Consider the following 57,671-nt stretch of genomic DNA (forward strand, 5'->3'; position numbering starts at 1 on the left):
AGTGCTCCCCACCTGCGGGAAGCACTTTTTTAAATATCCAAAAATAGCATCACGCTAAAAAGGACATTGATCAAGAAGACGAACATAAAAATGTACCTGACTTGCCTCACCTGAAAATCACCAAACATAAAAATATAAAGCCCTGCGATACCAAGCGTCAGTACAGGCTGAAGAAACGGCACGAAAAGCGAAATGCCGTAGCCGGCTCCTATGATGACAGGAAGCCATAGTAAATAGAGGTAACCGCCATTTTTAGATTTCAAGAAACCACTCCCTCTCTTTCTTCTATCTGCTTGATTTCAGGCTGAACAAACTTGAGTCCGGCCATTGTACGTCTGCGTTTTTGTGATGTCCAAACCGCAATCGCCGGCTGATCTGTTAGAGACTCTGTGTCAATGGTGATCAGCACTTTCCCATTTAATTCAATTGAATCTTCAAACTCAATTTTGCACCCAGATAAACTGATATCATGTATGATCACCGGCACCTTCTCTTCTAGTCGGTCCTCATAGGCGATCGTACCTGTCACACCTTGCAATGGCCTTCTCATCCATTTGCGACGCAGAGCCTTTGGTACCTTCTCCGTTTCTCTTAAAAAGCGGAGAAACGTCCGAACGGCATACGATTTTTTCTCACGATCCGTCATCGCTACATGCTCTCGTGTGAATAAGAAACGGATCAGTGATAAATACTCTGATTTTTGTGTGTCAGTAAAAGCAACACCAACCATCAGCTGGTCTCCCTCTGGATAGCTCCAAACCACGTCACACGACACGCTTTCATTCTCTGAAAAAAACAATTGCGTTTGTCCTTGATAAAGAGAAGACGCTTGGTCCAATGGAATGGACAGACGCGCACCTGAATCACTCATATCTAGTAGAAAACAAGCAATCGACTGATCTTGATGATCAGAACGAAGATGCCCCTCTTTTTCAATGACAAACCGCTCTGATTTCCGATAACGCGGTCGATCAAACGCCACAAGCAGTGCCATGAATAAGCCTGCACCGTTATAAAGCACCCAAAAAATATTAATCAACAGGAGATCAGCGTTCATCGTCCCATTTACCTTCACATCGTAACCTATTTTCACAAGGGCAAGCAATGAGAGCAGCAAGAAGATCAGATGGGGAATCATCGTTTTCAAATGAAAATGTCTTTTGTCCGTTTGAATTCCCTTCGGTGTCACCAGAAATTCAACACGTTTTTTCAAGAACAGTTCACTGAGTGCCACACCAGCTAAGTGGAATGCCATAGAACTTTCATAAATATGACTCCAAAACATACTTCTCTTTTGATTCGACACAAGTTTAAATGCTAAATAGGAACTAAAGAACGCCGGCAGCCAAAACATGAAAACGGACTGGAAATCTGCCCAGAAACTTTGAATACCAAACAATAAAAACAAAATCGGTGTGAGAATATAAATCATTTTAAACAAACCGTTAAACCAATACACAATGCCATCTAAATAAAGAACACGCTGCATAAGCGTTAAGCCGCGCACCTTCAAAGGATTAAACTTACGGGCACACTGAATGTTCCCTCTCGACCACCGATCTCTTTGCTTTAACAGATCAAGCCAGCTTTCAGGTGCCAGACCGACGGCTAATACTTCTCCGACAGACACAGATTTGAATTTCCCTTGGAGAAGCATTCCTGTTGCCATGTCTTCTGTAATCACTCCAGTAGCAAATCCGCCAATTTCATCTAATGCCGTTCTTCTAAATACCGTATTACTCCCAACATACATGACGGCATTAAACCGATCCTTACCAGCTTGGAGAGTTTGCATGAAGAAGTCCTGCTCATTTGGAATTCGATCTTTCGAGAACATATTATATTGGAAAGGATCTTCGTTATAAAACGCCTGTGGAACTTGAACAAACGCAGTTGCTCCATCATGAAAATAAGGCACTGTTTTTTCTAAAAATGAAGGAAGAGGGACCATATCTGCATCAAGTGTGAGAATCAGCTCTCCATCCGTTTGAGACATCGCATGATTTAAATTACCTGCCTTAGCAAATCTGTTATCTGTTCTTGTCAGATAATGAACACCAAACTCAGAAGCAAGCTGCTCTACTGCTTCCCTATTGCCATCATCACATAAATAAATTTGAACGCTTTCCTTCGGATAAGAGAGATTCAAACAACCTGCAACAGTGCGTTTCAGCACCTCAATTGGTTCATTATATGTAGCTATGAAAATATCAACTGTTGGCAGCCTTTCAAGATCACTGATCATGACTTGTTTCCGATTTGAAGGCTTCCAAACAAGTGTATAAAACACAAGCAACTGGATAAACCCAATGCATTCACAGACAACAAGCAAAATGCCCATGACAACATTAAAAGTACCTTCATGCGGCAATGTAAAGAAGAGACGCCAGCAAATATAGGCAGCATTTGTTAACACACATAGCACAATGATGATTTTTTTCACAGTAGAGGCCATTGGCTGTATACGATATATCATATACAACAGAGACAACATACAAAGCATAAACAGCGGGTAATACGTGGTGATGAATGACAATACATTTTCCTTCTTTCTTATGTCATAAAGGACTATCACATATAAAATGTCATAACAAAGGAGGGGATTCTTCCATTAGATTGCCCCTCCATTTCTATATAAATCATTTCCACAATCGATCTAACTGATTTGAATAAAAATCAATGGCCCTTCGATAACTCAAAATAGCAGGATCATTTGTCGTCTCAGTTAAACAGTTCAGTAATATTTCCATTGCTTTCTTATGTTCTTTTCAAATTTTTTTGGATTTCATCGCAATTTCCCTTCCCAAAAATATGTAACTATTATAATTAAAAAGAAGTTATTGAAATTAATGTTAATTTATAATAATAGATACCGATATACATATTAGTAATCAAAAGGGAGTTGTTAAAAAATGAAGAAATTTTTATATGGATTAGTGATCACTATGTTATTAAGCTCTATATCCTTTAATGCACTGGCGGCAGAAGAACCAAATGCCCCAATTGAATTAAAAAGAAGTAATGCTTTTAGCATTCCGGATGAAGCTAAAACAACTATTATAAATACAGACGATCATCGAATTTATAAAGTCTACCTTGGTATAAATAAGGCAGAAAAACTAACCCTTCGTTCTTCTAAAACATTTGATGTCAAAATAACTAATCCTAAGAGTGAAGTCATTTCACAAAGTAAAGGAATAGGAAAAAGTACAATCAATGAAGAAGGAACAGCTCAAATTGAATTTCCTACGGATTTAGAAGGAGATTATTTAATTTACATTAATCCTTCTGATGATGATAAAAATCAATTTCCATATGAATTAAATGTTACTGTAGGAATGCCTGTTTTGTATTCACCAGTTATGGAAAAAAGAATTACTCTTAATCAAGCTTCTATTACCTCATTTAATAAAACTAGCTCGCTACAATATTTCGACCTATCAAATGACAGTTCAATTCCAGATAATAGTTACATAACAGAAGTTAGAACTGATGGTCCTGACAGCGGTCAAAATTCACTAAGTCTATATACATTGAAACGAAGTATACGTCCAAATTCTAGTATGACCTGGATTGACACAAAATACCCTAATTTCAGAAATTACCCATCTTATTACCCTAATGGATCATGGAATCCAGTTAAACAAAAGTATGCCTTCAAAATATCTGCATTAACATTTAATCAGCCTGGAACATACACTTTTTATCCTAACGTTTATATTGGCTATAAAGTTGAATTAAAATAATAGAGATAGATCGACAAAATGACTAGATTGTTTTGTCGATCTAAAATATATTTCCAAAAATTCGCTTCCCATTCACGAAAACACCTTTTCATTCCGCTCAATCATCCGTGTCATGTTTTTCTCAAACTCCAGTTGTTCCTCGGTGGTCAACCCTGAAGCAGTCAGTTGCTCGCTCAGCTTTTGAAGTTCTTCTAGTAAAAGACGCATGAGAAGCGCACAATCAATGGGTTCTCCAGTTAATTCTGATAGGGATGCCATCGTATCAGGCTTTATATCAGGGAATACCGCTTTCACCTCATGCCTTCTATCCTTTAAGGCCGCCTCATAAAAACGGCGAATCAACTCAGCTCGTTTTCGACCGCTTCCATCTGCACACAAATAGATTTGCACAGCGACCCCTCCGCGTAATCTACGCTGAGAAATGCCGGCAAATTTCTTTCCATTGATGCTCAAATCGTAGCTACCTGGACAGTAAGAGCCGACAATTTCATAGGCTTCAATGTCCACCTCATACATCGACAGCATCCGGCGGATCAATTCCACCATCGCATCATATCCACGGTCAATATCAATGCCCTTCTTTTGTTCCGCAAAGATTAAAGACACATTTAGTACGCCTTCATCCAGCACAACAGCAAGACCACCTGAATTGCGCACAATGACGCGATATCCCTCTTCCTCAAGAAGCTTTACACCCTCTTGGAGAAATGGAAGTCTTGTATCCTGAATCCCAAGAACGATCGTATTGTGGTGTACCCAAGAACGCGCTGTCGCTGGTGAGAGTCCTTTCCCGACCGACGCACAAAGCGTATCATCCATCGCAAAAGATTGCTTCGGGTCCACATAAAGACCAAGGCTCGATTGATCTATGATTCGCCATGTCGGCTGCGTCAATAACTCAATAGGTTCATTTTTCATGTCCTGCATATCCTCTCGTTCATAAACTGTGTTTATTATAACATGGAGGGAGAATGAGCGAGAAAAAAGCTCTATGACAAGGAACGTCACAGAGCTTTTCAACTGGATGCTTTGGTTTTCTTGTTCTTCCTTTTCGTGATGAAATAAACAGCTGCAATCAAAACGACAGGAACCCCAACCACGAGGCCCGCAGCGATCAATGTGTTCCACGGCAAATCGATCATCTCCTTAATAGACTAAACTTCTATGAAACAGCCGTGACTTACCCAGCTTAACAAGTCTTCAGCCACCAATTCCGCATGCTGAGGATCCATCACACCAGCATCGACGATCCACACTTTTTTCTCCTCTTCTGCCTGCCGCATGAGAAGTACTCGCCCACCGCCATCGTCACCAATGGCTACATAGCCGCTGGCATAATGATGGACTTCCCATGTTTTATTGCGTTCCACTATGTCCTCAGTTCCGTATAGTAGAACATCGCCTTCGACGGAACATCCATTTGTCTGTTGTAGTAATGCTTTATATGTATGGGGCAGAACCATGTTTAGCTCGGATTCTGCCTCTTTGATATGTATATCACTTGCTGGTTTGTTTATGACCAGGTTGGGAATCTGAGAAAAACGAATCATTTTGAAAGCCTCCTAAAAGGATGTACAAGCGTTTATTCAGCTGATTTTGGCATAATTCTTTTATACACCCGCAGGAGCACTTTTAATAGAAAATAGAAAATGATGACATCGAGTATAAAACCAAAAAATAGAAATTCAACACCATAATTTGAATGCAGGACTAGCCAATCAATGGGAAATCCTCGATAATCCGAACCGGCATGTGGGACATAAACCCCTCTCATAAAAGCTGTCCCAATGACGAGAAGAACACTGATGCTTAATAGCCAATTGACTGTTTTTTTGTTGATGTGTTTTTTCTGATTCATACGAATTCCTTTCTGTGTTTTTGTATCGCTTTCTAATACAAAGACTTCTACATATCACTATATAATCAATACAACATTTCTTTTAGTAGACTTTCCGCTTTATGTAATTCATCTAAAAATGGATTTAGATAATCATTATGACTATCCAAGTAAGCCCTAACTCCGCCAATGATAAAGACTTTTTGGAGATCATCATTGGCTTGCATGATTCTTTGGGCATTCTTGTATCTTCTATATATTAATTCAAGTACACCTTGATTGATCTCTTGAGAATATTCTTTTTCTAGGATGTTGATGACCGTTTGAATTTGTTTCGTTAGTTCTTGTTTTTTGTTCATTTAATGCTCCTTAAAACTTCGGCTCATACTAATAAATATCTAACCGTTGACAATTAAAACTTATAAAATCGCCTTCATTTATATCTCCCGGTATATTGCAATCCAATTCTAATAAAAGTCCGCCTACCTTCACTTTTTCATCACGCTTATCAATTAATTGTCCTAAAAAACTATAACTGAAATTATCATCTAATTTTTCAATTCTATACTCTGACAATTCAGCTTTCACTAAGTCTGACACATCTAAACAATAAATGGGTTCTAATAGTTCATTTTCTTCAAGGTAATTTAATGGTTGAGCAAAACACATTATTTCCAGTTCGCCATCTGTTACAATCACTTCAGCTTCTGAGGCTTCTTGTGAAATCCAGTTTATTTTTTTTATTTTCAATACGATCACCCTTTTTTTACTTCTTTGTTTTTATCCCTAAACTTGGTGCTTTTTTAGAAAGTTCTTTAACCGATTTTATATGAAATGTGGTGATATTTCCTGTTTTTCTATCGAGCCCAACAAATCCGTATTTTGCACTTCCCTTTCCACCAACAATTCTTACATATCCATTCAGTTCTGGTACATATTGTCCCTTTTGAATAAGGTGATTTGCATCTTCAAGATAATTTTTGATATTGTATTTGTTTTTGCCGATTGCACCCATTATCTCTTTACTATGCTTTTCAAAATGAATAATAGCTTCATCACCTTTGAATTTAATCAGTTCACCCGTACCCTTTCTTGTCTTCTCAACTCTCTTCACCACATTCTTCCCTTGATCAATCTTAAAGACATATTTCCCGCCTTTAATGATTTTCATAAATGGGATAATAGAGGCTGCGGATAGGGCTTGGTCGGTGCTGCTAATATTTTTGCTGGTTTCTGGGTCTTTGCCAGTAACGGCTCGGTAGCCGTCGTAGATGCCGCTGTATTCTAAAATGATGTTTTCGGCGGTTGAAACGACCTCACCGTCTAGTATACGTTTGGCATTTCCGCGGCTCCGGCTTTCTGGGATTTTATCTACTTCTTCTATTCTAACTTCACCGTTTGCGATATACGTTCGAATGATTTGTTTATTGGCGTAAACGGTGTATCTCCCGCCTATAAAATCAATGTCCGACGGATCTGTGACAACTTCATCAGCGATGTCGAATTCTTTTAGCTTTTTGATGCCTTTTACGTTGAATAGTTTACCCTTTATGACCCTGATGTCTCTATGAATCTTGTTTTTCCCGTTCACGGCTTCCCTTTGCAATGGCGTAAGCGATGGATCGTTTACTGTGATTTGTTTACTGATGTTTTTATGGGTGTCATTCCGAACAACCGTCTCCACATTCGCCTGTTGTTTCTCTTTCAGTTTCTTCAGCATGATTATCATTGGATTGTCTTTTAGGTTGTCTATTTTGTCGCTCAATCCACTGATGGTGCTGTTCACTTTTTCTTCTTTTCCATCTTTGAAAATAGATCCTTTTTGATAGCTCGTGATGTCGATTTTTAGGCCGGTGAACATGGTGCTTAGCGTGTTGATGAATTGTTTCATTGTTTGAAGGGAGCTTTTTGTTTCTTGCAAAGCACTTGTCTGCTCCCTGTCAAATGCATGAAGCAGACCAATGGTTCTTGAGGTCTCAAGCCATGCCTTTTGATAGTTTTGCTGAAAAGCTGATTCGTCTACATTCGGCAAGTGAACAATATGACCAACTCTGCCAATGGCGTGGTTCACCTCTGATACGATTTCAGAAATCGCTCGCTCCGCTTTTTTTAAGCCTTGATCAAGTTCGTGTTCAATAAATGCTTGTGATATAAAGCCGTGCTGATTTGATTCAAGGGTATGAAGCGCCTGCTTTGTTTGTTTGAGCGCAGAGCTGTATTCCTCAATGACAACCTGAAAAAATTGCAGGAAGGGAATATGGCATTCTGTATAAAAGGAGCGGATGGCTTGTCCCGCCTCTCCCTTTAGTGCGCCATCAAGTGAGATGATCTGTTGGATTTGTTTTTCTATGGAGCTAATCTGTTGTGATTGCTGCTTTAATGTATTCAGCGTTTGGTCAATTCCGTTTATTAGCGCAAAAGCATCAAGGGTTTTCATTGCGTTCTCCTTTATTTTCTTTTACTGCTGGAAGCAAGCGCCTTGTCCGTTTCGATCATGGTGTTCACCGCTTGTTCTGTTTGTACAAGTTGTTTCTGAAGAATGTCTATATAGGATGTACTTAATTCGTTCAGCTGCTGATTGATTTTTTCTAATGTGTCTGCCGTCAGAAGCTGATTTCTTCCTTTGATGGTTGTTGGAAGTGTTGCATTCATTTGAGCGCCTGATTGTTTTGCATGCTGTAATACTCGTTTGACCTGACTGGCATCTATTTTAATTTCTCTGCTCATGTGACTACCCTCTTTTTTCTTCCAGTTGTTTCTGCTTTTCTTTCTCTATTTTTCTTTCAACCGAATGAATTTCATGTTCTAATGAATGGATCTCTGATTTTAAGTCGCTAATTTTCTCATCAATTCGATTCACTAGATTGGTCAGCTGTACACTTTTTATCTCTTGACTGGCGGATGCCATCTCGTCTCGAATGTCATCAAACGTATCTGCGAGATGGCCAAACCATGTATGTGATGTCAGATCTGGATGAGTCATTTTCTTGTTAGCATCTGCCAGAGCAGACTTTGCTTCTTTGATTTCTTTTCGACACATGTTCAGTTCTATGATTTGTTCTTTTTTTATGGATATGTCTGCCTTTAACGAATACAAGGCTGTTGTATAACCGATGATAGCTCCAGACATCGTCAAACACCTCTATTCCTCAAATAGTCCTCCGTTATGTTACCATTTACTAGCACAAGAGGCATATGATTGAAAACGAATTCACTTAAAAATGAATCGTATGTATTGGGTTTTTATACCTAATTCACATAAAAAAAGCTAGCTTCGTTTTGACACGAAGCTAGCTTCTTGGATGATTATATTATAGTGCTTGAGCTGCTGTGATAAGCGCAAGATTGTAAACGTCTTCGGCATTACAGCCTCTTGAAAGATCGTTTACTGGCTGATTTAGACCTTGTAGGATTGGACCTACAGCTTCAAAGTTACCTAAGCGCTGGGCAATTTTGTAGCCAATGTTTCCAGCTTCAAGGCTAGGGAAAACAAATACGCTAGCATCGCCTTTGATGACGGAATCTGGTGCTTTTTTCGCTGCCACTGAAGGAACGAAAGCTGCATCGAATTGGAACTCTCCATCAAGAACAAGCTCAGGTGCTTTTTCTTTTGCAATGCGAACCGCTTCAGATACTTTGTCTGTTTCGTCTGATTTTGCTGAACCTTTTGTAGAGAAGCTAAGCATTGCTACACGTGGTTCGATGTCAAACATTTTTGCTGTGTTTGCACTTTCGATCGCAATTTCAGCAAGATCTTGGCTGTCTGGTGCAATGTTGATCGCACAATCAGCAAACACATATTGCTCTTCGCCGCGAGCCATAATGAAGACGCCAGAAGTTTTCTTTACGCCTTCTTTTGTTTTAATGATTTGAAGTGCTGGGCGCACTGTGTCAGCAGTTGAGTGTGCTGCTCCGCTTACAAGGCCGTCTGCAAGACCTTTATACACAAGCATTGTACCGAAGTAGTTTTCATCCAGTAATGCTTTTCTCGCTTGCTCTTCTGTCGCTTTGCCTTTACGTCTTTCGACGAAAGCTTGTACAAGATCTTCAAAACCTTCATATGTATGAGGATCATACACGTCAACACCATCAAGTGTAAGACCTAATTCTTTTGCTTTTGCTTCTACTTCTTCTTTCTTACCTACAACAATTGGCTGCAATACTTTGCCATCTGCTAGTTTTTGAACGGCTGTTAGAATGCGTTCGTCCATTCCCTCAGGAAAAACGATCTTAACTCCTTTACCTGCAACCTTTTCCTGAACTGTTGAAAAAATATCTGCCACTTCAATACCCTCCTTGATTTTACAAAAAAAGCGTTCTCTTTTAAGCATACTCTTCTTCTACATAAATTCAAACTACCAACTTACATTATAGCGCTTACAATTTAAATTCTTATTTTTCAAACTAATTAAATCAATTTCTAGAAAAGCGTTTTCGTCGTTCAAGTTTTGATCACATCTTCATTTGGACAAACTATGTTATAGTTGGAACAGATGGAAAACTGTAAATAGGAGTGAAAGAAATGAGCGAACAACATACTACAAATGAAGCAGCTCAAACACTAGATGGCTGGTATGCACTGCATGATTTTAGAACGATCGACTGGACAGCTTGGAAGTTGCTGACAAGCGATGAGCGTCAAGCCATCATTCATGAGTTCACAGGTCTATTAGAAAAATGGAAAACAGCTGAGCACAATCAGGCTGGAAGCCAAACAATCTATAGTATTGTCGGCCAAAAAGCAGATATTATGCTCATGATTTTACGTCCGACCATGGAAGAACTGGGTGAAATTGAACTTGAATTCAACAAGACACGACTAGCAGAGTTTACGACTCCAGCTTATTCTTACGTGTCAGTTGTTGAACTCAGCAACTACTTGGCAGGAGGCGGAGATGGCGGAGACCCTTACGAGAACCCGCATGTACGTGCGCGCCTCTATCCTGAGCTTCCTTCTTCTCAATATGTCTGTTTCTATCCAATGGATAAAAGGCGTTCTGGCAATGACAACTGGTACATGCTTTCAATGGATGAGCGCAAATCCCTTATGAGAAGCCATGGCTTAATTGGCAGAAGCTATGCTGGGAAAGTAAAACAGATCATTACAGGTTCTGTTGGCTTTGATGATTATGAGTGGGGCGTCACTCTTTTCTCTGATGATGTGCTTCAATTTAAAAAATTGGTTTACGAAATGCGATTTGATGAAGTGAGTGCACGTTACGGCGAATTTGGTTCCTTCTTTGTTGGAAACCGATTAGCAAACGAGCAGCTAGCGTCTTATTTCCATGTATGATAAACTCTTAAGGCTTCGGATCTCTCCGAAGCCTTTTTATGTATTTGTTTAGAAAGGTGATCTCATCATGAAAAACTTCCCCATCGCTATTTTTGCGTTAACGCTCGGTGCGTTTTCGATTGGCATGACTGAATTTGTGATCATGGGACTTTTGCCAAATGTCGCAAATGATCTTCATGTATCTATTTCTGCTTCAGGTCAGCTGATTACCGGATATGCACTCGGTGTCGCAGTTGGCGGCCCTATTTTAACGTTATCAACTGGAAAAATGTCGAGAAAACGTCTCCTCATCCTATTAATGATTCTTTTCGTGGCGGGAAATGCTGTCGCCGCTGTATCGACTTCTTATGGTCTCTTGATGGCTGCACGTATTTTAACGTCATTTGCTCATGGTACCTTCTTTGGTGTCGGCGCCATTATGGCTGCACGGCTTGTTCCTAAGGAGCGAAGCGCAAGTGCGATCAGCTTCATGTTTACAGGACTGACAGTAGCCAATGTACTGGGTGTGCCATTTGGCACCTTTATCGGAAATCAATTCGGCTGGCGCATGTCATTTCTCGTTATTGCCGTCATTGGTCTCATTTCCTTAATCGGTATTATCAGTTTAGTACCCAATCAATCGAAAGAAGAAGTATTAGATATTCGAAATGAAATATCGGTGTTGAAAAAGCCGCAGGTCCTCGTCTCCTTTGCGATGACGATATTCGGTTTTGCGGGTGTGTTTACCGCCTTTACGTATATCAGCCCGATCCTGCTGCAAGTGACTGGATTTCAGGAAAACGGGGTCATCCTCATTCTTGTCCTCTTTGGGCTTGGGGTCACCGTTGGGAATTTAGTCGGTGGAAAACTTGCGGACTGGAAGCTGATGCCGAGTATTATCGTCACATTGATCTTGCTGATGGTTGTCCTGTTGTTATTCACATATACATCTGCCTTTAAAGTGCCTGCCGTGCTGACGATTTTTGTTTGGGGAATCATTTCATTTATTCTCGTTCCTACCTTGCAATACCGCACGATGAACATGGCACATGAAGCCCCGACACTCGCATCAACGCTCAGTCATTCTGCCTTTAATATTGGAAATGCCGGCGGTGCAGCGCTTGGCGGTCTTGCTATCGAAATCACACATTTACAGCTTGTCCCGCTCTTTGCGGCAGGTGTAACATTCATTGGATTGATCATTACGATCATGAGCTATCAGTCAGATAAACGAATCAAAAGGACCTGAGGGCAGGTCCTTTTTCTATTTCACCACGGTCATTTCTGGCTCTTCTATTTGTTTCACACGTTCCTGTACCGGATGGGTAAAGGAATGCTCTGATAAAACAATATGAGAGACCGTTTTTGTAAAGCCAGACACATCTTGAATAAACGCTTCAATTTCTTCAAGAGAAGAAACAGACAGTTTAATGAAAAAACAGGACTGTCCTGCCACTCTATAAGCAAAGAACGCACGTGGATGCTGGTTCATAAATGTCACAAAACGCTGATACTCCCCATTTAATACGGTGACTTCCAGTAAACAGTCTATCATCAGACCCAGCTTTTTATAATTGACTTGAACAGAATACCCTTCGATAATCCCTGCATCCTCTAGTTTTCGCACTCTTTCTGCTACCGCAGGTGCTGATAAATTCACTCGTTTGGACAATTCCCTCATTGATAAGCGGGCATCTTCTCTCAATTCGTTTAAAATATGCACATCCACATCGGTGATTTTCATTCGTTACGCTCCTATCCCAAAATCGTTCCATTTGAAAAGTATTTTATGATGATACTTATGATACGAAATGTAAAATAACACTAAATAATGGTAGAATTTATTTTAACGGAATTGAATGAAAAAGCAAGTATGGAGGGATCACTTGATGAAAGAATCTTTAGACAACCAGGCTTCTAAAACATTTCCCATCACACTTGCCATTGCACTCACACTTGGCGTTTTTGCGGCGGGATCGGAGGAACTGGTGATTTCACCACTGCTGCCTGATTTATCAAACTCCTTTCAGCACTCTCTTGATGTTCTCGCTCTTTCCATCAGCATTTATGGGTTAGCTGTGTTGGTTGGAGCTCCGCTGCTCGTTCCTTTAGGGGACCGATATTCAAGAGAGCTGTGTTTGATGATTGGGCTGTTTTTCTTTTTGATTGGAACAGTGATGTGTGCTGCTGCCCCAAATTTGACCGTGTTTTTTGCAGGCCGTGCTATTTCAGGGCTGGCAACTGGTGTATTTGTGCCAACAGCCTATGCTCTTGTGGGCGACCGGGTTCCATACGAATATCGCGGCAAAGTGATGGGACTCATTGTTTCGAGCTGGTCTCTTTCTCTTGTCCTTGGTGTGCCCATTGGCGCCTTTATCGGCCAGAGTTTAAACTGGCGCTGGACGTTTTGGATCTTCGCTATGATGAGTCTCATTGTCCTGCTGCTTGTCATCCTTGAATCAAGAAAACAAGTCAGAGCAGCTGATCCGAAGGCACCTCAAGCTAGTGAGAAAACAGGCGCTTTATGGGGAGCTTTGAAAATCGATCGTGTACCTGCCTATTTGACTGTGACGTTTTGCAATATGCTTGGATTTTACGGCATGTACTCGTTTTTAGGTGCTTATCTGCAAAGTCTGTTTGATGGCGGACAATCAACAGCTGGACTTCTTATTATGGCTTATGGCGTCGGCTTTTCTATGAGTATGTTTACTGGAAAATTAGCAGACTGGTTCGGTAAAACCCGTTCCCTTGTCTTCGTGCTGGGTGGAATTGCGCTTGTTCTAGCCTTGCTTCCTTATGCGCCATTCTCTTGGATGTTGCTGATTTTCGCCCTATTTATTTGGGGTGCTATGCAAAGCTTATCTGTCACGCTTCTAAGCACGGTTCTAAGCGACTGCTCTCAAACCCATCGCGGGAAAGTGATGGCTTTTTACAGCCTGGCCTCCAACCTTGCTGTTATGCTCGGTTCCGCACTGATGGGACCCGTTTATGTCCATTTCGGATATCATACGGTAGGTATTGTCTGTGCATTGATCACACTTGTTGGTTTTATCATCAGCTTCGTCAGCTATAAACGAGAACGCGCCTTACAGAAAAAACAGCCAACTACACTTGAAACGTAAGCACATTTCACTGCACATCTCGATATGTGCAGTTTTTTAGATCAATTTTTAATATCATCATATATTACATTTTTTATAAAATTTGTTGACAATTACTAATTTTAAATTTTATAATCTAGTAAAAATTTGAAAAAGATTGGATGGTAAACATGATCCTAAAGAATGATGATGTGTTTCATTTCAAAGAAGAGCCAAGCCCTTCACCTAAGATGTTTACAGTCAACACTCTAGGCCCTAAGGGGACAAGCAGTGAATACGCAGCAAAACATTTCATCTCTCAATCCACCACTACACTCGGCACTCATACGAAACTATCCCTTTATGACACATTCGAAACTTGCATTGAACATACTCTCTCTCAACCACTTCAATTTACTCTCGTCCCACACGCATATGAAGGCATCAAACACTTCTACATGAGACCAGATCTACAGCTTTTACAAATTTTCAGATGTGACACGCCCATGTATGGTTTGGCTGTCAGACCTGATTTCCCATTCAATGAACAAATGCTCCACCAATTAAAAATTGTCTCACATCCTGCACCTGTCAATTTAATTCAATATTTCATTCACCAAAATGCTGAATTTGAACTTGTTAATTCTACAAGTACTGCCGCGCAGAAAGTAAGAGACGGCGAATTTGATTTTGCTTTAACGAATGAGGTGGCAAGAGCCACATATGGCCTCATCTTCATTCGAACGTTTAAAAGTATACCCATGAGCTGGTCCATATTCGGAAAAGGAGAGATGTAAGATGCAAACTGAACAAAAGACGCAAGAACGATATTTTCCTCAAGCGAAAAAATTAGAATGGGATAATGGCGTTATCCAATATTCCACTGTAAGAGGCGGTACGGAAGTGTTAATTTCATACGTCCCTCCCCGCACGATCATTGAACCTCACGAACATCCCGAAGCACAAATCGGTATTGTGTTAAAGGGCGAGCTTCAAATGACTGTCGGCCAATCGACTCAACTGCTCACCCCATTAGAATCAGCCTATATCGCACCACCGTTTGTCCCTCACGGCGCTTCAAATCTGACAGATGAAGAAGTGATCGCCATTGATATTAAGAGATTAAAGGATGACGAAGAATATACAGCTCCCCCCACTTATTTCTTAGACATTTTCAAAACACGGGATTTACTCCCTGGCATGGAAGTGACTTTTTTTGTGGAGGATTGGATGGAGCTGATGATTGCCAATATCCCTGGGAACGGTGGAGAAATGCCTTTTCATAAACATAGAAATGAACAAATCGGCATTTGCATCAGCGGAGGGTATGATATGACGATCGAAGGCTTTACAGAAAAGATGGAATTTGGCACCACCTATTTCTGTGATCCAAGGGAAGATCATGGGGCCATCAATCGAAAGCCAGAAGCATCAAAGTCTATTAATCTCTTCTTCCCTCCTCGCTATAATCGCTTAAAACCAAAAGCATCTAAGGTGAAGAAATGAAGCTGGATGGAAAGGTTGTCCTCATTACAGGGGGTGCGTCGGGGATTGGGCTTGCTGCTGTCAAGCTCTTCCTCGAGCATGGAGCAAAAGTAGCTGTCGCTGACATCAATGAAAGCAGCGGCAACCAACTAATTGAATCATTGCCGCATGAGCACCTTGCATTTTTTAAAACAGATATTACGAAAGAGTCTGACTGTCACCAAACCGTTCAGAGCGTGCTGAGCCGATTCGGTGCCATTGATGTCCTTATTAACAATGCAGGCATCGAAATTGTCTCACCTATTCATGAGATGGCACTGGAGGATTGGCATCGTATTCTTCAGGTCAACCTGACCGGCGTCTTTCTCATGAGTAAGCATACATTGCCGCATATGCTTGAAAAGAAGAGTGGAAGTATTATCAATACCGGATCTGTCGGAGGTCTTGTAGGCTGGCCTGACATTCCTGCATACAACGCAACAAAAGGCGGTGTCATTCAGCTCACCAAATCAATGGCCATTGACTATGCCGCTCATCAAATCAGGGTGAATTGTATTGCCCCTGGCATCATTGATACACCATTAAACGAGAAGTCCTTTTTAGACAATCACACAGAAAGTCTCGAGATCGTCAAAAAGGAAAAAGCAAAGGTGAATCCTATGCTGCGGCTTGGAAAACCTGAAGAAATTGCTGGCGTGATGCTCTTTCTCGCCTCTGATCTATCCAGCTATATGACTGGAAGTGTCGTCACAGCAGACGGAGGTTACACCGCTAGATAAAAAGGAGTGCTTTCATTGAGTAAAAAAACTGTACTTGTCATTGCTGATCTAGGTGGGTGCCCGCCCCATATGTTTTATGAAAGCGTGGCGGCATCATACCATATCGTTTCTTATATCCCGAGACCCTTTGCGATTACAAAGGGACATGCCGAGCTAATCGAAAAATACTCCATTGCCGTCATCAAAGACCGTGATTATTTTGAGACACACCCTTCTTTTGAACACCCTGATTCTATTTACTGGGCACATGATGATTATCCAAAATCAGAAGAAGAAGTTGTGGAAGACTTCATTCGAGTGGCTTCCTTTTTCAAAGCAGATGCAATCACGACCAATAATGAATTATTCATTGCACCGATGGCAAAGGCCGCTGAACGTCTTGGGCTGCGAGGTGCCGGTGTCAAGGCAGCCGAAATGGCGCGTGATAAAAGCCAAATGAGGGCTGCATTCAACGCCTCTGGCGTCAAAGCGGTGAAAACTCAGCCTGTCACGACTTTATCTGATTTCCAAAAAGCCATTGAGTCTATCGGAACACCGCTCATTTTAAAGCCTACATATTTAGCCAGTTCTATTGGCGTCACCTTGTTTCATGACAAGGCTGGAAGTGATGATCTGTTTTTACAAGTACAATCGTATTTGGAAACCATACCAGTCCCAGACGCTGTCACGTATGAAGCACCGTTTGTCGCTGAAACGTATTTAGAGGGTGCTTACGAAGATTGGTATGAAGATGAAGGATATGCTGATTATGTCAGTGTAGAAGGGCTGGTCGTAGAGGGCGAATATCTCCCTTTTGTCATACATGATAAAACCCCTCAAATCGGTTTTACAGAAACGGCTCATATCACTCCGACGATCTTAGACAATGAAGCAAAGCAAATCATCATTGAAGCAGCAAGAAAGGCAAATGAAGGACTAGGTCTTGAACATTGTGCAACCCATACAGAAATCAAACTCATGAAAAATCGAGAAACTGGATTGATCGAATCAGCGGCTCGATTCGCTGGTTGGAATATGATCCCGAATATTAAAAAAGTCTTTGGCGTCGATATGGCCAAGCTATTGATTGATGTATTAGTTGATGGTAAAAAGGCTGTACTGCCAAAACAGCTGCTTTCTGGACATACATTTTATGTAGCGGACTGCCACCTGTACCCTCAGCATTTTAAAGAGAGTGGGCTTATCCCACCTGAAGCCACACATATTACCATTGATCATGTGTCTATTCCAGAAGGGGCATTCGTTGGAGATACTGCGATTGTCAGTCAATCATTCCCTGCCAAAGGGACTATGGTGGATCTTGCTTTATTTGAAGCTTTTAATGGAATCGTATCTCTTGAATTAAAAGGATCATCCTCACAAGACGTTGCTGCGTCCATCCGCAACATTCAGAAACAGGCAACGATTCAGTTAATGGATGAATTAGTGAAGGGATAGAAAGAGAGGCTGCTGTGGTGAAAATGTTAGCATCTAAAATGATTGAACGGCTGCCTGAACAGAAATTCGGCACCGTCTTTGAAAAAATTGCTCAAAAGACAAAAAACGGAGCAAACATCATGAATCTAGGTCAGGGAAACCCTGATCTACCAACTCCTGCCCATATCGTGAGTGCCCTACAGGAGTCAGCGGGTGTTTTGCCATTTCAACAATATGCCCCTTTTAGAGGCTTTGACTTTTTCAAACAAGCCATTGCAGATTTTTATAGATCGGAATTCGGTGCTGAGATTGATCCGCAGAAGGAAATTGCTCTTTTCACTGGCGGAAAAACGGGACTGTATGTCATGAGTCAGTGTCTGCTTGATCCAGGAGATATCGCACTCGTTCCCGATCCAGGATACCCTGAATATCATTCAGGCATTTTGATGGCGGACGCCCAGCCATACAGTATCATACTTGAAGAGAAAAATGGCTATTTACCAGATCTCTCCTCTATTGATCGTGACGTAGTCAAAAAAGCAAAAGTACTGTTCTTGAATTATCCGAATAACCCAACGGGTGCTGTCGCAAATGAGGCATTCTTTGAAGAGGCTGCTACCTTTGCGGCCGCTCACGAACTGTATGTTATTCATGATTTCGCCTATGGTTCATTTCATTATGAACAAACACCCGTGAGCTTCATGAATACTCCTCTTGGGAAAAGTGTAGGCGTCGAATTATATTCTCTATCAAAGACTTTTAATATGGCAGGATGGAGAGTCGCCTTTGCTGTTGGAAATGAGGAGATCATCCAAGCCATCAACACCTTTCAAGACCACGTGTTTGTCAGTATGTATGGCGGATTTCAACATGCTGCGACTGCTGCCTTGCAAAGTGATGACCGTCATATTCAATCATTAAGGGCGGTATACCTTGAACGAATCAATTTCTTCATCCGGCAAGCGGCGAGAAAGCTTGGCTGGACAATCAAACGTCCACCCGGCGCCTTTTATTTATGGGCTCCGATTCCCGATGACTTTGAACATTCTCATGCCTTTGCTGACTATTTACTCGAACATGCCGATGTTGTCGTCACGCCTGGAGGAGTATTTGGAGCCAATGGGAGCCGTCATGTACGCATTTCAATGGTTGCCCCGATTGAAGAGCTTGCTCTCTTTATCGACCGTCTGTCCATCCTCCCCATTCGATTTCATCAAAAAACCCGCCTATAGCGGGTTTTTTTCAGTTTATATACTTTTCATCGTTCCACCGTCTACGGAGATTTGTTGGCCTGTGATATAAGAAGCTTCCTCTGATGCCATAAAAGCTGCCAATGACGCCATCTCACTCGCTGAGCCTACTCTTTGCATTGGGATACCTGATGCGACAGCTTGTACAGCCTGCTCTCGTGACACTCCCTGCTTCGTCATCATATTGCCGATAAATTGTTCATACCGATCGGTTGCAATAAAACCTGGATTTAAACAATTCACCGTAATACTAGACGACGCAAGCTGTGTGGCTGCATTTTTACTGGCATTAATAATCGCTGCATTCATCATACTATTCGTAAACATTTGTTCACCAGGTTCCTTCCACAGGTTCCCGACAATTTGAATGATCCGTCCATATTCATGTCTTTTCATCAATGCTACTGCACGCTTCATTGTATCTACGTAGGCGATGGCTTTTTGGGAGAAAGCTGCCAGCATCTGGTCAGGTTCACATGAATCAAATGTATCTGGTTTTCCTCCTGGAATGTTATTGATCAGCACATCGAGTCTGCCAAACTCCTTTTCTATTTCTTCAAAGGCTTCCGACCTCACCGCTTCAAGCGACATATCTCCACAGAATAGAGACAGCGGTTCCTTTGTTTCTGCCATATCTTGAATGTGCTGTTTCGTCTGTTCAAGTGAGGCCATATTTCTAGAGTTGATGATCACCTTCATATCGCTCTGGGCGGCAAGTTTTATTGCGATTGCCTTTCCAATGCCTGTACTTGCCCCTGTTACAAATGCAATTCTTTTAGACAAACTCATCCACATCCCTTTTCATCAATATACATAAAATGACACATACAGAATGTATTTCAACAAAAAAAGACCTTTCTCCTGCGAAAGGCCTCTCTTCTCTATTTAAAAGTCGTTTCCCAATTAAATCCGATCGCCTCATCATTCCACGCAATTCTCTTCTCATCTGGGTTTTTTGGGTCGTACGATTCTGTTGTAAAATACACAATCTGCAGCGGCGTCTCTCCTAATACGCGGTAGCCATGGGCAACTCCCTTTGGGATGAGGAGCAGCATCGGATTGTCTTCTCCCATATAATACACATCGGTTTGACCCTTTGTCGGGGAATCTTCTCTCAAATCGTATAAAACGACCTGTGCATGACCTGCTGGGAAAAACCAAACATCGTCTTGTTTTTCATGATAATGAAAGGCTTTGATCACGCCCGGAAAGCTTTTCGACCATGATGCCTGACCAAATCGCTTCAGCATCGGTTCGTCATCTCGAATGAGCTCTGCGAAAAAGCCGCGATCATCACAATGTTTCATGAGTTTTTTCGTTTGAACACCATCAATCATGCTGCTCGAATCTCCCTTCTTTCTGCAAGTATTCGTGAAGTGCATCCTTCCAATGTCTTGGCTTCCAGCCTGTCGCTTCAATCGCTTGCAGGTCTAAAACAGAGTAGGCGGGCCGAGGTGTTTGGAAACCATACTCTTCAGTGGAAATGGGCTCAATTATCGTAGACAGACCACTTGCTGCCACAATTTCTGTCGCAAAGTCAAACCATGAACAGCTTGCTCGGTTACTGACATGATAAATACCTGCTTTCTGGTCAAACAAGTGAATCAAAGCTTCTGCGGCATCCTTTGTATAAGTAGGAGACCCTAACTGATCATTGACGATGCGCAAATGATCCTTCGTTTCAGCCAGCCGAAGAATGGTATTCACAAAGTTATGTCCCTCATGTCCATAAAGCCACGATGTCCGAATGATCTTCACTTCATTTGACACAAGATGAATCAATTCTTCTCCAAGTTTTTTACTCTTTCCATAAATGGTTTGCGGATCTGCTTGTGCATCAACTTGGTAAGGGGTATCCGCTTGCCCATCAAACACATAATCTGTGCTGACATGTAATACATCAGCCCCTACGTTCTTAGCTTCAAGCGCTGTATAGTAGGCGCCAATCCCATTCACAAGATAGGCTTTTTCCGTTTCTGTTTCGCATTGATCCACAGACGTATAAGCAGCCGCACTGACAACAATATCCGGACGGAAATGTCTCATTGCATGTCTGACTGCCTGTTGATCTGTGATATTCAGCATACTCCTTGTTAAAGCAATGACTGTGATGTCTTTTTCTTTCAGCTGTTTCGTCAATTCTTTCCCTAATTGGCCGCCTGCACCGGTGATTAAAACTTTCATCGGTCACCCTTCTTCACTTTGATCATATTTGGCACGATACCAATCGATCGTTTTTTCGATACCTTTTTCGAATGAAGTTGCCTGCACCCAGCCAAGCTCTTCTTTTAGCTTACTGGCATCAATGGCATACCGCCTGTCATGCCCTTTCCGGTCTTGAATAAACGCGATTTGGTCATGAGAGATGCCTAGATGTGTGAGAATGGTTTTGGTTAAATCAAGATTTGTTTTCTCGTTGCCGCCGCCAATATTGTACACCTGACCGGCTGTTCCGTTTTCTACTACTTGTTTTACGGCTCTCGCATGATCCTCTACATACAGCCAATCGCGGATCTGCTGGCCGTCTCCGTATATCGGAATCTTTTCACCATTGACCGCTTTTCTAATAATGGTTGGGATTAATTTTTCTTCATGCTGATAAGGTCCGTAGTTGTTGCTGCATCTTGTGATCATGGCGGGTAGTTGGTGGGTGTGGATATAAGATTTCACAAGCAGGTCTGAACTTGCCTTGCTTGCTGAATAAGGATTATTCGGTGAGAGTGGTGTTTGTTCTGTGAAAGCAGGATCATCCGGCTCCAAATCTCCATATACTTCATCTGTCGAAATATGAATAAGTTTTTTCGCCTTTCCCTTTAAAACAGCTTCAAGCATACGATAGGTACCAAGGACATTTGTTTGGATAAAGGGTTCTGCTGACTCAATACTGCGATCGACATGTGATTCTGCTGCGAAATGAATGATGGCATCATAAGCTTCATCAAATACTTGATCCAGTTCGTCTTGCAGCGTGATATCTCCTTGGACAAAACGGAAATGAGGCAGCTTTGATAAATATTCCATTTCCTCTGGATGACTGGCATATGTTAATTTATCAAATACGGTAAGCCGGACATCGGACTCTTGAAGCAGCAGCTTCACAAAATTCAGTCCAATAAACCCTGCTCCACCTGTAATTAAATAAGACTTCGTCATTCGTATCCCTCTTTTTCCTTCATCGTTTCAAACATTTTTGTAGATGCTTCGTGGAGAGATTCATGTGTTCCTGCATCAATCCACCACCCTTTTAACATATCATAGGTCAGCTGGCTATTTGAGATGTAGAGATTATTCACATCAGTAATCTCTAGTTCACCTCGATCTGACGGCGAGATTTCCTCGATATATTGAAAGACGTCTTGATCATAAAAATAGATGCCCGTGACGCAGTAAGATGACCTCGGGTGCTCTGGCTTTTCTTCTATTGATAAAATTCGGTGATGAGCAGGATCAATTTCTGCAATGCCAAATCGTTTTGGATCTGCCACCTCTTTCAATAAAACCTTGGCTCCGCTTTCTTGTTGCCTAAAGGCGTCGACAAAAGGGCGTAATGAATCTTCAAATACATTATCACCAAGCATCAACACAAATTTTTCCCCTTGAGCAAAGGGCTCTGCATAGGATAAACCATCGGAAATACCAGACGCTTCTGGCTGTACTTGATACACAATATTCATCCCAAGTTCACGATCATCTTCCAGTAACTTTTGAAACAACGGAATTTGTTCTTCCTGTGAAATCAGCATCACATCTACAATTCCTGCTTCTTTCAGTTTGAATAATGACCAATAAATCATCGGGTATGGACCAACCGGCAGCAAGTGTTTGTTGAAAATCTTCGTTAATGGTGCCAGCCGTGATCCCTTTCCTCCTGCTAAAATAACTCCCTTCACATCTACACATCCTTATGTTCTTTTTGGTGTGAATTCATGAGGTGTATAAGAATGTTTTTCACTCGTTCGATTCCTTTTCCATCAATGAGTGAACGTCCATTAAGATGAATGCTTCTGCGGAGAAAATAGCTGTCAGACAGTTTTTGAACAGCTTGCAACAGGTCTTTTTCTTCCACAAGGTCACCTAATCCAAGGTGAAAACAAGCGCCCTTTTGCGCAAACATGCTCGCTGTCACTGCTTGGTGGTCTACTTGCGATAGGACAATGCTGGGCACCCCGATACAAATTACCTCATATAACGTCATACCGCCTGCTACGATAGCCACATCAGCTTCTGATAAAAGAACCGGTAGTTGATCTGTATGTTGAATGAATTGGATATGTTCCGCCTCTACTTGCTCTTTGATGTGAGAGGCTTTTCCTGCGACCGCTAAAATGTCTAGGTGATTTGTTTGAAGAAGCGCCGATACAGCCTTTGATAACAGGCCGCACGGATCACTGCCGCCAAGGCTGATGACCACCTTTTTACATTCTTTCCGAACCTCATATGTGTCTTTGAATCGATTAATCTCGTGATCTAACAATAAATAGGGCGTTCCATGATAATAAGCCGTGCCATTAACCTGCTCGTGCTTCCCGTCCAGACCGCCATAAATGCCGTTTATGACCGTGTCCGCAAGCTGACAGGCTTCCTCTCTTTTTTCCTCAAATAAGACCAATCTCGCACTGCCACAGGAGTCTTTGATCGTTTGAAGAAACTGAAGATCACAATCAAGAACATCTATGACTAAAAGGTCAGGCTTTAGCTTTTTGATGTCTTGTTGGACCTGGAGAAGCGCATTCGACTCATGCACCATCTGAACGTGCCACTCTGGGTGCGAAAGCATTTCTACACAAATCTGATCATTTGTATAGAAATATAAGTTGTTCCCTTCCTGAAGCAGTTCTTTTGCCAAACGTTTCATTCTGACGACATGACCCATTCCTCTTAAAAAACCCCCATAAACAACAATCATGATTTTTTTGTTCATTCAGCATCCTTCTGTCTCACAGATTGATTCAAACGAACAATGTCTGGATGTTGTTCACAGATGGAAATGAGCTCAGCTGTCGGCACAGCAATAGAACCACCAGCTTTCTCTAATAAACAGGTAGCAAACTCATAATCTTCTTCTGTATCAATCGTGAATCGATAAGCAGGATATGCAAGTTCTTTGGGCGGTGTGAATAATTGAAGGTGAAATTGCTCGGGATGCTTTCTGATATACAGCGTGACATGCTCACGTTCTGAATAAGTGAGGGGAAATTTGTCGATTTCACATAAAATAGATGCCTCAATCATTTCCCCGGAAATACCGAGTGGTGTTCCGTTCGTATATGTGTAATCAGCCTTTTCCTGTCTATGTTTTTCAAGCATTTTCGACAAAAGCGAAGGATCTATAAATGGATTGTCTCCCGTTAAACGTACAACCGTTTTAGGTTCAAATTGGCGGACAATCTGCGCAAACCGCTCAAGCACATCTGCCTCACTGCCTCGAAACACCTTATAACCCTTTGACATACAGTATTGAGCCAAATAGTCATCCTCTGGCTCGACCGTTGTGGCAATCATAAGATTTTGCATTTTGTGATGGTAATCATCTGATTGCTTCACTCGCTCCACAATCAAATCAATCAGCGCCATTCCGCCGATCGGTTTCATCACTTTTTTGGGCAGTCTTGTTGATCCCATCCTAGCCTGAATGACAAAAAGTACATCATGCATCATCTCGAGACTCCTGCATGAGTACGTCTTTCCACGAAACACCTGTATGGGCTGGGATGTCTCTCACAGCCTTTGTGCCAAGTAAAATCGGCATATATCGCGGATGCAACCCCTGATTTTTTTGTCCAGGGCGCAGCACAGCTACATTTTCTGACGTGAGGGTCTCTCCCTTTGCAATGCCTTTGGTCGTAAAAATTCCTCGATACGCAAATTCTCGAATCTGCCCTTCAATGGCTGTTGTCGTTTTATAAGAACTGCCAAGAAGCTCCTCTGGTAATGAATGAACGTCTATTTCCGCTTGATTCCGCTGCTTTTCTGCTGCTCGAATGTGCTGAACCATTTCCTTTAATTCTTCAGGACTAAGAGCAAATGAATGATCCGCTCCGGGTAATGTTTTATCTATTGTAAAATGTTTTTCAATCATTGCTGCACCGAGCTTCACAGCGGCTACTGGCGCTTCCGTCGGGTGTTCACTATGATCTGAAAAGCCAATGACTGCTTCAGGGAAAGCGGACCTTAAGGTTTGAATTACCCGCAGGTTCGTATATGCTCTAGGAGCTGGATACTTTGCCACACAATGCATGATGGCGACTTGCTTATTTTGCTGGCTCGTAATCGTTTCGTATGCTTCATGAACATCAGCAATGGTGGCCCCAGCTGTTGAAAAAATGATCGGCTTGTGAAAAGAAGCCGTATGACGCAAAAGAGGCAAATGGTTGATTTCATAGGATGCCAGTTTAAAAGCAGGCGGATTCGTTTGATTCAATAAATCAGCCGATTCTTCATCACACACGGTGCTTAAAAACATCAGTCCTTTTTCCTTACAACGTCTCAATAAGACAGGTAGCCATTCAGGCGGCAGCTCCATTTGTTCCACTAAAGAAAAAATAGACACTTCTTCTCCTTTGGCCGTTTCGTATAACCCCGGTTCCTTTTGATACATCCGATCCGCTTGAAACATTTGAAACTTCACCGCATCAGCCCCTGCTTCTTTTGCCACATCAATTAAAGCAAGTGCCTGATCCAGCTTTCCATCATGGTTAATGCCTGCCTCTGCAATGATAAAGACAGGCGCATCATCTCCCACTTTGCGATCTCCGATATAGAAATGCGCCATCTTACCTCTCTCCTTTTTTCGGCCACACATGGTAATACAAAAAGGCATTTGTTGTCCTAAATCCCATCTTTTCGTACAGCTGGATGGCTGTCGTATTATGAAGCTGTGTCCCCGCAGAAATGAAGTGATGCCCTCTGTGATGAGACACTTTCATCATCTCAATAAACAGCTTTTTTCCGATCCCTTTTCCTTGAACATCCGGTCTAATCGCAAAAAGCTCAAGCCCCATCTCATGCCCCTTTGTCATACCTTGAATCAAGCCAACCACTTCATCATTCACCTTGGCAACGAGGTTGATATCTGCGCGTCCGAGTAAGTTGTTTCTCATCCACTCCTGATAAAAATGCTGAACAACACGCTGGTCTAAATATGGATCAAGGGCATAACGGCTTTTCACAAAAGCCTGATCACCTAGTAAGACCGCCTCATCGTAATCCTTTTCATCTGGCACACCCATCACCACATCTTGATCTGATGATGGCATCTCCCTGAGGGCAGGCGGTGCCTCAAGCCTAGTGAGACCACCGACATAATACACATGGGATAGTTTTTGAACAATGCGGTTTTTTTCAAGATCAGCCGCCTCAAGACGTAAAAAGAAAAAATCACATTTTTCTGTTCTCATCCAATTGATGAATCTCTCCATCAATTCTTTAAAGAGCAACGCTGATTCAGCTTCCACAAACTTCACATGAAAAATATGCTTGTCAAAAATGCCGCTCTCCCATTTGGACCATTCGTATAGCAGCACTGCTTTGAGCTTAGCGCCGCTGACAAGAGCAAACTGCTTGAATCCTGTCATGCGTCCTGCTTCATGACCATATGTTTTCAGCCAAGCTGCCAGCACCTGATCGTCTATTGCATGAACGACTTTCATGAAGAGGCCTTCTTGTCTTTTAAAATTGACACGACTGCGGTGATGACATCCTGCACATCTTCATCTGTCATACTTGGATAGAGCGGGAGCGAAAGCGTTCGTTTGTAATAAGTGAGTGCCTCAGGGAAATCCTCTGGTGAATGGTTATAGGTCTCTTGATAATATGGATGCAAGTGAACGGGAATAAAATGAACACTCGTGCCGATTTTATATTCCTTTTGCAGCTGATCAATCATGTCATCGCGTGTGATCAGTGCTTCTTTTGGATCAACTTGCAGCACATATAAATGCCACGCATGTCTTCCCTCATCATGTACAGGCGGCAAGATGAGACCAGCTTCATGTTGAAATGCCTGATTGTATGTCTTCGCAATCTGTTCTCTACGTGTCTGCATCTCCTTCAACCGGCTTAGCTGAACGAGCCCTAACGATGCTTGCACGTCAAACATGTTCATTTTATAGCCCGGTTCCTCGACCTCGTAATACCATGTTCCCTTTTCTCCATAACGATTCCACGCTCCCTTACTCATCCCGTGAAGCGCCAGCCTTCTGATTCTAGCCGCAAGTGCATCATCATTTGTCGTCAGCATGCCGCCTTCACCAGTCGCTATGTTTTTCGTTGCATAGAAGCTAAAAGCGGTCGCATCACCAATTGATCCAATCGGTTGATCATGATAGGTCGTATAGAGGGCATGAGCGGCATCCTCCAGCACGAACAAATCATATTTTCTGGCAATCGCTAAAATTTGGTCCATATCACACGATTGACCAGCAAAATGTACAGGGACAACCGCTTTCGTATGTGGTGTAATGGCCGCTTCTAATTTTTTCGCATCTAGATTGAGTGTCGCCGGATCAATATCCACGAAAATAGGGGCTGCCCCCGTATGGATGATCGTATTGGCTGTTGCGCAGAACGTCAGAGGCGTTGTGATGACCTCATCACCAGCTCCAATGCCTCTCGCCTTTAACGCTAAAAATAGAGCAGCTGTACATGAATTGACTGCTATTGCGTGCTTCGCTCCAGTCAGCTGCCTAAACTCTTCTTCAAACTGTCTAACTTTTGGTCCGGTGGACAACCAGCCGGACTTTAATGTTCCAATGACTTCATCAATTTCTTCCTGTTCAATAAAAGGCAGTGCATAAGGAAGAAATTGTGCTCTCTTTTGTCCCATATCGCTTGCACACCCCTATCTTCATCTCTGAAAATCCACGCCTGTTTTTGTTTTAAGCAGAGAAAGCAGAACATCGGTCGATTGTGCATGCGGATAATGCTCTTGAATGAAACGAGCACCTTGCTGTTTCGCCAGCTTCATTTCTTGTTCATCCGATAAAATACGGATCGCTTTCTCGGCCAACTCAATAGGGTTTTCCATGTGGCAGCTGCCAAGCGACTCGTAATAAGGGTATCTTCTGCCTTCTGTCATTTTTCCAATCAGTACACTCTTTTTAAAGAGCATTGCTTCCAGACCAACTGTTGATGTGAGCGTTATGACCATATCCATATACGGCAGGAGGTCATACAAGTCGATCTCTTTTTTAATTAATCTCACATGGTTCCCCGCACGTTCAATCGCTGTGTAGTCATTTAATCGATTTCGAGCGATTTCCCACGGATGCGGCTTCATAATCAGCTGAATATCTTTCCGTTTTGCAATCGTTTTAAGAACATCACCGTAAAAGGCTTCTGAAAACGGCTGTGTTGCCACGAGCACAGTCTTTTTGGCAGGATTGAAGTTCAATTTACGAAAGACCATTTCCTGTTGAAGCGGTGTTCGCTCCTGCACCAAATCAAATCTCGGGTGACCTGTGATCTCCACCTGCTCAGGCTGACAGCCTTTGTCTACATACCAGTCCTTTTCATATTTTCCAAACACTCCGTGGCAGGTGGTGAAAATCGGAAAAAAGGCTTCGTCTCCCATGAGCGCACCGTGCTGAAGACAAATACTTGTGAGATGGCGCTTCACGGTTTGCAAGGCGAGCACACGGCTATATGCATCCTCCGTCGTACCAACCACGACAGCTGTGATGGGCTGCATCTCAAATAGCGTTTCTATCTGGTCAATCACATCAATAAATTGCACAATGTCCTTCCGAAGCTTTTCTCTAAAAAAGACATTGCCAAAGACAGGATGCTGGGCGTAAGGTTTCAATAGAGCATTTGCTTTTTCAATATATTCAACATGGGCTTCTTTATTAACCTCTCCGGCTAATTCCGGCTTGCTGATCACCGGTAATCCGAAATAATCAGCCTTCTTCCAGCGCGCGAGCACAACTGTTTGGTTCGGATGGAACCGCGTGTAATTTTGTTCAGTAAAACGCAGGTGTTCAAAGTGAAGCAGCACCTTTCCATGACTCGGACGATAAGGGATACGCTTGATCTGCTGTTTATGCTGATCAAAAAAGGGCTGAATGTCTTGCGGCTTTGGACAAGTCGTTGTCAGCTCTTCACCAAACGCCTCATCTTCCATACGTTCCCTCACTTCAGGGCTGATGTATTGATAAAAATTACTGATTAATCCAAGGGGGATGTGGCGATAGGTTAAGTCTTTCATCAGATTCACATACTCAAAGTACACCTGCCAATAATAATGAATATAATGCGACACTTAAGGTCACCTCCCATGTCTTTGTTTTAATATATGACGGAGCTCCCTGCAGGTAGACTGCGGAGGAAGTGCTTGAATAAAATCGCTTTTCTCATCTTCTGCCAACTGATAATGAATAGACTGTTCTGTGATGTAGTTTGTATCCAATACCTCATCAAAAGGGTAGAACGGATAAAAGTGATTTAATCTAAAAAAGAACCGCGCATCCCCTATTCGATAAAAATGCGGACTCTCGTCCCAGTAGGATCCAAACTCAGCTTGAATCTTTGTTAAAATGGATGCACGATGTACAACTGAACAGTGATCAATAGCACAAGGTGCATTCCACTGCACCGTTTGCGCAGGTCGAATCGTTTCCTTTACTGGCTCTTTTTCGCTATTTAAATAGATAACTTTTGAACTAGAATAGACAATATGTTCATTCGGACGAGCATCTAAATAATTCGTGAGCTTCTCTAAACGGTCTGGTGCATAGACATTGTCATCTGTGGCATAGGAAATATACTCGCCCTTTGCCTGTTCTAATGCTTGATTAATGAGGACGGCATAGCGTGTTTTCGCCGTTCTTTCCTCCAGCGTTTTCACCCCGCTTTGGATAAAATGGATGCGTGGATCTTTACGGAAATGCTCAATAGCAGCAAGGGTTTGTTCGTTTGATCCATCATCCATGATAAAAAGTTCAAAGTCTGACAAGGTCTGCTGCAGCACCGCTTCAATTGATCTGCCAACATAGGCCGCTTTGTTGTAGCTCGTCATAATGACCGTTACTTTCGTCAATGTTTTCACCTCGGTCTCTTTTAAACTATGGTTATCATATGTGTCTCCTCTTAAAGAGACTGTAGAGTGACCTATTTTTTATAAAATTGGATTTTTTTCATGATCTATCTTTGAAAAACGTAAAAATTTTGGTAATATAAGTAATCATTTATGTGTATTAAAGGAGTAAAGAACATTGGAGTATATGAAGAGTGATCTCTCCCAAGAAGAGGAAGCAAAAGGTTTTTTTCGATTCTTTAAAATTTTTGTCGCGACAAAAACGATTATTCGCTCATATGAACATACCTCTATTCCCATGTGGCTGATGATACTCCTTGCAAGTATCGCTGGTACTAGCTGGATGTACGAAGGGTATTTTAGTGAGTATATGGGCAATCATATTCCATATCCTTTTATTCTGTTACACGGAGCAGGTTTTGGTATTTTAGTAGGCAATTTTCTTCTATTTTTCGGTTCATTCATTTTACAGTGGTTAGGGCGACTGTTTTTTGGCAGTAAAGCGCCGTATCGAGATGTGCTCAAAGCTTGCACACTGACGGTCATTTTTCCTTCCACCTTATTTGCTCTTACTTGGATTTTTACTGTGGGGTTGCTTGGTCCGTATACATTTGTGAAAATCTCACCCTATTTAGACCAGCACTATGAAGTATGGTATTATCTCAGTGTTTTACCACTGGTTGATGCGTATACCAAGACATGGATATTTGGGATGGCTGTTTTAGGCCTTGTCGCTGTGATGAAGCTGAGAATATGGCAGGCCTTTATCATTGCCATCACACCCATCGCCTTATTTTTCCTCATCATGACCCTTCTCTATGACGTCCAGCGGGCTATGAATTGGTTGATGTAAACAAGCATTCCTTAGATTGTTGGAAACCTTTGCAGTCTAGGAAGGACGAGCATCGGCGCGGAGCGAATTTGACATTCGTGAGCACCTAAGCGCAGGACTGACACCGAATGCGAGGGTTTGTCTACACGCTGAGGAACTGCACAAAGCAGTTCCTTTTTTTCGTTCAATGTACATATTCTCTCTTCCTGTCTCATAGTGTGAAAGAGAAAAAGAATGCTATGGAAACAACAGGCGCTTTTCTGCCTTCTGTTTAGAACACCATGAGGAAAGAGGAGGAACGTTATGAAATTGAAAAATCAATTTGGGCAAGGTTCGGGTTTCGAAGGTCAAGATTTTCGCCAGCAACAATATGGAGCAAATCCGTATCCTGCGCAGCAGATGGGTTATTCAGTCCCTCCCCAAACGCAGGGTCAAATGCAAGGTCAAATGCAGCAGGGGTATTCGCCAATGCCGTCTACTGGTACTTCACAAGGAGGCCAAGGTGGGCAAAGTGGCGGGCAGCCCTATCAAATTCCTTCTGGACCGATTTATCAGCAGAACGTCACCGGTCAGCTGCCGCTTGAGCAGTCCTATATTGAAAATATTTTACGATTAAACCGCGGCAAAGTAGCCACGATCTATATGACGTTTGAGGCAAGTAAAGAATGGAACTCTAAGATTTTTAGAGGGGTCATTGAGGCCGCAGGACGTGATCACATTATCATTAGTGATAACAAAACTGGGACACGATACTTATTGTTAACAATCTACCTTGATTACATTACGTTTGATGGGGAAATTCAATATGACTATCCATACTCGATGTCTACGTATTCTCCGAGATAACCTCAAAGTCCTATCAGCAGCAAGGTGCAGACGCCCTTGCTTTTTTCTTTTGTCTAGGTTTTTGACACACCTTCGGGGGAAGGCTCATAAGATGCCTAGTAGTTTTTATTAAACGCCTAGAGGTGACATCAATGACTGTTGAGCTGGATTATACATCGCCGAATGTCAAATATTCATTTGACCTGAACCAAAGCCCCCTTGTGAAATATGACCAACACAACCTGATTAATGTTTTAGGAAAAAAACAATTAAATTCGCTCGATCAAGTATCTCTGCTGGATATATATTTGAGTAAAAGCAAAGTAGTAGAGCCTCATTATCATCAAAATGCTGCCGAGCTTGTTTATTGTATCGCCGGCTCTGCTGCTGTATCCATGTTGAACCCTTTTACAAAAAAACTGTCCACCTACACCATTACCCCTGGGCAGGTAGCCAATGTGCCACAAGGCTGGTGGCATTATGAAGTCGCCTTACAGGACAAAACCCATTTGTTAGCCATTTTTAACGCATCGACGCCAGAAGTCATCTTAGGTTCAGACCTTCTAACCCTCACGCCTTCACACATCATGGCACATACTTATTGCATGAACGAAACGCAGTGGAAGCAGGCGACGCAGCCTGTGAAACCTGGTGTGTTTATCGGACCTTTCTGCCACCGGGAGGAAGAGACACAAACGCACCCTGTCCCCCCTTCTCACTATGTACCTTATTATCAAGCACCTCCGAACTATTCTCCTTATTGGAGTTAAGAAAAAACCGATGCCCCTATGAGAGCATCGGTTTTTTATCTTATAAATTTTTTGCTGCTGCAATCACTAGCATGATCCAAGAAGCGATAAATGCCACTCCGCCAATTGGTGTAATGGCACCTAGAATCTTCACCTGAGTCAAGGCAAGCACATAAAGGCTTCCTGAGAAGAAAAGAATGCCTGCCAGCATCACCCAGCCAGCGGTCGGCACTAGAGAAACACCTGACAGCTTATCTGCCAGAAAGGCGACAATAAATAGGCCAATTGCATGGAACATCTGATATTGAACCCCTTTATTCCATATCTCAATATACTTTTCAGGAATTTTCCCTTCCAGTCCATGTGCACCGAAGGCTCCAAGACCAACCGCAAGCATGGCGTTAATGGCACCTAATATGAAAAATAGTTTCATTCGTCATTCTCCTTATCTCATCAATTATGTTTATCATAGCGCGGGTCTTATCCAACATTCAACTTTCCTATGATGCTGACACGAGATTGTCGGATTTCTTCTTCTTTCGCAGTAGCACTTGATCGACCACAATCGCAATCAGTGTGCCAAGAACAAGACCATTGCTCAATAAAGAAATCAGCACAGGGTGCATGCCTTTCAATGCCCCCTGCGGCACAAACATTGCGCCCACACCTGCTAAAACAGCGATGCCAAGCACAAATCGAATGCGCGGGATGTCTTCTTTTTCATACTGATCGAATTCTGACATGGCAATCCCAATCATAGAAGAGAACACTACAAAGTTCACAGCAAGCCCCACAGGTGACGGCAATGCAGAGAAAAAGCTCATCAATAATGGAAATAAACTAATGAGGACAATGAGCAGACTGCCAAGAAAAAATGGCTTTCTCGATGGAATTTTTGTTGTTTGTATAAAGCCCGCTGCCCCTGAAATAGGAACAGGCGCAATCGCACCAATCAGTCCGCTCAACAAATGACCAAATGCGGCGACAAAACCAGCCGGTCTGGCTCGTTTTCGCTCACGCAGTTCACCAAATGCCTTCACGGAACTTTCCACAATTCGAATACTTGCCAGCATATTCACAATGAGTAAGATCGTAATAAAAAAGGACGTGACAAGCAGTCCACTGTCAAAGACTGGCATGCCAAACGGAAACAGTTTTGGAAACTCAATGATCTGCTCAGGAATGCGAACAGGCTTCGCTAGTCCGAGTAAAGCAAATAACAGCCAGCCGCCTGCAAGTGCGAATAACACAGAAAACTGTCTTAAATAATGCCATTTTGAGCGGCTGATCATGAAGGTGATGACAATAATCAAGATTGATAGACAAAAGACAAACCCATCTACCTGATTTCCCCGATAACCGATCCCCATCAGCCCTTTCATGATTGGCTGACTTAACTGCACAACAAGCAGCAGCAAATAAATACCTGTGACAACCGGCGTAAATAAAGACGCGAGCCAATTAATGATTTTAAAGAGACTAAAAATAAAAAAGAACGCAGCACTAAAAATTAAAGCCCCTTGTAATGCTTGCAAGGTTTCAGGATATGTGGCAAAAATCGTCCCTGTCATGCCTGCATATAGGGTATATACCCCCCACCACAGCCCTGCTGGACTTTCATTGATCGGCAACATATGACCGCATAAACACTGCACCATCGCCACAAGTCCAAGTGAAAAGAATGTACTCTGAATCAGTTCCGCCGACTGCACTTGATTTAATTCAAATGCTTGTGCAATCGCAATCGGCACAGCAATAGAAGCTGCGATAAAAAATGCCATCCACTGAATGGCGCCCAAAAATAGTTTCAACCCGATCACCTTCCCTTTGTCGTGACAAGACCATTAAAAATCAAAAATAGAGTCACCGTTGCCATCTTTCTCTTGTTGACCCTCTTCTTTATGCTGAAATTTCTTTGCACCGCTAGTGCCCATCAATTTCTCTAGCATGGCTTGATCCGTAGACACAGCCGGTGCAGATGGTGTCTGTATAGATGGAGGTGGTGAAATGACCGAAGACTGCGGCATTTGCACCTGTGATGATGTGTCGAGAATGACATCACATAGTGAAGAGATGACCGCCGCTTGACGTTTCACCTCTTCATCATTTCCACTTTGTTTTGCTTTTTGAATGGCTTCCTCCATTTTTTGAAGCAGACTTGATATATGAATATTCAAGGGTAGACCCTCCAATCTAAAAAATTCGTTTTCCAACATTATTTTACCAAATGAACAAACCGAATGGGTTCCTTTTTTCAAAGCTGTGTGCTTCTGTTCCTCTTATTTGACCCTTACCCAAGATTCACACATAATAAAAAAGAAACAATATCGTCTTTGAAAGGACTGAAAGATGAGCAAACTCACTGAACTCATTCACAAACAAAAAAACGTGCAAACACCAGCGGTTCAAGATCGAATCCGCCTTCTTAACGATTTGAAAAAAGCCATTAAACATCATGAAAAGGACATATTACAAGCCTTGGCCCATGATTTACATAAATCCGAGCAGGAAGCCTATACAACAGAAATTGGCATGGTATATGAAGAGATCAATCATACCGTCAAACATCTTCACAAATGGGCCAAACCATCTCGCGCGAAAACACCCCTGACCCATATCGGATCGAAAAGTATGATCATTAAGGAACCGTACGGAAGTGTTCTGATTATTGCCCCTTGGAACTATCCTTTCCAATTGGCCCTTTCGCCATTAGTTGGAGCCATTTCTGCCGGAAATGCCGTTACTTTAAAACCGTCAGAATTAACGCCGCACGTCTCAAACGTGATTGGCACGATTGTGGAAAGCGTGTTTCAAGAAGATCTTGCAGCGGTCGTTGAAGGCGGTGTGGATGTCAGCACAGAGCTTCTGAAACTGCCTTTTGATTATATTTTCTTTACTGGAAGTGTAGCCGTCGGCAAAGTCGTCATGGAAGCGGCCGCAAAGCACCTCACACCTGTCACACTTGAGCTCGGCGGAAAAAGTCCATGCATTGTCATGCCTGATGCAGACATCAAGCTCGCTGCGAAGCGAATCACCTTTGGTAAATTCACGAATGCTGGTCAAACATGTATTGCACCAGACTATTTACTTGTTCATGAATCGATCAAAGAGGACCTATTGCGTGAAATGACTACCTGTATCCGTGACTTTTACGGGGACCAGCCTGAAACAAATCCGCATTTCGGAAAAAATGTCAGCCAGCGTCATTTTGATCGGCTTTCACAATTTCTCTCAAATGGTACGATTGTGACAGGTGGACAGCGTAATGAACAAGAGCTCAAAATCGCACCGACCATTCTAGATCACATTACATGGGAAGATCCTGTGATGCAGGAGGAAATTTTCGGACCTATTTTGCCTGTCATCACATTTGACTCTCTTCAAGAGGCAGCTGACATGATTAAGGCAAGACCGAAGCCGCTCGCTCTTTACTTATTTACAACCAATAAAGAAACAGAAGACTATATTCTAGACAACCTCTCATTTGGCGGGGGCTGCATCAATGATACACTGATGCATGTCGCCACTCCATATTTACCATTTGGAGGCGTTGGTGAAAGTGGTATCGGACGATATCATGGAAAAGAAAGCTTTTTCACCTTTACACATGAAAAAAGTGTCCTGCGCCAGACCAATCGCTTTGATTTTTCTTTCCGATATCCAAATGCGAAAAACGGACTCGACATTGTCCGCAAATTTTTAAAATAAACAGGACGAAGGGATTTTCCCTCGTCCTATTTTGATTCGATGTCCTTGATACACCAGTTGATTTCATCAATCCCCATTTGCTTTAAATAGGCGTTTACTTTTGAGAACGGACGGCTGCCAAAAAAGCCGTTTCTTGCAGAAAAAGGACTTGGATGAGGTGACTCAATGATGTAATGCTTGCTTTGATCAATTCGTTCTTTTTTATTTTGCGCATGTCTGCCCCAAAGCACAAAAACGACTGGCTGATCTCGGTCATTCAGGACGTCGATGACGCGGTCTGTCACACGTTCCCAGCCTTTGCCTTTATGCGAGTTCGCTTCCCCTTTTCTTACAGTGAGCACGGTGTTTAACAGCAAGACACCCTGCTCTGCCCAGCTGACAAGCGAGCCATGGTTAGGGACCGGACAACCGAGGTCATCCTTTAGCTCCTGAAAAATATTTCTCAAAGATGGCGGATGTTTGACACCAGGCTGAACAGAAAAGCTTAATCCGTGTGCCTGTCCTGGACCATGATAAGGGTCTTGTCCCAAAATCACGACCTTCACATCTTCATACGACGTCAAATGGAGGGCACGATAAATGTCATCTGGCTTTGGAAACACGATCTGCGTACGATATTCTTCCTTTACCCACTCACGTAATTCCTGATAATATGGCTGTTCAAATTCACTTTTCATCACAGCCCACCAGCTATCATTTAAAAATGGCTTCATTGCGGTTGTCCTCCTTCTGTCTGCTGTGCCAATCTTGAGATCATCGGTTTTCCATCCCATACAATCTCACTCTCTGATTCTCGTTTTTTCATCGCTGGTTCTTCTAATAGGACAGCAAAGTTTGCTGTCGGCAAATCACCCAGCCCATGCTTTTCACTCAGGTCATCTAAGTAGGTCTTCCTTGTTTCACCAAGATCACTCGACTGATTGCCCCCACCATCAAAGAACGCATAGATCACACTGGCAGTCGGCACTCGTTTGGCTCGTGCATGCTGCGTAACACGCAGGAAAAAGTCCCAGTCCCAGTAGTGATGCATCGCTGGATCAAAATAGCCAATCTCATCATGTATGCGGCGTTTGTACATACTACCAGAAGGAACATATGTAGAAAAAACACGCATGTCCTCAATGTCCGCTGTATAAGCAAACAAACGTCTTGATACTGGAAAACGAGTCGCACCTCGTTCTTCAAACGAAACAATTTCCGCATCCGAAAAGACAAAATCAGCGTCTTCCAGCGCCTTGCTCATACGTTCAATATGACAAGGCGTAAAATAATCATCGTCATCACTCAGCATAATGACGTCACCTGTCAGCTCCCGCACCCCAACATTTCTTGCATTCACATGCTGGACATTCTCATCTAAATGAATCAAGCGGATTGGCAGCTCTGGATAGAGTTCCTGAATCACGTCCACTCGCTCTCCTGCATCATTTACGACCACAATTTCAAAAGGCTGTACGCTTTGTCTCGAGATGGATTCAAGCAGTTCACACAATGCGCTCAGCCGGTTATGTGTCACAATTAATAAAGAAATCTTCATATCGGCCTAACTCCTTTAATAGATTCGTCTTTTTCATTAAAACATAAATCGGCTTTCTTCTCATGATATAAAAGACGGTTTGATTGATCGAGAAAATGGGAATTTTTGATGAAAAGGAGTGATGATGATGGAATTTTTCACAGTTGAGAATAGTAAAGAAGCCAAACAGACGATCGAACAGATACAGTCAGCAAAGGATGATGTGTTTGTTTTTGCGTATGACCCCGAACGCTCTGATACCGTTACTGAGTATACGGAAGCAAAGAGCATGACAGCTGTCGATCAAGGGATTTTAGATCAGATCGCCAATGTCATTCGCACCAGGGATGATGAACTGATGGCCAAAATGATGTCGACCGGCGCCGATCAAGAATTAGCCTTAACGCTTTTAGAGGAGCTGAAAAAAGGGAAATTGGTGATTTGTAAAAGGTAATGGATGAGTCGTTCCTTGAAGAGCCGAACGCTTTTTTATGCCGTTTCATTGTGATAAATGGAAAAGCTGATTATAATAAGGGATAGAACAGTAACTGTTACACATCACATTGGAGGTTCAGCAACTATGTCTATGAATAAAGCACTCACCATCGCAGGTTCGGATTCAAGCGGCGGTGCAGGTATCCAAGCAGATTTAAAAACGTTTCAAGAAAAAAACGTCTACGGGATGACAGCTTTAACCGTTGTCGTTGCAATGGATCCTCATAACAACTGGGATCATCAAGTGTTTCCAATCGATACATCAACCATCCGCGCGCAGCTCTCGACGATCGTGGAAGGCATCGGTGTAGATGCGTTAAAAACAGGTATGCTGCCAACAGTTGACGTCATTGAACTCGCAGCTGAAACGATCAAAACATATGAGCTGAAAAATGTCGTCATTGATCCTGTTATGGTATGTAAAGGTGCGAACGAAGTCCTTTATCCAGAGCACGCTGAAGCATTGCGCGAAAAGCTCACACCACTGGCAACAGTTATCACACCTAACCTTTTCGAAGCAGGTCAATTAAGCGGCATTGGCGAGATCAAAACGATGGAACAAATGGAAGAAGCCGCAAAACGCATCCATGAACTTGGTGCAAAATATGTGGTCATCACTGGCGGCGGTAAACTAAGCCCAGATAAAGCGATTGACTTGCTTTATGATGGACAAACCTTCGAACGCCTTGAAACAGATAAGATCGACACAGAATACACACACGGCGCAGGCTGCACATTTTCAGCCGCAGTCACAGCTGAACTAGCCAACGGTTCAGACGTGAAAGAAGCCATTTATGCAGCAAAAGAATTCATCACAGCTGCCATTAAAGGCTCTTTCCAACTAAACGAATACATCGGACCAACGAAACATTCCGCACATCGTTTGGACAAATAAGTGGAAAACTCAAAGGATACAGAAGCAGCGCAATAAACCATATGTATAAATAAATTTCAAAGTAATTTATAAAACTTACAGAGCGTATGGATGTGTAAACTAGTCATTCCTTTAATATTGCACAATTCATCAACAGTTGAACTCCCTTTTTATATTTGTTGCATTCTATATGTAATAAGTAAATTTGGGGGGTTCAACTTATATCAGTATTACAAGCCTTCCGCTAAGTCATTATAAGAGTTCTTCCACTTAGATATTTCCTGGATTCTCCTATTTTTATAAACTCCGTATGTTCCATTCATTTGATTTAATCAATCTTAATTCGTTTTGATACTATCTTTTCCAAAGATACCTTTCCACATCTTCCGTGGAACATAGAGTTCACATAAAGCGACAATTTTTGGTACTCTTTAAGTCGAACTTCTCCTGATTTATCATCTCAAAAGAAATTTTTTATTTCGGTACAACAACATCGACGATTACTTCTCTATTACCTAAGTATTCTTTAAAGTTTATAGAAGCAGTTATTAATATTAGGCGAGAAATCATCATCACGACAAATATTCTTATTGCAACCTGCAAAATGAACACAATTTTAATACTCAAATAAATATTAAACCAAGGTCAAGGAAAATAAGAAAAATAGTCGCCATTATGAATACATATGATGTTTTTCTATCTTCATTCCAAAAATAAAAAATTAAAATAAAAGATACTATTGTAGTGATTAAAGCCCAAATTATCATATAGTCAACTCTCCTCTATATTTGTAATGCTGTTTATAAAATAGTCCTCTACGCTTTTTTCAATTTCCAGTATTTATTATATTATGGTGTGAACCATTCATAACATTTTAGTCAAATAAGACTGAAAGGGGACATTAAAATTGCTTAACAATATAGGACGGACTATGCGATCAATTAGAAAGAACAAAGGATATACTCAGCATTATGTTTCTAGTGGTTTACTATCACAAAGTGCTTATTCAAAGTTTGAACTACATCGAATCGACATACTTGCGTCATCTTTTATGCCTTTACTGGAAAAAGTAGACGTTTCTTTAGATGAGTTTCACTATATTATGAACGATTTCCAATATACTCGAAGGCAAAAGTTTATTAACGATTTTTTTCGTACGACTTTCAATCATCCAAACAAATTAAGACAATTGATAACAGAATCTGAAAGGTTGCTATCAGATTCGGAGGACCAATTGGTCAGTGATATTCAATGTATTTGTACAGCTTTAATAGTGCTTCATGAAACGGGTAGTATTGAACAAGCACGCAATCACGTAGATACTGTTTGGGAACGTCTTTCTAAGCATGAAAATTGGTACCTGATTGATATTAGACTGATAAACTCTATACTTTTTATATTTCCTATAGAAACGGCTATACATATAGCAAAGAATGCATTGAAAAGACTTAATATATATAAGAATTTTCAAGATGCTTATAAAATTGAAATTAATATTCGAGTTAATTTTTCGCTTCTTTTAATAAAATACTATAAATTTAAGTCGGCATTAGTTGTATTAGAAGAAGCAATCCCTCTCTGTAAAAGACATGGTGCATACAGGGAGATGGCCATCTGCTATGGTCGTAAAGGGATATGTCTAAAAAACTTAAATATGGATTCACCTGAAGAGTATACTGAAAAAGCTGTAACAGTCCTTAGTATACTAGAGGAAAAAAAACTAGAAGAAATGTTAAATACGGAGATCAAAAACTATTATTAAAGCCATAAAAATAAATTCTACAATTCAATAAGATACAAAATACTATAATTGATCTCACTTTAATGGATTGAAAGTGGGTTCAAGAATTACATAAAAGAATTTCAAAAAATAATCCTAAGACAGTCCTTAGGATTATTTTTACTATCTACTCATATATTAGATAAAATATGGATATCAGTTCTCTGTTTTGTGAAGAATGGTTATCCTTCCGCAATGTAATGTTTCTTGCAATTTTATAACTCATATACATTAAATATTCTATCTACAAATTTCTATTTATCTTCATACATTAAGATTTAGAATAAAACTGACATAGATAATCTTTAAATAAAAAAAGCATACCCGCTCCCAGGTACACTCTTTCACCATACTTTTTTTACCTACTTTTGCTGATCAGATTCTTTTGCCATTTTTCGAATAAAGGCTTCAATGGATTCAACAAATAAGGCATATTCTTTCATTTGTTTATACGTATCTGACAGCTTCTCTTTTAATTCTTCCTGCTCTAGAGAAGGTTCACCGAGAATAGATTGGACTTGAATCAGCAATTCTTTATATTCTTCACGTTTATCTTCAACATGATCTGCCATTGTCTCCAAGCGTTTTCTAGTCGTCGGCTGCTGTTTTGAATTCAAGTAAACAACCCCTTTTTGTCCTACCGCATTTGGATAAACGTCAGCCTCAGCTGTATATATTTTAAAATGATATCATAATTGAACCTGTTATCATATATGTAAAACGTCATCAAACCGCTTTAGGCCAACCTTGTATATACATGATATAGGCTTTAAGATACAGGCTGATCTCACTAGAAAAAAGCAGATCATTGATCTGCTCAGATTGTAGAGAAAGCCATGTTTTTCTACAATTTTTTGCGTAAGTATGATGAAGTGCTTTAATGAAAAAAAGTCTCCCATAAACCGAACATTTTTTCACAAGCAACATTTATTTTTTGCAAAAATGAACGACAGTTCCGATTGAGTTTATCCTCTTTCTTTCTATTGACAACTGTAAGACTAAGTATAATCATATGAAAATGGTTGATGTGATAAATGTGATCATTAGAACCACATAAACCTTCTTAAAAATTAAATAGCCAATAACTCCCCAAGCTAAATACAACAACGGCAATGTGAATAACACAAGACCCATGGGTTGAAGATAATGTAAGTAAATATAAATATACTCCACTCTCCTATACAGCTATCTTATAACTTCCATGCTTGTCATTTCCCAATCTTTATCAGATTTTAGTGATATCTCTTTAGATTCCTTGCTTTCAATATTATATTCAATAATTCTGCCAATAGTCCCATTCTTATCTCTCTCAAACATTCTTACCAATGCATAAATCTTGTCGTCTAAAATCTTAGCCTCTTCTAAACGTTCGTCATCTGATTTAAAATTAAGTGGAATCTTTTCAGAAGATATCTCTTTGAGGTCTCTGTTGAATGTCTTAATTTCTCCTTCATAGGAGACTATCGTGACTTTATCATCGTCTACGTTTGTCTTGTAGATAGTGAATCCTTTATCCATTACTATTTCTCTTTTCTTATCGAGAGTTTTTTTGTCGAGTACAACCAACATAGACTCCTGTTTACTGTCAACGCCATCGTTTAAGGCAAGTATTAACTCTTCGTTGTTTAATGACTTCAAAGACTCATTATTGTCAGGGAAGAATACTGAGTCTACGTCTAACTTTTTTCGTTTTTCTTTATGGGTTTTAGGATTTATTGAAGACATTGTTACACTTTCATCATTACTGAGAACGGCATAGATTTTTTTGTCTTCAAATATAGCTGTTGTTAATTCTCCTTCTAATTCAACTTGATTTTTATCGTTGTCATCTTCATTCCAGTATACTAATTCTCCTACTAAGCCATTCTCTGTAAAGCCAACGTTAATGTCGTGTAGAACATACCCATTAGAGTAGTTAATAAAGAATGCACCCTCGTCATCTGTAGATTTTGAAAGTGATTTTGTATTCAAAGGCTCTACCTTGCCAGTTTTCTTATTTAAAGACACATGGTAATTAGACCTATTAGATGAAAAGTAGATATTATTATTGCTTTGAGTAGAAGAAGTAAATCCTACGCAGTCTTTCATTGTCATACTCGACAATTTCTTTCCTTTATCGTTGTAGTTGACCATCTCGCATCCTCTGTCCATTGCCTGTGAATATATGATAGCAAATTTACTATCTTTCATATGGCTCAATTCTCCCTTAGAAGAGTCACCCACAGCCTCCTCTTTCTTTGAACATGCTGAACAAACAAGTGCTATGGCGCAAGATAATAAAAGTAACTTAAAGTATTTCATTCAATCATCTCCCTTCAATTTTAAACAAGCAAAGCAATCGGGGAAATCCCCGACTGCTTATTAACTTACTTTTTATGATAAAAGACCTTCGTGTTGTTAGAGTTGACTAATTCCATTGGCGATACAACCGAATCAATTTTTATATTGTCAATGTCGTGTCCTTGATTCTTCCATGCTCTCCAAGCCAATTGAGAACAATAGAATTTTTTTGTAGTTTTCTTGTCAAAGAAGTTCAAATTGTATGGCTTCTTTTGATCGGCTTGCTTTTCAGCATATTTAGCAGCATTTACATATTTGGTATTATTAGACTTCTTCACCCATAGCCCATAAACCTTCTTTCTAGAACCCCAATTATTATTATATCTTCTGACTCCATGTTGTTTAATAGGACTCCAATTTTTATGCCATGCCTCTACAGTCTTAGCTTTTTTCCTCGAAACAATTGCAGCGTGTCCGAATCCAATTGCAGAACTGCCTGAATTTAAATCATAGCTAACCAACACATCGCCTTTAGTTCCTAGGCTCTTGCTCTTGGCATTTACGCCCATCTTTTCTTTTTCTTCATTGTACTTAGGTAGATACTCGTCAATCACACCATCTTTGATATATTGTTCGATATCTTTCTGCGACTCTTCGAATATCGCTTCTGCTTTTGCTTCCGTAGATACAGAATCATATTCCTTTTTGCTCATCTCTTGAAGTTCTTTAATCTGTTCAGAAGTCATTCCCTCTGCCTTCATTTCTTCTATTTCTTCTTTGACTCTTCCATCGTTCATAGAAGGAAATACATCTTTCGCTTGCGCATTTCCCTCCAATCCAAATCCAGTGAATAATACAGATGCCGACAACAAGGATGTGACAATAACATTATGTTTTTTCATATTACTACCTCCAATTACTTTTTTAGCGTGGTCCACATTTACCATATTATTAGTTAATATGGATTATGTAAACATAAATAGAATTTTAAGGATATTTTAATATGTAATGAATTGACATGTTAATTTTGAGTGAATTTTTAAATAAAAAAAGAGACTATTCGTAATAGTCTCTTTTTCACACAGGTACATTTTCTTATTGTCTACTCGATCCAACATCTTGATGACTCTCTCTTAATGACAACCTGTTTCCTCTAATTCTCTCTTGAAACATCAATGTCTAGGAGTGGCTTCTTTTTTCTTTAGAATTAACCAAGGCGAACAGACGTAGACATTTTCTCTACTTGTTTAGTAGATCAAAAACCTGCTTCTTTTTGCAAATGCCACGTCTTCAATTTAAGCTTCGTTTCATTTCTACCACTGATGGAGATTGATTTATTTCCCGGGGAAGGAAAGTAACGTGCAGTAAATACTTCCCGGCCTCCGTTGACAAAAATCTCAATCGATGATGCATCAATAAAGATATGCAAATCCTGTAATTCATCAATTTCTACTTCACGAACTTCCTTTGTTCGATCTTCAAATCGATCTCGCTCTAACGTTAGTTTGCTTTCATCTTTATCATAAATGATACGAGCAGCAGCACGGATACAGCATTCAAATCCTTTTTGTGTTTCAATTTGATCAATGAATACCTCTGCGCTCGTCAAATCTTCAACAGGAATGGAGTGAACAGATCGTTTAACGTGAAAAACATGCTCCTGCTCATTTGTCCGCATAGATCGAAGTTCACTTACCGGCTTTTGAATAAGACGTCCTTCATCATCTAAACGAAGCTCTCTCGGAATCGTCAAACAATGGATCCATTGATAAGAGATGGTTGGGTGATGCTCTTCCCCTTGATCTGGTACACCCATCCATCCCATTAAAATACGTCTGCCCGATTCATCTTGGAAAGTCTGCTGTGCATAAAAGTCAAAGCCACGATCCAGCTCCTCAAACGCTCCATGCGTATATTGGTAGGTACGATCATCCAATGTACCAACAAAATAACCAGATTGATGTGTATTGTTGTATTTGAATCCATCAGGCTTCAGCCCCTGTGGTGACACGATCAATACATCCTGACCGTCTAATTCAAACAGATCTGGACATTCCCACATGTATCCGAAATGATCTAATCCATTCTTTCCACTGCCTGCAATAATGCCTTGAAACGTCCAATTGTCTAATGTATCAGATGTAAATAAGACAAGATGTCCTTTGAGATCTTCACTTTGTGCTCCAAGGACCATGTACCACTTTCCATTCCGCTTCCACACCTTCGGGTCACGAAAATGTGCAGTGAATCCCGCTGGCAAAGTCGCCACGACACCTTTTTTCTCAAAATGAACCCCATCCTCTGACACAGCTAAACATTGATATGTCTCACGGTTCCCTTGCTCGTCACGGACATTTCCGGTATACATCACGTACATACGACCATCGTCAATGACTGCACTGCCAGAATAACAGCCATTTTGATCAAACCAATCACTTGGCGTGAGGGCAGCCTCTTCATGCTGCCAATTCACTAGATCGGTTGATGTGTAGTGACCCCAGAATTTTGCCCCATGACCTGTTTTAAATGGCTGCCACTGATAAAACACATGGTAGACTCCCTTCCACTGAATCAATCCATTCGGGTCATTTAAAAGACCGACTGGCGGCATTAAATGGAAGTTCTGACGGTACACATCTTTTTTCACCAAATGCTCATAGTTTCGAATACGATCTGTTACCTTTTGACGAAGTGCTGCGTCCGTTGTTGTCATCACTGTGACCACTCCTTGATTATTTTTCGACTTCTTTGATTTTAAAGATGATGGTAAGAATAAATGAAACAGCAACAGCTATTAACATACCAATAACATAATTTACCACATTTTGTAAACCAAATGGAGCTGCAATTGCAATCATCGGAATCCCTGTTAAACCATAAGCGTTGGCGGCTACCTTCGTGAAGACGACAAACGCCCCGCCTAATGCACCTCCGATCATTGCAGCAATAAATGGCTTACGATAACGAAGATTCACACCGAATATGACCGGCTCTGTAATACCTAAGAAAGCAGAAAATGCTGCTGGTAATGCAATTTCTTTCGTTTTTGCACGCTTTGCTAAGAAAAAGACCGCTAGCCCTGCTCCGCCTTGAGCGACGTTAGACATGGCCCAGATCGGCAGCAAATAATTCCGTCCAATATCATTTAGAAGTCCTGCCTCAATCGCATGGAAGCTGTGATGAACACCTGTCAGTACAATTAAAGAATAAGCGCCTCCAAAAATAAGTCCAGCTAAGAATCCTGCATGGTCATAAACATAAGTGAGTGCATTTGAGATTCCTGTACCGAGCATTCTCCCTAGCGGTCCTACAGCAATAAACGTCACAAATCCAGTCACAATCACCGTCACAAACGGCGTCACAAGTAAATCAATACTGTTCGGCACAACTTTTCTTAAATTCTTTTCAATCACGCACATGATATACACAGTCAATAACACGGGAATGACCGTTCCTTGGTAACCAAGAAGCGCAATATCAAAGTTGAATAGATGCATATATTCTGGTTTTGCGTCTGTCAGTCCCCATGGATTCAGCAAACTCGGGTGAATCATAATGCCCCCAATGACAGCTCCTAAATATGGATTTCCACCAAACTCTTTGGCTGCACTAACCCCAATTAAAATCGGTAAAATGATAAAGGCAGCACTTGAGAACATATCTAGCATTTGGAAGATGGCAGAGCTTGGATCAGCCCATTTGAAGGCTTTCATCATACCTAATAGGCCCATTAATAAACCGCTGGCTACAATCGCTGGAATGATTGGTACAAAAATATTCGATAGCGTCTTGGCAAAACGTGCAAGTGGATTCATTTTTTGCTTCACGGCTTCATCATGGCTGGCTGGTTTCTGATTCTCGTCGTCTGCCTCAAGACCCGTCTCACGAGCAAAAGGCTCATATACTTTGTTGACAGAACCTGTTCCAAATATGATCTGGAATTGACCCGAGCTTGAGAAGGCACCCTTCACACCCTCAAGTTCTTCAATGGCATCTTTGTCAATCAACGCCTCATCTTTCATCACCAATCGGAGTCGTGTGGCACAATGTGTTGCGCTAATGACATTTTCTTTGCCGCCTAATAATGTTGTTAATTCTTTGGCTGTTTTTTGATAATCCATGTTGTCTCCCCCTTTTTTTTAAAACAAAAAAGACCTAAAATTCACTAACGATTAAAGGACATACACGTCCCCTCGTTACGCAAATTTTAGGTCTTGCCTGCCTGACAGTCACAATCCCACGATATTGGTTTTTGATTACGCTTTCATCATAGTATAAGAGCGTGACCTGCGTCAACCTATTTTTTCGAATCAAATGACCCATATACACTAATTAGAGTAGTGTGCATAAAAAAAAGCCTGCGGACAGGCACAACCTTTACACCAATTCGGCATCCTGCAGACGCTGGACATGCAGCGTGATGTAGCCGATCTCCGATTCAGGGAGATGAAGTCCATATTCTTTTTTCAGCAAATCAGCCAGTCCAAGTGCACACCGGTAAGCCGAATCATACTTTGTTTGGATAAAAGTCAGCATGTCATCGTCCATGATTTGAAATGCTTCATTCGATTCCAACCTGCCTAATGCATACCTCAAATGTGTCACAAGCCGCTGATATGAAATACTATCCTCATCAATCGAGCGCTCAAAAACGCTTTCGATATGCTCGATCATTTCTTTGATCATCGTTGTGTATTTGACCGTCTTCTTCATGGACTCCGTATTCATTTTGGCCGTATGAATATGAAGTGCCACATACCCTGCCTCATCGTCCGGCAGGTCAACCCCAAGCCGCTCCTTTACATAACGAATGGCATACTTTCCAATATCATATTCCTGCTTATATAAGACTTTGATCTCACCAAGCAATTTATTATATAGCACAATGCCTTTTTGAACGCGTTCAATGGCAAAGGATAAATGATCTGTCAGTGAAATGTGGATATGATCACTGAGCGGCATCATGAGTTCACCCTCTGCATAACTAATAATATGCTCTGCCACCTCAATATGCGCTTCTGGCAATGTCGCAAGAATTTGTTTGAATTTCTCATTTTCTTCACGCACAACAAAAATCTTCTCTATTTTTTGAACGGGAACGACGTCATTTTTCCCCTTCTGAAAAGCAATTCCGGGCCCCATCACAATTTTCTCCTGATCACCCTCCTTTACAACCACTGCATTGTTATTCAATATTTTATATATCTTCAAGGGGCATCCTCTCCCACAGATAACGTGTCTTATGTGGGATTTTACCCTGTTTCAACTTTTCTGTAAAGATAAGAACGGACCGGCACGCGCCTCTCTCGTTGTCTTTTCATAAAGCATCATCAGACTTTCTTGAAACGGCTTTTCTGTCCTGCGCTTCTTCTTCTTTTCATCTGCCAGTTTCTCTAGCTTTCTCTCATTCACCGCAAGAAAGAATCCTCCATCCACTGCTGCCACTTTCACCCCTTGCTTCTTCAGCAGCTCACCAGGATTCACAAGCACATTCATCACAAAACCAAACCATACACTCAACCAGTTCTTCCATTTCTTCACTGAACATCCCTCCGCTTTCCTTAGAATCTAGCAGTTCTAGCAAATTAACTGTTCCTATCATATCCCGAGAAAAAAGAGAGGTTTGTCACAATCTGGGTGAAAAAACGAACTAGTTTTCAGAAGTTTTGTTGAAAAGTGCAGAAGATGATCATGTTCCACAATGTTTCTATGAAAATTTTATACACACACTATCCCAAAGATAAGCACATCTTATCAACAGGGTTTATCCACATATCAACACCCTCTTACTAGATTTTGTGTATGAGATTTTTTTATTTTCCATATATATATCTGAATAATTGAGTTATCAACAGATTATTGTGCATAAGTGTGACTTTATAAACAAAATAGTTCTTTATAACTATGTAAAATAAGACCATTTCAGTAAAGGAATTGGTTTCATCGTATGGAATACTTAATAACGGGCAGTGAATCTTTCCTATTTATCCACAAAAAGAAAGGCTATCTCCCTAAATACACAGCTAGAAAGGGGAAAATTAATTGAAAAAAGTAATCTCTCGTTCTTCTGTTCTATTGTTCTCCACTATTTTTACCTTATCCACATTCTTTTCAGGTCAGGCTGCAGCCGCTCCATCGAACAAACAGGTGGAACTGGAAAAAGCAGAAATCTTCGGCGAAATCAATGTTAAGTCTAGAAAACACACCACTGTCATTGTTGAATTAAAGGAAAAATCCTTAGTTGAAGCCAAGCAAGAAGGCGAAGCACAAACAAAAGCCTCCCTCAAAAAATCTCGAACTAAAGTAAAGAATGCAGCACTCAAAAAGTTAGATAAAGCGAGTGTTCGTCAAGAATATGAAAAAGTCTTCTCTGGTTTCTCTATGAAACTTCCTGCAAACGAAATCCCGAAACTGCTCGCAGTTGACGGAGTAAAAGCCGTTTATCCGGATGTTACATATCAAACAGATGAAGTGAAAAAGAAAAGCGTCCAGCTTCCTCATGAGGATGTCTCTCCACTCATGGATAAAAGTGCTCCATTTATCGGTGCCCCAAAAGCTTGGGAGGCCGGCTACTCTGGAAAAGGAGTAAAAGTCGCTGTCATTGATACTGGCGTAGACTATACCCACCCTGATTTAAAAGGAAACTTCGGATTATACAAAGGCTATGACTTTGTTGATAATGACTATTCTCCACAAGAAACACCAAAAGGAGATCCTAGAGGCGAATCGACAGATCATGGTACACACGTCGCAGGAACAATTGCGGCAAATGGACAAATTAAAGGTGTCGCAAAAGATGCTACCCTTCTAGCCTATCGTGTCCTTGGACCAGGCGGATCAGGAACAACTGAAAATGTCCTTGCAGGCATCGACCGGGCTGTCACTGACGGAGCCGATGTCATGAACCTTTCTCTTGGAAACAGTGTGAATAACCCTGATTATGCAACAAGCATCGCACTGGATTGGGCCATGTCTGAAGGGGTTGTCGCTGTGACATCAAACGGAAACAGTGGGCCGAACAGCTGGACCGTTGGATCTCCTGGGACATCAAGAGATGCTATTTCTGTCGGAGCCACTCAGCTTCCGTACAGTCTATACAACGTGAAATTCCCGAACTATTCAACAGCAAAAGTGATGGGCTACTATCAAGAAAATGATTTAAAAGCACTTGACCAAAAACAAGTCACACTCGTCCAAGCAGGCATCGGTGACGAAAAAGCTTTTGAAAACATCGATGTCAAAGGAAAGGTGGCAGTGATTGAACGTGGAGCCATTGCCTTTGTTGATAAAGTGGACAATGCGAAAGCTGCTGGTGCGATCGGCGTTGTCATGTACAACAATACCGATGGAGAAATCCCTGTGGATGTACCAGGTCTAGCCCTTCCGACGATTAAGCTGTCAAAAGCGGAAGGAACAGCACTTGTTAAAGCCATTGAGGCTGGTAACAATACAACGACTTTCTCGATTCAATTTGTGAAAGAGTTAAGTGAACAAGTCGCTGACTTCTCATCTCGTGGACCTGTTGTCGATACGTGGATGATCAAACCAGATCTTTCAGCACCTGGCGTGAGTATTGTCAGCACCATTCCGACACACGATCCTTCTCAGCCATACGGCTATGGATCGAAGCAAGGAACAAGCATGGCATCTCCTCATGTAGCCGGAGTAGCAGCGATTATTAAACAAGCAAAACCATCCTATTCTACAGAACAAATTAAAGCGTTAATGATGAATACAGCAGAAACGTTGTATGACCCAAATGGTAACCCGTTCCCTCACAATACGCAGGGCACAGGCAGCGTTCGAATCATCGAATCACTTCAAGCGTCTTCTATTGTGTCTGATGCAAGCTATTCGTACGGCACTTTCTTAAAAGAAAAGGGCGTTCAAATCAAAACGAAAAAGTTCAAGGTAGAAAACCTGTCAAAAGCACCGAAAACCTATACCATTGATTACAAGTTCGATGGCAACGGCATTAGCACAAACGGCACGAAAAAAATCACAGTGAAAGGGAATTCCACAGGGTCCTTTACTTCCGCAGTACAAGTGAATTATGGGAAAACGAAAAAAGGAACGTACCAAGGCAGTATCACCATTCGCGAAAATGGCAGAAAGGTCACTGAAATCCCTACTTTATTGATTGTAAAAGAGCCTGATTACCCGCGCGTCACTTCGGTTTCTGTAGAGCCGGATAACCGTGCTGGAAGCTATGTTATTAGCAGCTATCTCCCAGGCGGTGCTGAGAACCTTGCATTCCTCGTCTACTCGACAGATGGAGAGTATTTAGGTGAAGCAGGAGTTTATCAACATGTTGATAAAGGAGAGCATCGTGTGAAATGGAATGGCACGATCAATAAAGGACAGAAGTTAGAAGCAGGTGAGTATACAATGCTTGCGTATGCGAGCCTGAAAGGTAAATCAGATACGGTTCAAACGAAAGAACCATTCGATATTTATCCTGAATAAACAAGAATCACATAAAAAGCCTTGTATGAGCCCATCAGCTCAACAAGGCTTTTCTATCATGTATGGAGGAAAGAGAAATTCATGTTGATATGGCTATGGATCGTTTCTTTTATGACGGCTTTTTTTCTCACGATCACCTTGGTTTATTTTTTTACCTTTTTACATGCAAAACAGCCTCGTCCTTTTCATCAAGCATGTGAACTGACTGTCTATACCACCTGCATTTATCCGCTTAGCTTGGCAGTGACAGCTGCCTTTATTCTCACCATGATGCTCCTCTATCCCTTTTATTGGCTGCGCAAATGGTAAAATGACATACGTTATGCATCAAAAGCTTCTTTTAATAAACGATACGATGTGAGACGGTCTTGTATGTGATGTGTGATGGTCACAGCAATCACTTCATCTGTACGATACGCCTTTGCGAGTGCTGTCAGCTGCTGCTTCACAGAGGACGGCGTGCCAACAACCATTCTCTGTCGATTGGCTGCTATTCGTTTTTGTTCATATGGACTGTAGGAATAGGCCTTTGCCTGTTCAAATGAAGGAAAGCCGCTAAGGTTCTGTCCTTGTTCGTTAGCTAATAATGATAAATCTAAGCTGACAGCCAATTTTTCTGCCTGTTCCTCTGTTTCTGCACATAAAACGAAGACCGCAAGACTGACACGCGGCTCATCACCAAATTCCGAAGGTTCAAATCGGCTGATATACTGCGACACAGAGTCTTCTCCGCCTTCTCCATTAATGAAAAGAGCAAACGTATAGCCTGCACCTACTTTTGCGGCAAGCCGTGCACTTCCTCCAGAAGAACCTAACATCCATACCTCTGGGGCAGTATCTACTTTCGGAGAAGCGGTCAGGTGAGGCAGCGGATAAAATTCATCGGCTAAATCATGTAAATACACCCTTAATTCTTCTACCTGCTCAGGGTATTGATCACCGAGTCGCTTCCGTTCTCCATGATGAAGGGCAATGGAGGAGATCGGCATACCTCCAGGAGCACGTCCAATGCCAAGATCAATTCTGCCCGGAGCCAAGGCTTCGAGCACTCTGAAGTTCTCTGCTACTTTATAGGCACTGTAGTGGGGCAGCATGACGCCGCCTGAACCAATACGGATATGTGACGTCACAGCTGATAAATGACCGAGAAGCACCTCTGGACTCGATCCTGCGAGCCGGTTTGAAAAGTGATGCTCTGATACCCAAAAACGATGATAGCCCCATTTCTCTGCCTGCTTCGCCAGCTCGACTGTTTGCTTCAGTGCCTCAGCAGGCGTCGCATCTCCAATCAAAGGAGATTGATCCAGTATACTTAATTTCATGATGTCGCACCTCTTACACAAATCCCCCTCTCTCACTCGAAAGGGGGATTTCCTGATTTATTTTCGATTAAAGCCCTTCTCTTTCACAAAATCTCCGAGGAAAGCACGTTTTGGCTGGCTAAAGCCTCGAAGCATTTGCTCAGACCATGTATCTTTTCTCTCACCGTTTGTTCGTTCTTCATAATATGATGAAATACGATCATCGTATTCTTTTAAATAACGATCCACATGAGCTTCGTCTTGCTGATATGTGTTTTCATGGTAGATCAGCTCAACGGGCAGCCGTTCCTTTTGAGATGATGGATTGGCAGGATGTCCTACAGCCAATCCGAATAGCGGCAGCACATAGGAAGGTGTTTCAAGTAGTTCGGATACTTCCTTCAGCTGATTACGCAGTCCGCCGATATAGCAGATGCCAAGTCCCATAGATTCTGCGGCGACACTGACATTTTGCGCAGCAAGCGCCGCATCAATCACACTGATAAGAAAGGCTTCTGTATTTTCAAGCGCTTCTTGATGGTTCTTTCCTGCTTTTTTTGCGATATAGTCATGGCGTTTCAAGTCTGCACAGAAAACAAAAAAATGCCCATTCTTCTCAACATATGGCTGATTTCCAGCCAGTTCAGCAAGCTTCGCCTTCTTCTCCTGATCTGTTACACCAATGATACTATACGCCTGTACATAGCTTGATGTCGAAGCAGCCTGTGCACTTTTGATAAGTGTCAGCACTTCTTCCTCTGTCAGACGCTCATCTGTAAACGAACGGATGGACCGATGATTTAAAATGGTTTCTATCGTTTTATTCAATTCGAAGACCTCCTTCACTCCTACTATCATAAGTCAATTGAATATTACTTTTCAAAAGTTAGAACTCAAGCCAAAAAGGCAGCCTACGCTTAGACTGCCCTTTACCCGTTTTATTTAAATAAATAACTTTGATATTTCGTTAATTGAACACTTGCATTATAGGCGATACCAAATCCAATAAGAACAGATAAAACAGAGCTTCCCCCGAAGCTGATGAATAAGAGCGGTATCCCCGTTACAGGCATGACGCCTATGTTCATACCAATGTTCTGGAATGTATGGATGACAATCAATGCTGTATATCCTACACAGAAAAATGACGCAAACCGGCTATAAGGATGGATACGGTCGATCAGTACAACAAGCCGATAAATCAGGAAGAAGAACATGATGACCACAAATGCGCAGCCGACAAAACCAAAGGCTTCCCCTATGATAGAGAAAATCATATCTGTCTGAGCTTCTGGAACATATACTTTTAAGTTCTTCACACCGTTCCCGAAAATTTGTCCTGCCCCAATTGCCATAATGGCTTGCTCGACTTGATATTTATCCGATCCAGATGCATCCTGTGTCTGGGCTTGGTTGGCTGTCGAAGAACTATCAGGCAGCCAAGCGGTAATCCGGTTGATCTGATACTGCTGAATCCCGATCTTTTGTGCGAAATCAGGGAATAGAATAATCACGGCTAACACAGCGGCAACTAAAAGCACAACCACTGAACCGATGAGAGAGATCAATTTCCAGTTGACCCCTGATAAAAAGACCATGACAACGACAATAAACATACATACCGCAGCCGTACCTGCATCTTGCAAAAAGATGAGTCCGACTGGTACAGCAGCCACGCCGGCAATTTTTAATAGTAGGAAAATATCATCTTCTAATGTTCGTTTTCCTCTTGGGGTTGCCTTCCCAATGACAGAGGCGAGCATCATAATCAAACCAATTTTCATGAACTCTGAAGGCTGAAATGTTCCAATTCCCGGTAACACAAACCAACTTTTTGCACCATTTTTAATTGGAGCAAAATCATGACCTGCAATTTGTGCAGGAGCAATTTTCAAAAGAATTAAGAGCATAATGCCGCCTATAAAAATATATAGACTTAACTTTTCTAATTGTTCCAGATCGAAGTAATTAATAGCCACAATACAGATGACCCCGACCATGTAGTAAATGATCTGTCTGGTCCATGCATTAGATCCATATTGCCCAAACTGTCCCGCAGCATAAATAGCGATGACACTGATGGCAAAGAAGGCTAAAAATATAAAAATCAAATCTCCTTGATAGTAAGGAGATGTATTCTGCTTGTTCATGAACTAACCACCCTTATTACAAAACATAAAAGCCCTTATTTATATTAGATTGAAATTTTCACAAAAGCAACTCACCTTAAATATGACGGACGTGACACCTGAAAGGTTCCATTCTAATTTCAAAAAATGAAATACTTTTCATCCTAATAATAGGAAAAAATCCCTTTCTACTCTATCATGACAACCGATCATAAGTCCTTTAAAAAGATTATTTTACAGATTTTAAGGGGAAAATTCAATGACTTATGTGGCGATATGAAAGGTTAACATCTTGCCAGCATAAGCTTAACTGAGGTATAAGAAAAAAACAATTTCTGCGGAATAAGGCCCATTTTCCAATTATTGAGTTTACTTCAAAGTCAATTGTGGTATAATATTTGTAACAAAATGTTCACAATATCTCCTAAAAACAGACACAATTGCATCCTGACCTCTCATTTGAATTGAACATCAACTTACAAAGGAGTTGGATACGATGGATATGTTCTTTGCGTACCTATGTATTGCAACAGCTACACCCCTGTTTTTATGGTTGGAAAACAGAAAGATTGCATTAGCATCTATTCCACCCATCATGATTATGTGGATTTTCTTCGGTCTTTACATGACAAGCAGTTTATCTCCAGCAGGACATACCTTCATGATCGCATTCTTTGCCATTAACGTGATTCTGGCTCACATTGCAGCATTCCTCATCTATGGACTTCCATTCATTCGCAAAAGATTCAGCAGCAGATAGATATTGCATCATCAATTGGAAGCGTTATCACAATCAGCATAAAAACCACTCACCTATGAAAGATGAGTGGTTTTTTATTATTTCTCTGAATGCTCAGACTGCTTTGGCGCAGATGGTGAATAACCGTCTTTGCTGTTCTCTCCGTGGCTGTAGTGAGCCGCGAAGATCCAAACAGACCCGATGACGAAAATGATCGCACAGAACAGACCAAACAAAGTATTTCCGACTTGAACAGTCCCGTTCTCACTCTCTGTCATATGCATGAACATGAACAGCTGCAAGAATGCTTGAATGAAGGCAAAACCAAAGATAATCCATAGTTTTGCGGAACTGCCAATTTCAGCTCCGATAGCAATCCAGAATGCTAAGATGGTTAGCACAATGGAGAGAATGAAGCCGACTACGTGTTTCCAAGGGAAGTGTTCGTGCTCTGCTGAGGAATGTGTTTTTCCAGCCATATCACAAAAGCCCCCCTAATCCGATCAAGTACACAGCTGTGAAGATGAAAATCCATACAACATCAAGGAAATGCCAGTATAGACTTGAGATAAAGATCTTCGCTGCTGTTTGTGGTGTTAATCCACGTTTTTTAATTTGGAACAAGACGCCCGTAATCCAGAAGATACCGATGGATACGTGTAATCCGTGAGTTCCTAAAAGAACAAAGAATGCAGACCAGTATGCACTTGTATGGATGCTCGCACCCTCATGTACATAATGGAAGAATTCGAAAATCTCAAAACCAACGAAACCTGCACCTAGAAGCAGTGTCAGAATCGTCCAAATGACAACCCCTTTTGTACTTCCACGGCGCATTTCATGAACGGCAATCCCACATGTAAATGAACTCACTAATAGCAGGAATGTCATGATCAATACAAGCTTCATATCAAATAGCTCAGCTGGCAAAACGCCGCCAGCTGTTCTGCCATGAAGAACAAAGTAGGTCGCAAAAAGTGTTGAGAATAACACGATTTCCGCGCCAAGGAATATCCAGAAACCAAGGATGTTTAAACGTCCTGTTTCAGACTGATATTCAAGCGGTGCATTTGCATAGCTGCTATCATTATGTCCCATTACTTCTGCGCCTCCTTATTCTTTTTCTCTGTTTCAATCACTTCTTCAACAGGAATATAGTAGCCATCGTCATATTCAAATGAACGTAAAATCATTGTTGCGAATACTCCGATTAAGCCGATAACGCCAATCCAGTACCATTCAAATACAAGACCGAATGCACCAAGTCCGAAGAATGCAGACATGATCAGCGGTCTGCCTGAATTGTGCGGCATGTGAATTTTCTTGAATTCTTTTTCAGGATGAACGTCTACATTGTTTTGCTTCCAATGATGGAATGCATCTGGTGTCGTCACTTCTGGAAGTGCTGCAAAGTTATAATGCGGCGGAATTGCAGAAGATGTCGCCCAGTCAAGTGTACGTCCTTCTCCCCAGCTGTCTCCAGACACTTCACGTTTCGCGTGTCTCCAGCTGTAGTAAATGTTATAGCAAAGGATGATGAATCCGATACCCATCATGAATGCACCAATTGTTGAAATAAAGTTTAGTGCAGTCCAGCCATCTTCTGGTCCATACGTATAAATACGTCTTGGCATTCCTTGCAGTCCTAAGAAGTACTGCGGGAAGAAACAGATGTTAAATCCGATCATGAATACCCAGAAGAACCATTTGCCGATTCTTTCGTTTAACTTGTAACCAAACATTTTCGGATACCAGAAAACAAGACCAGCAAAACATGCAAAGACAGTACCTGCGATTAATACATAGTGGAAGTGGGATACAAGGAAGTACGTATTATGGTACTGGTAATCCGCAGCTGCCATCGCAAGCATAACCCCAGTCACACCACCGATTACGAAGTTCGGGATGAAACCAAGTGCCCAAAGCATTGGGGATGTAAAACTGATACGGCCTCGATACATTGTAAAGAGCCAGTTAAAGATTTTCACACCTGTTGGTACAGAAATCGCCATTGTTGTGATCGAGAAGAATGAGTTAACCGCTGCACTGTTCCCCATTGTAAAGAAGTGGTGAACCCACA

General features: G+C 41.5%; 62 protein-coding genes (1 of these 62 only partly in view). 19 read left to right on the plus strand and 43 right to left on the minus strand.

The annotated features are described in order from the left end of the window. Nucleotides 1-29: 29 nt before the first annotated feature. Nucleotides 30-263, minus strand: a complete 234-nt coding sequence (locus tag NST24_RS17840; RefSeq protein ID WP_035702387.1) for a DUF5970 family protein — start codon at nucleotides 261-263, stop codon at nucleotides 30-32. Further along, the gene (locus tag NST24_RS17845; RefSeq protein ID WP_342462068.1) at nucleotides 260-2,536 is read right to left on the minus strand and encodes a glycosyltransferase; all 2,277 of its coding nucleotides are present in this window, start codon (nucleotides 2,534-2,536) and stop codon (nucleotides 260-262) included. The genes NST24_RS17840 and NST24_RS17845 overlap by 4 nt, the downstream gene beginning before the upstream one ends. 376 nt (nucleotides 2,537-2,912) lie before the next feature. Between NST24_RS17845 and NST24_RS17850 the strand changes: the two genes are divergently transcribed. Continuing rightward, nucleotides 2,913-3,746, plus strand: a complete 834-nt coding sequence (locus tag NST24_RS17850) for a hypothetical protein (protein ID WP_100324660.1) — start codon at nucleotides 2,913-2,915, stop codon at nucleotides 3,744-3,746. Between the two features lie 72 nt (nucleotides 3,747-3,818). Here NST24_RS17850 and NST24_RS17855 read toward each other — a convergent pair whose 3' ends face one another. From NST24_RS17855 to pta, 9 genes are all read right to left on the minus strand, one after another. Next, the gene (locus NST24_RS17855) at nucleotides 3,819-4,664 is read right to left on the minus strand and encodes a biotin/lipoate A/B protein ligase family protein (protein ID WP_256688794.1); all 846 of its coding nucleotides are present in this window, start codon (nucleotides 4,662-4,664) and stop codon (nucleotides 3,819-3,821) included. Nucleotides 4,665-4,900: 236 nt separating this feature from the next. Continuing rightward, nucleotides 4,901-5,296 (minus strand): SMI1/KNR4 family protein, encoded by a 396-nt coding sequence (locus tag NST24_RS17860; RefSeq protein ID WP_144679079.1) that lies wholly within the window; start codon nucleotides 5,294-5,296, stop codon nucleotides 4,901-4,903. A 32-nt stretch (nucleotides 5,297-5,328) separates the two neighbouring features. Continuing rightward, entirely contained in the window at nucleotides 5,329-5,604 is a 276-nt protein-coding gene (locus tag NST24_RS17865) for a hypothetical protein (protein WP_008343569.1), read from the minus strand. A 65-nt stretch (nucleotides 5,605-5,669) separates the two neighbouring features. Then, nucleotides 5,670-5,942 (minus strand): hypothetical protein, encoded by a 273-nt coding sequence (locus NST24_RS17870; protein WP_342462069.1) that lies wholly within the window; start codon nucleotides 5,940-5,942, stop codon nucleotides 5,670-5,672. Between the two features lie 28 nt (nucleotides 5,943-5,970). Then, nucleotides 5,971-6,333, minus strand: a complete 363-nt coding sequence (locus NST24_RS17875) for a hypothetical protein (protein WP_008343573.1) — start codon at nucleotides 6,331-6,333, stop codon at nucleotides 5,971-5,973. A 16-nt stretch (nucleotides 6,334-6,349) separates the two neighbouring features. Then, a complete protein-coding gene (locus NST24_RS17880; protein WP_342462070.1) occupies nucleotides 6,350-8,020 on the minus strand; it encodes a T7SS effector LXG polymorphic toxin in 1,671 nt (556 codons plus the stop codon). 11 nt (nucleotides 8,021-8,031) lie between these two features. After that, entirely contained in the window at nucleotides 8,032-8,310 is a 279-nt protein-coding gene (locus NST24_RS17885) for a YwqI/YxiC family protein (RefSeq protein ID WP_008343583.1), read from the minus strand. A gap of 4 nt (nucleotides 8,311-8,314) precedes the next feature. Continuing rightward, a complete protein-coding gene (locus tag NST24_RS17890) occupies nucleotides 8,315-8,713 on the minus strand; it encodes a DUF5082 family protein (RefSeq protein ID WP_008343584.1) in 399 nt (132 codons plus the stop codon). A 181-nt stretch (nucleotides 8,714-8,894) separates the two neighbouring features. Beyond that, on the minus strand, nucleotides 8,895-9,866 hold the full coding sequence (pta, locus tag NST24_RS17895) for a phosphate acetyltransferase (RefSeq protein ID WP_008343597.1): 972 nt from the start codon (nucleotides 9,864-9,866) through the stop codon (nucleotides 8,895-8,897). Nucleotides 9,867-10,105: 239 nt separating this feature from the next. Here pta and hemQ point away from each other — a divergent pair, with 239 nt between their 5' ends. Next, nucleotides 10,106-10,876 carry a hydrogen peroxide-dependent heme synthase gene (gene hemQ / locus NST24_RS17900; protein ID WP_178929772.1) on the plus strand — a complete coding sequence of 257 codons (771 nt, stop codon included), beginning with the start codon at nucleotides 10,106-10,108 and terminating at the stop codon, nucleotides 10,874-10,876. 67 nt (nucleotides 10,877-10,943) lie between these two features. Next, nucleotides 10,944-12,104 carry an MFS transporter gene (locus NST24_RS17905; RefSeq protein WP_178929771.1) on the plus strand — a complete coding sequence of 387 codons (1,161 nt, stop codon included), beginning with the start codon at nucleotides 10,944-10,946 and terminating at the stop codon, nucleotides 12,102-12,104. A gap of 15 nt (nucleotides 12,105-12,119) precedes the next feature. Here NST24_RS17905 and NST24_RS17910 read toward each other — a convergent pair whose 3' ends face one another. After that, entirely contained in the window at nucleotides 12,120-12,599 is a 480-nt protein-coding gene (locus NST24_RS17910) for an Lrp/AsnC family transcriptional regulator (protein ID WP_099727986.1), read from the minus strand. Between the two features lie 145 nt (nucleotides 12,600-12,744). On the opposite strand from NST24_RS17910, the gene NST24_RS17915 reads away from it, so the two are divergent. The 6 genes from NST24_RS17915 to NST24_RS17940 all read left to right on the plus strand — a co-directional run bounded on the left by NST24_RS17915 (nucleotide 12,745) and on the right by NST24_RS17940 (nucleotide 18,847). Then, nucleotides 12,745-13,977: an MFS transporter gene (locus tag NST24_RS17915; protein ID WP_342462071.1), complete on the plus strand. Its 1,233-nt coding sequence runs from the start codon at nucleotides 12,745-12,747 to the stop codon at nucleotides 13,975-13,977. Nucleotides 13,978-14,126: 149 nt separating this feature from the next. Then, nucleotides 14,127-14,732 carry a bacilysin biosynthesis protein BacA gene (locus tag NST24_RS17920; protein WP_039165206.1) on the plus strand — a complete coding sequence of 202 codons (606 nt, stop codon included), beginning with the start codon at nucleotides 14,127-14,129 and terminating at the stop codon, nucleotides 14,730-14,732. A gap of 1 nt (nucleotide 14,733) precedes the next feature. Next, on the plus strand, nucleotides 14,734-15,441 hold the full coding sequence (locus NST24_RS17925) for a cupin domain-containing protein (protein WP_342462072.1): 708 nt from the start codon (nucleotides 14,734-14,736) through the stop codon (nucleotides 15,439-15,441). Further along, nucleotides 15,438-16,199 (plus strand): SDR family NAD(P)-dependent oxidoreductase, encoded by a 762-nt coding sequence (locus NST24_RS17930; RefSeq protein WP_008343608.1) that lies wholly within the window; start codon nucleotides 15,438-15,440, stop codon nucleotides 16,197-16,199. The genes NST24_RS17925 and NST24_RS17930 overlap by 4 nt, the downstream gene beginning before the upstream one ends. Before the next feature lie 15 nt (nucleotides 16,200-16,214). Then, nucleotides 16,215-17,636 (plus strand): ATP-grasp domain-containing protein, encoded by a 1,422-nt coding sequence (locus NST24_RS17935; protein WP_268430404.1) that lies wholly within the window; start codon nucleotides 16,215-16,217, stop codon nucleotides 17,634-17,636. A gap of 14 nt (nucleotides 17,637-17,650) precedes the next feature. Beyond that, complete coding sequence (locus NST24_RS17940) at nucleotides 17,651-18,847, plus strand: aminotransferase class I/II-fold pyridoxal phosphate-dependent enzyme (RefSeq protein ID WP_342462073.1); 1,197 nt, start codon at nucleotides 17,651-17,653, stop codon at nucleotides 18,845-18,847. A gap of 15 nt (nucleotides 18,848-18,862) precedes the next feature. On the opposite strand, the gene NST24_RS17945 is transcribed toward NST24_RS17940, so the two are convergent. The 12 genes from NST24_RS17945 to NST24_RS18000 all read right to left on the minus strand — a co-directional run bounded on the left by NST24_RS17945 (nucleotide 18,863) and on the right by NST24_RS18000 (nucleotide 29,900). Beyond that, a complete protein-coding gene (locus tag NST24_RS17945; RefSeq protein WP_342462074.1) occupies nucleotides 18,863-19,654 on the minus strand; it encodes an SDR family oxidoreductase in 792 nt (263 codons plus the stop codon). A 92-nt stretch (nucleotides 19,655-19,746) separates the two neighbouring features. Next, nucleotides 19,747-20,202 carry a dTDP-4-dehydrorhamnose 3,5-epimerase family protein gene (locus tag NST24_RS17950; protein ID WP_008343612.1) on the minus strand — a complete coding sequence of 152 codons (456 nt, stop codon included), beginning with the start codon at nucleotides 20,200-20,202 and terminating at the stop codon, nucleotides 19,747-19,749. Then, the gene (rfbD, locus tag NST24_RS17955; RefSeq protein WP_178929766.1) at nucleotides 20,195-21,049 is read right to left on the minus strand and encodes a dTDP-4-dehydrorhamnose reductase; all 855 of its coding nucleotides are present in this window, start codon (nucleotides 21,047-21,049) and stop codon (nucleotides 20,195-20,197) included. The genes NST24_RS17950 and rfbD overlap by 8 nt, the downstream gene beginning before the upstream one ends. Nucleotides 21,050-21,052: 3 nt before the next feature. Further along, the gene (rfbB, locus tag NST24_RS17960; protein WP_024719470.1) at nucleotides 21,053-22,018 is read right to left on the minus strand and encodes a dTDP-glucose 4,6-dehydratase; all 966 of its coding nucleotides are present in this window, start codon (nucleotides 22,016-22,018) and stop codon (nucleotides 21,053-21,055) included. Continuing rightward, the gene (locus NST24_RS17965; RefSeq protein ID WP_178929765.1) at nucleotides 22,015-22,755 is read right to left on the minus strand and encodes a sugar phosphate nucleotidyltransferase; all 741 of its coding nucleotides are present in this window, start codon (nucleotides 22,753-22,755) and stop codon (nucleotides 22,015-22,017) included. Before NST24_RS17965 ends, rfbB begins: the two co-directional genes overlap by 4 nt. A 2-nt stretch (nucleotides 22,756-22,757) precedes the next feature. Continuing rightward, nucleotides 22,758-23,786, minus strand: a complete 1,029-nt coding sequence (locus tag NST24_RS17970) for a glycosyltransferase (protein ID WP_056704143.1) — start codon at nucleotides 23,784-23,786, stop codon at nucleotides 22,758-22,760. Continuing rightward, nucleotides 23,783-24,523 (minus strand): glycosyltransferase family protein, encoded by a 741-nt coding sequence (locus NST24_RS17975; protein ID WP_096882000.1) that lies wholly within the window; start codon nucleotides 24,521-24,523, stop codon nucleotides 23,783-23,785. Before NST24_RS17975 ends, NST24_RS17970 begins: the two co-directional genes overlap by 4 nt. Next, nucleotides 24,513-25,637 carry an N-acetylneuraminate synthase family protein gene (locus NST24_RS17980; RefSeq protein ID WP_041507943.1) on the minus strand — a complete coding sequence of 375 codons (1,125 nt, stop codon included), beginning with the start codon at nucleotides 25,635-25,637 and terminating at the stop codon, nucleotides 24,513-24,515. Before NST24_RS17980 ends, NST24_RS17975 begins: the two co-directional genes overlap by 11 nt. A 1-nt stretch (nucleotide 25,638) precedes the next feature. Beyond that, entirely contained in the window at nucleotides 25,639-26,514 is an 876-nt protein-coding gene (locus NST24_RS17985; protein WP_342462075.1) for a GNAT family N-acetyltransferase, read from the minus strand. Further along, a complete protein-coding gene (locus NST24_RS17990; protein WP_045033856.1) occupies nucleotides 26,511-27,689 on the minus strand; it encodes a DegT/DnrJ/EryC1/StrS family aminotransferase in 1,179 nt (392 codons plus the stop codon). The genes NST24_RS17985 and NST24_RS17990 overlap by 4 nt, the downstream gene beginning before the upstream one ends. A 21-nt stretch (nucleotides 27,690-27,710) precedes the next feature. After that, a complete protein-coding gene (locus NST24_RS17995; RefSeq protein WP_342462076.1) occupies nucleotides 27,711-29,123 on the minus strand; it encodes a CDP-glycerol glycerophosphotransferase family protein in 1,413 nt (470 codons plus the stop codon). A 6-nt stretch (nucleotides 29,124-29,129) separates the two neighbouring features. Beyond that, on the minus strand, nucleotides 29,130-29,900 hold the full coding sequence (locus NST24_RS18000; RefSeq protein WP_178929957.1) for a glycosyltransferase family 2 protein: 771 nt from the start codon (nucleotides 29,898-29,900) through the stop codon (nucleotides 29,130-29,132). Between the two features lie 175 nt (nucleotides 29,901-30,075). On the opposite strand from NST24_RS18000, the gene NST24_RS18005 reads away from it, so the two are divergent. The 3 genes from NST24_RS18005 (at nucleotide 30,076) to NST24_RS18015 (ending at nucleotide 32,324) form a co-directional block, all read left to right on the plus strand. Continuing rightward, nucleotides 30,076-30,750: a YIP1 family protein gene (locus NST24_RS18005; protein WP_073413058.1), complete on the plus strand. Its 675-nt coding sequence runs from the start codon at nucleotides 30,076-30,078 to the stop codon at nucleotides 30,748-30,750. 282 nt (nucleotides 30,751-31,032) lie between these two features. Beyond that, nucleotides 31,033-31,575: a spore coat protein GerQ gene (gene gerQ / locus NST24_RS18010; RefSeq protein ID WP_007497781.1), complete on the plus strand. Its 543-nt coding sequence runs from the start codon at nucleotides 31,033-31,035 to the stop codon at nucleotides 31,573-31,575. Nucleotides 31,576-31,706: 131 nt separating this feature from the next. After that, nucleotides 31,707-32,324 (plus strand): cupin domain-containing protein, encoded by a 618-nt coding sequence (locus NST24_RS18015; RefSeq protein WP_019743221.1) that lies wholly within the window; start codon nucleotides 31,707-31,709, stop codon nucleotides 32,322-32,324. Between the two features lie 40 nt (nucleotides 32,325-32,364). Here NST24_RS18015 and NST24_RS18020 read toward each other — a convergent pair whose 3' ends face one another. From NST24_RS18020 to NST24_RS18030, 3 genes are all read right to left on the minus strand, one after another. After that, the gene (locus NST24_RS18020) at nucleotides 32,365-32,736 is read right to left on the minus strand and encodes a DUF423 domain-containing protein (protein ID WP_003215282.1); all 372 of its coding nucleotides are present in this window, start codon (nucleotides 32,734-32,736) and stop codon (nucleotides 32,365-32,367) included. 67 nt (nucleotides 32,737-32,803) lie between these two features. Further along, nucleotides 32,804-34,114: a purine/pyrimidine permease gene (locus tag NST24_RS18025; RefSeq protein WP_342462077.1), complete on the minus strand. Its 1,311-nt coding sequence runs from the start codon at nucleotides 34,112-34,114 to the stop codon at nucleotides 32,804-32,806. Nucleotides 34,115-34,147: 33 nt separating this feature from the next. Further along, nucleotides 34,148-34,480, minus strand: coding sequence for a YwdI family protein (locus NST24_RS18030; protein WP_008343634.1), 333 nt, complete (start codon nucleotides 34,478-34,480; stop codon nucleotides 34,148-34,150). Between the two features lie 172 nt (nucleotides 34,481-34,652). On the opposite strand from NST24_RS18030, the gene NST24_RS18035 reads away from it, so the two are divergent. Next, nucleotides 34,653-36,011: an aldehyde dehydrogenase gene (locus NST24_RS18035; protein ID WP_144667599.1), complete on the plus strand. Its 1,359-nt coding sequence runs from the start codon at nucleotides 34,653-34,655 to the stop codon at nucleotides 36,009-36,011. Between the two features lie 26 nt (nucleotides 36,012-36,037). On the opposite strand, the gene NST24_RS18040 is transcribed toward NST24_RS18035, so the two are convergent. After that, on the minus strand, nucleotides 36,038-36,724 hold the full coding sequence (locus NST24_RS18040; RefSeq protein WP_017360124.1) for a uracil-DNA glycosylase: 687 nt from the start codon (nucleotides 36,722-36,724) through the stop codon (nucleotides 36,038-36,040). After that, on the minus strand, nucleotides 36,721-37,548 hold the full coding sequence (locus NST24_RS18045; RefSeq protein ID WP_041091348.1) for a glycosyltransferase family 2 protein: 828 nt from the start codon (nucleotides 37,546-37,548) through the stop codon (nucleotides 36,721-36,723). The genes NST24_RS18040 and NST24_RS18045 overlap by 4 nt, the downstream gene beginning before the upstream one ends. Nucleotides 37,549-37,675: 127 nt before the next feature. Between NST24_RS18045 and NST24_RS18050 the strand changes: the two genes are divergently transcribed. The 3 genes from NST24_RS18050 (at nucleotide 37,676) to NST24_RS18060 (ending at nucleotide 40,658) form a co-directional block, all read left to right on the plus strand. Further along, complete coding sequence (locus NST24_RS18050) at nucleotides 37,676-37,981, plus strand: general stress protein (protein ID WP_008343646.1); 306 nt, start codon at nucleotides 37,676-37,678, stop codon at nucleotides 37,979-37,981. A gap of 126 nt (nucleotides 37,982-38,107) precedes the next feature. Beyond that, the gene (locus tag NST24_RS18055; protein WP_008343648.1) at nucleotides 38,108-38,917 is read left to right on the plus strand and encodes a bifunctional hydroxymethylpyrimidine kinase/phosphomethylpyrimidine kinase; all 810 of its coding nucleotides are present in this window, start codon (nucleotides 38,108-38,110) and stop codon (nucleotides 38,915-38,917) included. A gap of 886 nt (nucleotides 38,918-39,803) precedes the next feature. Beyond that, nucleotides 39,804-40,658, plus strand: coding sequence for a hypothetical protein (locus NST24_RS18060; protein ID WP_342462079.1), 855 nt, complete (start codon nucleotides 39,804-39,806; stop codon nucleotides 40,656-40,658). Nucleotides 40,659-41,038: 380 nt separating this feature from the next. On the opposite strand, the gene NST24_RS18065 is transcribed toward NST24_RS18060, so the two are convergent. The 8 genes from NST24_RS18065 to NST24_RS18100 form a co-directional block, all read right to left on the minus strand. Beyond that, entirely contained in the window at nucleotides 41,039-41,293 is a 255-nt protein-coding gene (locus NST24_RS18065; RefSeq protein WP_008359596.1) for a hypothetical protein, read from the minus strand. A gap of 391 nt (nucleotides 41,294-41,684) precedes the next feature. After that, nucleotides 41,685-41,810 (minus strand): DUF2651 family protein, encoded by a 126-nt coding sequence (locus NST24_RS18070; protein WP_073413072.1) that lies wholly within the window; start codon nucleotides 41,808-41,810, stop codon nucleotides 41,685-41,687. Nucleotides 41,811-41,861: 51 nt separating this feature from the next. Beyond that, nucleotides 41,862-42,977: a hypothetical protein gene (locus NST24_RS18075; protein ID WP_342462080.1), complete on the minus strand. Its 1,116-nt coding sequence runs from the start codon at nucleotides 42,975-42,977 to the stop codon at nucleotides 41,862-41,864. 65 nt (nucleotides 42,978-43,042) lie between these two features. Beyond that, nucleotides 43,043-43,858: a septation ring formation regulator EzrA gene (locus tag NST24_RS18080; RefSeq protein ID WP_342462081.1), complete on the minus strand. Its 816-nt coding sequence runs from the start codon at nucleotides 43,856-43,858 to the stop codon at nucleotides 43,043-43,045. Between the two features lie 353 nt (nucleotides 43,859-44,211). Then, nucleotides 44,212-45,669 carry a sucrose-6-phosphate hydrolase gene (locus NST24_RS18085; protein ID WP_342462082.1) on the minus strand — a complete coding sequence of 486 codons (1,458 nt, stop codon included), beginning with the start codon at nucleotides 45,667-45,669 and terminating at the stop codon, nucleotides 44,212-44,214. 19 nt (nucleotides 45,670-45,688) lie between these two features. Further along, nucleotides 45,689-47,077, minus strand: coding sequence for a sucrose-specific PTS transporter subunit IIBC (locus tag NST24_RS18090; RefSeq protein ID WP_144679057.1), 1,389 nt, complete (start codon nucleotides 47,075-47,077; stop codon nucleotides 45,689-45,691). Between the two features lie 256 nt (nucleotides 47,078-47,333). Further along, nucleotides 47,334-48,167, minus strand: coding sequence for a PRD domain-containing protein (locus NST24_RS18095; RefSeq protein WP_026050173.1), 834 nt, complete (start codon nucleotides 48,165-48,167; stop codon nucleotides 47,334-47,336). Nucleotides 48,168-48,218: 51 nt separating this feature from the next. Next, the gene (locus NST24_RS18100) at nucleotides 48,219-48,497 is read right to left on the minus strand and encodes a hypothetical protein (RefSeq protein WP_024719488.1); all 279 of its coding nucleotides are present in this window, start codon (nucleotides 48,495-48,497) and stop codon (nucleotides 48,219-48,221) included. A gap of 501 nt (nucleotides 48,498-48,998) precedes the next feature. Here NST24_RS18100 and NST24_RS18105 point away from each other — a divergent pair. Together NST24_RS18105 and NST24_RS18110 are read left to right on the plus strand one after the other, a co-directional pair. After that, on the plus strand, nucleotides 48,999-51,422 hold the full coding sequence (locus NST24_RS18105) for a S8 family serine peptidase (RefSeq protein ID WP_342462083.1): 2,424 nt from the start codon (nucleotides 48,999-49,001) through the stop codon (nucleotides 51,420-51,422). Between the two features lie 81 nt (nucleotides 51,423-51,503). Further along, the gene (locus NST24_RS18110; RefSeq protein ID WP_024719490.1) at nucleotides 51,504-51,731 is read left to right on the plus strand and encodes a hypothetical protein; all 228 of its coding nucleotides are present in this window, start codon (nucleotides 51,504-51,506) and stop codon (nucleotides 51,729-51,731) included. 11 nt (nucleotides 51,732-51,742) lie between these two features. On the opposite strand, the gene NST24_RS18115 is transcribed toward NST24_RS18110, so the two are convergent. The 3 genes from NST24_RS18115 to NST24_RS18125 all read right to left on the minus strand — a co-directional run bounded on the left by NST24_RS18115 (nucleotide 51,743) and on the right by NST24_RS18125 (nucleotide 54,873). Then, nucleotides 51,743-52,747 carry an LLM class flavin-dependent oxidoreductase gene (locus NST24_RS18115; RefSeq protein ID WP_041091486.1) on the minus strand — a complete coding sequence of 335 codons (1,005 nt, stop codon included), beginning with the start codon at nucleotides 52,745-52,747 and terminating at the stop codon, nucleotides 51,743-51,745. 54 nt (nucleotides 52,748-52,801) lie between these two features. Then, on the minus strand, nucleotides 52,802-53,551 hold the full coding sequence (nfsA, locus tag NST24_RS18120) for an oxygen-insensitive NADPH nitroreductase (RefSeq protein WP_047945824.1): 750 nt from the start codon (nucleotides 53,549-53,551) through the stop codon (nucleotides 52,802-52,804). 110 nt (nucleotides 53,552-53,661) lie between these two features. Beyond that, nucleotides 53,662-54,873 (minus strand): FtsW/RodA/SpoVE family cell cycle protein, encoded by a 1,212-nt coding sequence (locus NST24_RS18125; protein WP_008345489.1) that lies wholly within the window; start codon nucleotides 54,871-54,873, stop codon nucleotides 53,662-53,664. A 475-nt stretch (nucleotides 54,874-55,348) separates the two neighbouring features. Here NST24_RS18125 and NST24_RS18130 point away from each other — a divergent pair, with 475 nt between their 5' ends. After that, on the plus strand, nucleotides 55,349-55,612 hold the full coding sequence (locus NST24_RS18130; protein WP_008345491.1) for a spore morphogenesis/germination protein YwcE: 264 nt from the start codon (nucleotides 55,349-55,351) through the stop codon (nucleotides 55,610-55,612). A 77-nt stretch (nucleotides 55,613-55,689) separates the two neighbouring features. Here NST24_RS18130 and qoxD read toward each other — a convergent pair whose 3' ends face one another. The 3 genes in view from qoxD to qoxB are tightly spaced (at most 1 nt apart) and all read right to left on the minus strand, a layout consistent with a single transcriptional unit that may run on beyond the window. Further along, nucleotides 55,690-56,070, minus strand: a complete 381-nt coding sequence (qoxD, locus tag NST24_RS18135; protein ID WP_007497818.1) for a cytochrome aa3 quinol oxidase subunit IV — start codon at nucleotides 56,068-56,070, stop codon at nucleotides 55,690-55,692. A 1-nt stretch (nucleotide 56,071) separates the two neighbouring features. Further along, on the minus strand, nucleotides 56,072-56,689 hold the full coding sequence (gene qoxC / locus NST24_RS18140) for a cytochrome aa3 quinol oxidase subunit III (protein ID WP_007497820.1): 618 nt from the start codon (nucleotides 56,687-56,689) through the stop codon (nucleotides 56,072-56,074). After that, nucleotides 56,689-57,671, minus strand: the 3' portion of a protein-coding gene (gene qoxB, locus NST24_RS18145; RefSeq protein WP_007497822.1) for a cytochrome aa3 quinol oxidase subunit I. It continues 976 nt past the right edge of the window; only the last 983 of its 1,959 coding nucleotides appear in the window; its start codon lies beyond the right edge, outside the window; its stop codon occupies nucleotides 56,689-56,691. The genes qoxC and qoxB overlap by 1 nt, the downstream gene beginning before the upstream one ends.

Source organism: Bacillus sp. FSL R5-0286 (genome assembly GCF_038593245.1).
GTDB lineage: Bacteria > Bacillota > Bacilli > Bacillales > Bacillaceae > Bacillus > Bacillus altitudinis.

What these genes read in the sequence shown, in the direction of transcription:
- NST24_RS17850 (WP_100324660.1), top strand. Translation starts at nt 2,913, where the DNA reads ATGAAGAAATTTTTATATGGATTAGTGATCACTATGTTATTAAGCTCT.
- NST24_RS17855 (WP_256688794.1), bottom strand. Translation starts at nt 4,664, where the DNA reads ATGAAAAATGAACCTATTGAGTTATTGACGCAGCCGACATGGCGAATC.
- NST24_RS17860 (WP_144679079.1), bottom strand. Translation starts at nt 5,296, where the DNA reads ATGATTCGTTTTTCTCAGATTCCCAACCTGGTCATAAACAAACCAGCA.
- NST24_RS17865 (WP_008343569.1), bottom strand. Translation starts at nt 5,604, where the DNA reads ATGAATCAGAAAAAACACATCAACAAAAAAACAGTCAATTGGCTATTA.
- NST24_RS17870 (WP_342462069.1), bottom strand. Translation starts at nt 5,942, where the DNA reads ATGAACAAAAAACAAGAACTAACGAAACAAATTCAAACGGTCATCAAC.
- NST24_RS17880 (WP_342462070.1), bottom strand. Translation starts at nt 8,020, where the DNA reads ATGAAAACCCTTGATGCTTTTGCGCTAATAAACGGAATTGACCAAACG.
- NST24_RS17885 (WP_008343583.1), bottom strand. Translation starts at nt 8,310, where the DNA reads ATGAGCAGAGAAATTAAAATAGATGCCAGTCAGGTCAAACGAGTATTA.
- NST24_RS17890 (WP_008343584.1), bottom strand. Translation starts at nt 8,713, where the DNA reads ATGTCTGGAGCTATCATCGGTTATACAACAGCCTTGTATTCGTTAAAG.
- hemQ (WP_178929772.1), top strand. Translation starts at nt 10,106, where the DNA reads ATGAGCGAACAACATACTACAAATGAAGCAGCTCAAACACTAGATGGC.
- NST24_RS17905 (WP_178929771.1), top strand. Translation starts at nt 10,944, where the DNA reads ATGAAAAACTTCCCCATCGCTATTTTTGCGTTAACGCTCGGTGCGTTT.
- NST24_RS17910 (WP_099727986.1), bottom strand. Translation starts at nt 12,599, where the DNA reads ATGAAAATCACCGATGTGGATGTGCATATTTTAAACGAATTGAGAGAA.
- NST24_RS17915 (WP_342462071.1), top strand. Translation starts at nt 12,745, where the DNA reads ATGAAAGAATCTTTAGACAACCAGGCTTCTAAAACATTTCCCATCACA.
- NST24_RS17920 (WP_039165206.1), top strand. Translation starts at nt 14,127, where the DNA reads ATGATCCTAAAGAATGATGATGTGTTTCATTTCAAAGAAGAGCCAAGC.
- NST24_RS17925 (WP_342462072.1), top strand. Translation starts at nt 14,734, where the DNA reads ATGCAAACTGAACAAAAGACGCAAGAACGATATTTTCCTCAAGCGAAA.
- NST24_RS17930 (WP_008343608.1), top strand. Translation starts at nt 15,438, where the DNA reads ATGAAGCTGGATGGAAAGGTTGTCCTCATTACAGGGGGTGCGTCGGGG.
- NST24_RS17945 (WP_342462074.1), bottom strand. Translation starts at nt 19,654, where the DNA reads ATGAGTTTGTCTAAAAGAATTGCATTTGTAACAGGGGCAAGTACAGGC.
- NST24_RS17950 (WP_008343612.1), bottom strand. Translation starts at nt 20,202, where the DNA reads ATGATTGATGGTGTTCAAACGAAAAAACTCATGAAACATTGTGATGAT.
- rfbD (WP_178929766.1), bottom strand. Translation starts at nt 21,049, where the DNA reads ATGAAAGTTTTAATCACCGGTGCAGGCGGCCAATTAGGGAAAGAATTG.
- rfbB (WP_024719470.1), bottom strand. Translation starts at nt 22,018, where the DNA reads ATGACGAAGTCTTATTTAATTACAGGTGGAGCAGGGTTTATTGGACTG.
- NST24_RS17970 (WP_056704143.1), bottom strand. Translation starts at nt 23,786, where the DNA reads ATGAACAAAAAAATCATGATTGTTGTTTATGGGGGTTTTTTAAGAGGA.
- NST24_RS17975 (WP_096882000.1), bottom strand. Translation starts at nt 24,523, where the DNA reads ATGATGCATGATGTACTTTTTGTCATTCAGGCTAGGATGGGATCAACA.
- NST24_RS17980 (WP_041507943.1), bottom strand. Translation starts at nt 25,637, where the DNA reads ATGGCGCATTTCTATATCGGAGATCGCAAAGTGGGAGATGATGCGCCT.
- NST24_RS17985 (WP_342462075.1), bottom strand. Translation starts at nt 26,514, where the DNA reads ATGAAAGTCGTTCATGCAATAGACGATCAGGTGCTGGCAGCTTGGCTG.
- NST24_RS17990 (WP_045033856.1), bottom strand. Translation starts at nt 27,689, where the DNA reads ATGGGACAAAAGAGAGCACAATTTCTTCCTTATGCACTGCCTTTTATT.
- gerQ (WP_007497781.1), top strand. Translation starts at nt 31,033, where the DNA reads ATGAAATTGAAAAATCAATTTGGGCAAGGTTCGGGTTTCGAAGGTCAA.
- NST24_RS18015 (WP_019743221.1), top strand. Translation starts at nt 31,707, where the DNA reads ATGACTGTTGAGCTGGATTATACATCGCCGAATGTCAAATATTCATTT.
- NST24_RS18020 (WP_003215282.1), bottom strand. Translation starts at nt 32,736, where the DNA reads ATGAAACTATTTTTCATATTAGGTGCCATTAACGCCATGCTTGCGGTT.
- NST24_RS18035 (WP_144667599.1), top strand. Translation starts at nt 34,653, where the DNA reads ATGAGCAAACTCACTGAACTCATTCACAAACAAAAAAACGTGCAAACA.
- NST24_RS18040 (WP_017360124.1), bottom strand. Translation starts at nt 36,724, where the DNA reads ATGAAGCCATTTTTAAATGATAGCTGGTGGGCTGTGATGAAAAGTGAA.
- NST24_RS18045 (WP_041091348.1), bottom strand. Translation starts at nt 37,548, where the DNA reads ATGAAGATTTCTTTATTAATTGTGACACATAACCGGCTGAGCGCATTG.
- NST24_RS18050 (WP_008343646.1), top strand. Translation starts at nt 37,676, where the DNA reads ATGGAATTTTTCACAGTTGAGAATAGTAAAGAAGCCAAACAGACGATC.
- NST24_RS18055 (WP_008343648.1), top strand. Translation starts at nt 38,108, where the DNA reads ATGTCTATGAATAAAGCACTCACCATCGCAGGTTCGGATTCAAGCGGC.
- NST24_RS18070 (WP_073413072.1), bottom strand. Translation starts at nt 41,810, where the DNA reads ATGGGTCTTGTGTTATTCACATTGCCGTTGTTGTATTTAGCTTGGGGA.
- NST24_RS18075 (WP_342462080.1), bottom strand. Translation starts at nt 42,977, where the DNA reads ATGAAATACTTTAAGTTACTTTTATTATCTTGCGCCATAGCACTTGTT.
- NST24_RS18080 (WP_342462081.1), bottom strand. Translation starts at nt 43,858, where the DNA reads ATGAAAAAACATAATGTTATTGTCACATCCTTGTTGTCGGCATCTGTA.
- NST24_RS18085 (WP_342462082.1), bottom strand. Translation starts at nt 45,669, where the DNA reads ATGACAACAACGGACGCAGCACTTCGTCAAAAGGTAACAGATCGTATT.
- NST24_RS18090 (WP_144679057.1), bottom strand. Translation starts at nt 47,077, where the DNA reads ATGGATTATCAAAAAACAGCCAAAGAATTAACAACATTATTAGGCGGC.
- NST24_RS18110 (WP_024719490.1), top strand. Translation starts at nt 51,504, where the DNA reads ATGTTGATATGGCTATGGATCGTTTCTTTTATGACGGCTTTTTTTCTC.
- NST24_RS18125 (WP_008345489.1), bottom strand. Translation starts at nt 54,873, where the DNA reads ATGAACAAGCAGAATACATCTCCTTACTATCAAGGAGATTTGATTTTT.
- NST24_RS18130 (WP_008345491.1), top strand. Translation starts at nt 55,349, where the DNA reads ATGGATATGTTCTTTGCGTACCTATGTATTGCAACAGCTACACCCCTG.
- qoxD (WP_007497818.1), bottom strand. Translation starts at nt 56,070, where the DNA reads ATGGCTGGAAAAACACATTCCTCAGCAGAGCACGAACACTTCCCTTGG.
- qoxC (WP_007497820.1), bottom strand. Translation starts at nt 56,689, where the DNA reads ATGGGACATAATGATAGCAGCTATGCAAATGCACCGCTTGAATATCAG.